Genomic DNA, 57,671 nt, shown 5'->3' with positions numbered 1-57,671 from the left:
GCCTCCGGATAATGCAGCAGGACCGATCGCTGTGCGGCGGGTATCGAGGGGCGGAGCAGAATCAATCCCAAATAGACCGATAGAGATAAAAAGACGAAATGGAGACCATAGACCTCATTCACAACCGCTTGCTCCCAGACAGAGGGAGACAAGCCCCATACCCAGGCGCCTAGAACAGAAAGCCGGGCGAGCCATTGATCGGAAATTTTCTGGTACCGGGCCTGTTTAAACAAGAGATCCAGCGTTTCCCGCAAGGCCAGCGCCGTAAAACCGGCCGCTGCGGCCGAAAGGAGAGCAGAGAGGATATGCAAACGGGTCAGAAGTTCACCCCAGGGAATCAGAGCGGCGAGCCTGCCTAAGAGTGTATAGAGCGGGTAACCGGAGGGGTGGGCGATGCCGAGGGTGTGGCAGACGGCGGCCAGTTCCCCGCTGTCGATCGTCCCCAAATCCCTTTGCAGACTGAAAAGGTAAACCCCGAGCAGGGGCAGGGATGCGGATAGAAAAGTAAACCACAGGGGCGAACGCGGCGGACCCGTCGCGCCGGATCGGGGTGAACCCAGCGGGCGGGTCAGGTTCCGCCAGAGACCGGCATCGTCTTGCATCAAAACCCTATCGGATCAGCTTTCATTGCCGTTTTCCACCAGAACTCGATCGCATCAGCTCATTTTAAGGAGCCGGCGGAGGACATAGGGCAGGATCCCGCCGTGCCGGCAGAAAAGCATCTCCTGCGGTGTGTCAATTCGAACAACGGCCTTGAATGAGGATTCCTTCCCCCCATCGCCGACGGCCCGAATGGCGAGCTGCTGCCCGGGCTCGAGATTATCTCCGATCCCATCAATGTTAAAGATCTCATGACCGGTCAAACCGAGTGACTCGCGGCCCTCGCCTGGAAGAAACTGCAGCGGCAGGACTCCCATCCCAACGAGATTGCTCCGGTGAATCCGTTCATAGCTTTCCGCGATGACGGCCCGGACACCCAGTAGCAGCGTGCCCTTTGCCGCCCAATCCCTCGAGGAACCGGTACCATATTCCTTTCCGGCGATGACCAACAGCGGGACACCCTCGTTTTGATAAAGCTTCGCCGCGTCGTAGATCCATTGCTGTCCGCCATCGGGAAAATGAACCGTCACCCCGCCTTCTACGCCCGGCGTGAGAAGGTTCTTCAGGCGGATATTGCCGAAGGTGCCGCGAATCATCACCTCGTGATTCCCCCGTCGCGATCCGAAGGAGTTGAAGTCTCTCACCTCGATGCCATGGGATTGCAGGTATTGCCCCGCGGGGCTCTCGGTGGGGATCGCTCCCGCCGGCGAGATATGATCGGTCGTGACGGAATCGCCCAGCAGGGCCAGCACACGCGCCTTATGAATGGGCTTGAGCCCCGGCGGATCGAGTGAGATCCCGTCGAAGTAGGGAGCGCGTTTGATGTAGGTCGAATCATCATCCCAAGGGAAACAGCTGGCCTCTTGTACATTTAGAGCCTTCCACTCCGGGGTGCCCCCAAAGAGATCAGCGTAACCCTCCCTGAACAGCTCGGGATTCATGGCGGCCTGCGCCTCGGCCCGTATCTCTTCCTCGATCGGCCAGATATCCCGGAGAAAGACCGGTTTGCCGTCAGAGCCCTCGCCCAGCGGCTCGGTCGTCAGATCCAGGTCGAGCCAGCCGGCCAAGGCATAGGCCACGACCAGCGGCGGTGAGGCAAGATAGTTGGCCTTTACCAGGGGATGGATCCGGCCTTCAAAGTTGCGATTGCCGGAGAGAACCGCCCCGACCGCCAAATCCTTATCGCGGATGATGCGGGCCACCTCTTCCGGCAAGGGTCCCGAGTTCCCGATACAGGTCGTGCATCCGTATCCCACAAGATGGAAGCCGAGCCTTTCCAGATGGCTCATCAAGCCCGTGCTTTGAAGATAGCCGGACACCGCCCTCGATCCGGGGGCAAAACTCGTCTTGACCCAGGGCTTCACTTTGAGACCTTTGGCGGCGGCGTTCCGCGCCAACAGACCGGCCGTTACAAGCACCTCGGGGTTCGATGTATTTGTACAACTCGTAATCGCGGCGATCACCACCGCGCCATGATCCAGGCCGCTCACCGCGGGGGTGGCGGGTTTCGCGGTCCGGCGCTTGGCGCCCGGCGCCTGTGTCTTCAGGAAGGCGGTGAAACTCTCACGGACGCCGGAAAGCGAAACGCGGTCTTGCGGCCGTTTCGGTCCGGCCATCGAAGGCTCAACCGTTGATATATCCAATTCGATCACTTTTGTATAACTGGCCTCCGGTGTGTTCGGCTCTCGAAAGAGACCCTGTTCCTTCAAATAGGCCCGCACCAGCTCAATCACACGTTCTGATCGAGCGGTGATCCGCAGATAATCCAGCGTCTCCTCATCGACGGGAAAGAATCCCATTGTCGCCCCGTATTCAGGCGCCATATTCGCCACGGTGGCGCGATGCGGCAGGCTGAGGGAATCGAGCCCCGGCCCGAAAAACTCGACAAACTTCCCGACGACATTCTCCTTGCGGAGAATCTGCGTGATGGTGATAACGAGATCGGTGGCGGTGATCCCTTCGGACAGCCGGCCCTTCAGGCGGAATCCGATGACCTGCGGAATGAGCATGGAGATCGGCTGGCCCAGCATCGCCGCCTCGGCTTCGATCCCGCCGACACCCCATCCCATGACACCCAAGCCGTTGATCATGGTCGTGTGTGAATCGGTTCCCACGAGGGTATCAGGATAGGCGAGCAGCGAACCTTCCTGATCATAGGTCCAGACAATCTCCGCCAGGTGTTCCAAGTTCACCTGGTGTATAATTCCCATCCCCGGCGGCACCACGCGGAAATTCTTGAAAGAGGACTGCCCCCATTTTAGAAATCTGTATCGTTCACCATTCCGCTCGAACTCACGCGCCGTATTCTTGTGGTAAGCATCAGGCGAACCGTAGAGATCAACCTGAACCGAGTGGTCGATAATAAGATCGGCGGGCTGAAGAGGGTTTATCTTTTCCGGATCCCCCCCTAGTTCGACCATCGCATCCCTCATCGCCGCAAAATCGACCAATGCCGGCACGCCGGTGAAGTCTTGCAGAACGACGCGCGCGGGATAGAAGGAAATTTCATCTTTCGGCACAGCCTTGGGATCCCAGCGGATGAGGGCTTCAATATCCTTCCGCTCGACGACGGACCCGCTTTCGTGACGGATGAGGTTCTCGAGCAGAATCCGCAGCGTGACCGGTAAATGGGAAAAATCACTATATCCAGCTTTCTCCAGGTCCTTTAGGCGATACATGGAATAGGACGAACCGGCGGCTTGAAGCCGGGATCTGGATACGAGTGGATTTGCCTTGGAACTCATGAGACTGCCTCCTTGAGGGAACTAGAAGCCAGGGAGTGGAGAAAAGTCGAAATGGAAGTTCTCGGGAAGGAATTCGCCGGTCGCGATATCCTGTTTGTAATGTCCTTTCCATTCCTTTCGCGCGATGAGCCGAAGAGCCTCCACAAAAGTGTCGACATCTTCAGAAATATTATGGACGCCCAGACTGACCCGGGCCGCGCCGGGAGTATTCCGGCGGTCCCCGCGGTGAATCTCATCTTCAAAAAGTCTTTCCTGCTCCTTGGAAATGTTCAACAGATTCTTGATGAGGGGATGCGCGCAGAAACATCCCTGGCGAATGGCGATTCCCCATTCGTAGGAAAGTATCCCCGCCACAAGGGCGTGATGCAAACCCGCCATCATAAAGGTGACCACACCCAGCCGGTCCTCGGTATGAGCGGGATCCTTGGGACCCAAAACGCCGATGTCGGGAATCGATGCCATTCCATCAAGAAGCCGCTCCGTCAGCCGGCGCTCATGCGCCTCCACCGTTTCCATCCCGATCTCTTCCATCACCTGAATCGCCTTGGCCATGGCGAACATCCCGAGAATATTCGGTGTTCCCGCCTCCTGGCGGTCCGGTGGATCGGCCCAAACGACATGATCCAAGCTGACAGAGTAAACGGTGCCCCCCCCCTGCAAATAGGGAATCGCTGCGGCAAAGAGGTCCCGCCGTCCGACCACGGCCCCCTCCCCATAGGGAGAATTCATCTTGTGGGCGCTGAAAACGAGGAAGTCGATATGGCCGGGATCATCATGGGATCTCATCCGGACCCGGCGGTGCGGTACCAGCTGGGCCCCGTCCACAATCATATAGGCTCCGTGCTGATGGGCCATCTGTGCGATGTCGTGTATGGGAAGGATGATTCCCGTGACATTCGAGGCCCCCGTGATGCTGATCAGCCGGACCCGGCCCTTGGCAGGATCGAGCTGGGCTTCCAGCCTTTCAAAATCGACCCGCCCATTTTTGTCGATGGGAATCAACTCGACCCGGGCTTTTCCCCTCCAGGGGAGATCGTTGCTGTGGTGCTCCAGCAGCGAGATCAAGACACGATCACCCTGCTCGAATGGGATGGTATTAGCGAGAAGGTTGAGCCCTTCCGTTGTATTTCGAACGGGAATGACTACATCACGAGAAGGATCCCATCCCACGAAGCCACCGATGATATCCCGGGCCTCTTCATAGCGGTGGGTGCAGAAGGCCGAGTCGAAACCGATCCCTCGATGAATATTGGAGTAGTAGTGCTGGATTTCCTGCAGAAAATCACTGACGGCCTGAAAAGGCTTCGTACTTGCCGCGTTATCAAGGAAGATTTGGTTCACCCAGCGCCCGTCCAAGAGCGGCACACGGCGTCTGGCGCCGATGACCGGAAATGCGGCGAATCTATCCTCTCCAGTGGCGTTCACCTCCAACCGGGTTCCGGCTGCATCTTCCAGCGACATGGGTCTCTCCCTCCCTATCTGAAACTGGACTATTGGACCCTGAAATATCACCTCGCAATGGGGGGATTGTCTCAGTCCCGGGCGCCGCTGGTCAAGGCGGCCTCGCCAGAAACTTGACTCCTCTCGCTCTCCTGTTAATCTGGCGCCGTCACGGCATTTTCAAATCGGTCTTTTTAGGGAATAATAGATCTTTCTGGGGATGACAAACCTCGGAGGAAATTCGATGACGGGAATCATGAGAAATTTCAGCCCCCCAAGGAGGAAATGAAACCATGAGCAAGAAACGCCAGGTCCATGTTGTTGGCACCGGAACCATCGGTGAGCCTCTCATCGGGCTGCTGTGCGATTTTAAGAAGGATTTTGGGATTGACGTCGTCTCCTTTCACAAACGCCAGCCGTTAACCTCTGATCGTTCCAAGGTGCTTGATCTCATCAGACGTGGCGCGCTCTTGTCGACAGATGACGAATCGATTCCACATTTTGAGGACCTTGGGATGAAGGTTCATTCAAATCACCTCGACGCTTTGAATAACGCCGATGTTGTGATTGATTGCACGCCATCCGGGGTGGGACACCAGAACAAAATCGATTTTTACGAAAAATTCAAGCACAACACGCTGGGCTTTATCGCCCAAGGCTCGGAATTCGGATTTGGAAAAATGTATGCCCGCGGTATGAACGATTCAGCGCTTATACGCGGGAAAGATCAGTTTGTTCAAGTCGTATCCTGCAACACACATAATATCGCCGTGCTGTTGCATTCCCTCGTACTGGCGCATGAGGGCCCCGAAAACCTCAAATCGGCCAAATTCGTCATGATGAGAAGGGCAAATGATATCAGCCAGGACAGCTCTTTCCTTCCGGCCCCTCAAGTCGGCAAACACAGCGACCCCCGCTTCGGCACACACCACGCCCGGGATGCCTATCACCTCTTCCAAACATTGGGCATGGATCTGAATCTTTTCTCATCCGCCATTAAACTGAATACGCAGTATATGCATAATGTATGGTTTGATATCACCCTGAACAAACCCATCACACTGAATCAAGCCATTTCCCGCATCCGCGACAATGAAAGAGTCGCGGTCACCGAGAAAAAATCCGCCAACGCGATCTTCTCGTTTGGACGGGATCACGGACACTACGGCCGGATTCTCAACCAGACCGTGGTGCCGCTTCAGTCGCTGCATGTCACCGGTGACGGAAGCGTCATCGGCTTCAGCTTTACGCCTCAAGACGGCAACTCGCTGCTGTCAAGTGTCGCGGTGGTGCTCTGGTTTATGTATCCGGAAGAATGGGAAGCGAGACTCCAGTGCCTGCAGCCCTACTTCTTCGATGAGATCTAGAAGTTCCGTTCATCTCGCATGAAGAGCGCCCCTCGGTTTTACAATCGAGGGGCGTTTTAATGTTGCGGATTCAACAGGCGTGAATCGGCCGGAGCGTCATCGCGCCTTTGTTTCGATGAGGCCCATGAATTCCGCCCGTGTCGCGCGATTTTCACGGAACGTCCCCAGCATCGCGCTCGTTGTCGCCATCGCGTTCAATTTCTCCACGCCCCGCATGGCGACACATAGATGAAACCCATTCACCACGACACCGACGCCCTTGGGATGGATCAAATCATTCAATGTTCGCGCGATCTGCTGCGTCATACGCTCCTGAATCTGCAGGCGCCTGGAAAAGACCTCGACCAGCCGCGGAATTTTGGACAAACCCACAATCTTTCCGTTGGGAATGTAGGCCACATGCGCCTTGCCATAAAACGGCAGCATGTGATGCTCGCAGAGCGAGAAGAAATCGATATTCCGCACGATAACCATCTCATCGCATTCTTCTTCAAAAATCGCGTTGTTGAGGACATCGTTAATATTTTGGTGATATCCCCGTGTAAAATATTCGAGCGCCTTGCGAACCCGCTTGGGAGTATCTTGAAGCCCCGTCCGTTCGGGGTCTTCACCCAAATAGGACAGCATTTCGTGAACCATTCTCTCAAAGACCTCCGGCTCGATATCCGCCGGGGATTTATTTTTATCTGCTGGGCTCATGATTTTTACATTACACCGCCGCCGAGAATCTTCCGGATGCGGGGCAAGACTGTCTCCAATGCTTCGCGAAGCGGGAAGGGCAGCAGAACACCGGCGGCTGTCGGCCGTCCGCCTCCCCCAAGACGGCGGGCGATCGACGAGACATCCACACGTCCTTTTGAGCGGAAGGTGACCTTGACGCCCCCTTCCTCCCAGTCCCTGAAAAGGACGCCTACTTCGAGATTCTCGATCATAACCAGATGATCCAGTATCCCGTCGGCATCGTTAAAGTTCGTGCCCGTTCGACTGAACATTCCCTCTGTTATGACGGTCCAGGCCAGGCGGCCATGACACTCGGTCACCAGGGAGCCCAAAGCCATGCGAAGAAGCTCCAGATGGCCGTAATTCTCATTCTCGAAGAGCAACCGGCAGATCTCGCCGTGGGATGCCCCGAATTCAATCAATCGTGCGGCCAAAGTGATGGTTTCATCGCGTGTATTCCGCAAACGGAAGCATCCGGTATCGAAGATGAGCGAAGCATAAATTGCCGTCGCAATCTCCGGCGTGATCTCCGCGTTTCTTGCTTCCAGGTATCGAAAGACAATCTCTCCCGCCGACGCCGCATCGGGCTCGATAACATCCAGGTCGGCGAACTCGCCGCGGGGACTATGATGATCCAGACAGACTTTTGGAAGGCCGCTATCACGAATGACCGCCCCTAAAGCACCCATATGATCCCAATCGCAGACGTCAAGAATGATAACTAATCCGGCATCTTCCAATTCAGGTCGCCCTGTTTCGATGGCAATGCCGTGATCCGACGCCATTTTCTCCAGAAAACGGCTGGAAGGGAGCGCCGGCGTCGGATTGCAGATCCTGACCTTCTTCCCCATCGTTTTCAAATAAAGGGCGAGGGCGACCTCCGAGCCAAGACTGTCGGCTTCCGGGAAAATATGAGAGGCCAATAAAATCGATGGCGCATCGGTAATCATCTCATCCAATCGATCCCAGGCCGGCGTTTGGGCGATGGAATGCTGCGCTGATGAAGCCAAGACACCCCCTACGACAAGTCATTCTTTCCGTGAGATTCCCTTGAGAGAATATACCCTTGGAAAAGGGAATCTCGTCACCTTTTTTCAACCCGCACCCCTCAAGAAATTATGGATCGGCGAACTTTCTTGATACCGCGGAGCGCGCCTCCACAATCGCCCGCTCCATTTCATAGGCGGAAGCCACGACCTCTTCATCCGTGGTCATCCGTCCCAGGCTGAAACGGATCGCATTCCGCGCCCGTTGCGGCGCCACACCCATGGCTGTCAATACATGCGAGGGTTCCAGGCTTCCGGAGGCGCAGGCGCTCCCGGTGGATACGGCCACTCCCTTGAGGCGGGTCAGGAGACCTTCGCCGGTGAGATCCTTCGCACTTATATTAAGAATATGGCAGACCCGCTCGGCGTTTCCCCCATGAACATGCACCCCGGAAATCGACATGAGCCGGCGCTGAAGTTCGTCTCGCTGCCGGGTGATTTGTTCCCGGTCCATCTCGAGTTGTTCCCTCGCCAGCCGGCAGGCGGCGCCAAGGCCGGCAATACCTGGTACATTAAGCGTCCCCGAGCGGAATCCTCGTTCCTGTCCGCCTCCCTCGATCAACGCCCGCAGACGAACCCTCGGTTTCCGGCTGCGAATGTAAAGGGCTCCCACCCCCTTCGGCCCATAGATCTTGTGGCCGCTGAGGGATAGGAGATCGGCTCCGAGCCGGTCGACGGCGATCGGAATCTTCCCCACCGCCTGTGTCGCATCAATGTGAAAGAGGATCCCCCTCTCCTTGCACATTCGTCCGATCTCTTCAACCGGCTGAAGGACACCTGTTTCATGATTCGCCAACATGACGGATATGAGAAGGGTTGAGTTGGGAATTTCATCAATCCCCTGTAACAATACCCTCCCCTCGGAATCGATGGGGAGAAAGTGTATCGTGTGGTCGCGCTCGGCGAGGGCGCGAACCGCATTGAGTACAGATGAGTGCTCGACCGGCGAGGAGACAATCGCGCCCCCATCGATCCCATGGAATTCCGCGACCCCCCGCAGCGCCAGATTATTGCTCTCCGTCGCCCCGCTGGTAAAAATGATTTCTCTCGCCACGGCGCCGATAAGCTGAGCGACCTCCTCGCGGGCCATCACCGTCGCCTCTTCCGCTTCCCACCCCCAAGCGTGATGCCGGCTGGAAGCGTTGCCAAATCTCTCCTTGAAATAGGGCATCATCGCCTCCAACACCCGGGGATCGACCGGCGTTGTGGCGGCGTAATCCATATAGATTCTTCTTGGGGAATCCATGATTTCTGCTTACAACCTCTTCTTGCAGCCTCGAAGGCCCAAAAATCTCTTTGAGGACTTTGTATTCTCAGCCTCATTCGTGGAGTCCGTCAACCCGTTTCCTGGGTCGGGCTTCTTGCGAAACCGGCCGATACTGAGGCTCCGAGCCGGCAAGGTGTCATTCCCGTGAAATCCATGCTATACTTATACAACCGGAAAGGGGTATTCAGCCCAAATCCGGCCACATGGAGAGGGGAATGAGCCAGGATAGTCTAAAAGGAGCCCCGGTAGGGACATACATCTATCATTTTCCGAGAGTCTCGCGGCCGGGGCGCCCCGCCGATCTGGTGGAATCGTCCCATCTGATGCTTCTTGCCGCCTGGGCGGGCCTGCTTTTCCTTTCGGCGACGATCCTTCCCGCTCTGACATGGGATTCCCTGCCGCCGTCCGAGGCGGCCGCCTTCTGCGTGCGATATTCCAGTCTCGTCAATTTAATGGGTGGGGCCGCCGGCGCCTTTTTTCTCGGTACGATTCTCATCCTCTACAATACAAAGCTGCGCAGACCCCGCATCCATCTTTACCAGATGTTCCTTCTGCTGCTGATGACGCTCACCCTGGTGGGCTGTCAGATCTTTCTTACGGAACGGATGGCGGCTGTTTTACGATCGGCGATGATTCAACCCGATCAGAAGGAGTTTCTTTTTACGGCGCTGCCCGATCTTCAAGCCGGTATACAATCTCTTCATGGGGTAGCCCTGGTTCTCTCCGTCGCCGCCCTCGTGGTGGGTTGGCGGCCCCGATTTGAATCGCGGCGTGACAAAGGTTCGAATATTATCCTGGAATTACCCCGCTGAGGGTATGGGATGTCGCCGATTCAATCCGGACTTTCACAAAATCTCCGGCTTTGATCTCCCGCGCCCCCGCCGCCAGAACCACGGTCTTGAAGTCAGGGCTCTTGCCCTGGACCTGCCCGGGATCCCTGCGGGCCGGCCCCTCGACCAGCACTTCCACCTCCCGGCCGATGTAGGATTCATAGATCTCCTTTGAAATCGACTCTTGGAGATCGATCACCTCCCGGAGGCGGCGGCCCTTCTCTTCATCGGGTATATCGTCGGTGAGATGGCGGCAGGCCCATGTCTTCGGTCTCTCGGAATACTTGAACATAAAGGCGGAATCAAAACGAACCTCCCGCATGAGGTTCAATGTCTCTTGAAAGTCGCCGGGGGTTTCCTCGGGAAATCCGACAATGACATCGGTCGACAAGGCCATATTCGGTACGATCCGACGGATCTCTTCAACAAGATTCAGATACTGCGCGCGCGTATACCCCCGGTTCATCCGCTCAAGCATCCGATCCGAACCGGATTGCAGGGGCAGATGGATATGCGGGCAGAGAGCGCGTTCCCGGGCCATCACCTCAAAGACCTCTGTTGCGAAATCGATGGGATGCGGCGATGTAAATCTCACTCTTGCGACACCATCGATTTGGGCCACCTTTCCCAGCAGAGCGGCAAAATCGATATCCCCATCCCGGTAGGTATTGACCGTCTGGCCTAGAAGTGTGATCGACGGATGGCCCTCCGCCGCGGCCCGGGCCGTCACATCCAGAATCCGTTCGCAGGAAACGCATTTCTCCCGCCCCCGCGCATAGGGAACAACGCAGTAGGAGCAGAAGCGGTCGCATCCCCGCATTACGGTGATCCACGCATTAACACCGCTGGTCCGCTTCGGGGAGTGGCGGTCAAATGTCTCTTGGGGATCCATACCGAGGTCGATCTGTATCTCTACCGCGGATCGTTCGATCAATTGCGGCAGCCGGCTGTAGGAATCGGGTCCGAGGATCAGATCGACCCCGGCCAGGGACTCGCTGATGGCGGGACCGATATGCTTTGGAACGCATCCGATGATGCCCAGGATCAGATCGGGTCTCATCCGCTTTCGCAGCGCCAACTGCATCAGACGCTGAATCACCTTCTCCTCGGGATTTTCCCGGATGGCGCAGGTATTGACCAAAATGATATCCGCTGAATCCAAATCCGCCGCGGCGGCGTAGCCGGCCTCTTCGAGGATTCCACTGACCAGCTCACTGTCAGCGACATTCATCAGGCAGCCGTAGGTTTCAACGTAGAAGGCGCCCTTCTTCACCGCTCAATAATCCTTTCGTTCACATTCCGTGCGGTATGATACCCCGCACATGGTGGTCGTCGACCGGCTCGCCGATGACAACATCCATCATCTCGCCTGATCCAGCCGCCCCCTCGTTCAGCACGACGCGGAGATAGTCCGCCGTCAGGCCATCCCCCGCTCCATGATGCGAGCTCTCCACCAAAATCCGGTCCTGGGATCCCTTCCTTAACGCCATATGACCCCGCCGGAGATGGGAATCCAAATCTCTTAGGAGGCGGCTGCGCCGGGTTTTCTCCCCATCCGCGACGGTTCCCTCGAGGCGCTCCGCCGGCGTGCCCGGCCGGGGAGAATAAGAGAAGACATGCAGATAGGAGAAATCCTGCTCTTTAACAAAACAAAGCGTTCTACGAAAATGATCTTCCGTCTCCCCTGGAAATCCAACAATGATGTCGGTCCCCAGTGTGATCCTCGGCGTGACCGCTCTGATCCGCCTCACAAGATCGGCGAATTCCCCTGTGCGGTAAGGTCTCCCCATCCTCTTGAGAATCTCGTCGTCGCCTGACTGAAGGGGCACATGCAGGTGGGGACAAAGAGACCTCATCCGGGTCATGAGATCGAGAAGCCGCGGCGTCACATATCCCGGCTCGACGGAAGCCAGCCGGATCCTCTCCAGGCCGGCAAGCCCCGCCAGCCTCTCCGCCAAGGAAGCCAAATCGGTTTCGGCGCCCGGCCGGGCCTCCCATCCGTAGGAACCTGTATTGATCCCGGTCAGGACAATCTCCCTCGCTCCCCGGGCGATCAGGCCCCCGGCCTCGGAGAGAATCTCTTTCCAGGGACGGCTGATCGATGGCCCCCGGACTGCCGGAATAATGCAATAGGTGCAATGTCCATTACATCCGTCTTGAATCTTGAGAGTGGCTCGTGTCCGCGCCGTCGAGAAACCGGGCGCATGGGTCAGAAAACATTGCGGGCTGGGGTCGTCATCCACAAGGATGCCGGTTGCTGGGACCGTCGTTTCTCCTTCAGGGGAGGGATCCGCCAAAAGTCCGCGGTAGAGAGCGAGATTCCCCTTTTCCCGATTGCCCAAAATCAAATCGGCGACCTGAAGATCATCGAGAGCACCGGGATCTCGCTGTGCGGTGCACCCGGTCGCGACAATACGACCCTGGGGCGAAAAACGCCGGGCTTTCCGAAGCAACTTCCGGCCGTCACGATCACCGGCGGCGGTGACCGTGCAGGTGTTGATGATCGTCAGATCGACGGGGTCACCGAATGGTCTCTCTTTATATCCGGCGGCGAGGAGCTGTGATCGCAGGCACTCCATTTCTTCCTGATTCACCCGGCAGCCCAAGGCATAAACAGTAAAAGTCCCACCCCGACCGGGGCATCCGTGTACCGATTCCCGGACCTCATCACCGTAAGATTTCTTGGGTGGGATTTTGGATCTCATCCGTCGTCTTCCTATTCCGATCTCTACAGTGTCAACAAAGTCTCAGCCGCAGGCGCGGCGTAGCGGGAGGTAGCTCCCGAACCGGTTCACCGGCCGCTTCAGCCATGGGGCGATCCCCCGTAACGACTAGATAACATAACCGTTTCCTTCAGCACCGGGAAGGGGGGAATTCCACCAGAGGGGGATTCCCCAGGGGAAGCTTGGTGGGATGACCACAAACTTTTTACTCTTCTGATTCGAAAGAAAATGAAATTCTGTGTTGACGTTTTCCTTATAACAGTATATCAGTTGGTGATATGGAAGAAGTAATGCGCGATTAGACACCCTAATGACCCCCCTCTCAGATGAGGTGATGTATGCAGATTGAATCCCTGAAGATTTTTTGTGATGTCATAGAAACTCAAAGCTTCTCACGTGCGGCCAGTCTCAATGGTATCTCCCAATCCGCGGTCAGTCAGCAGATCCGGGGACTCGAAGAGAAATACCGGAAGCGGCTGATCGAAAGGGGAAAAAGAAACCTGGCTCCCACAGAGGCCGGCCGGATTTTCTACGAAGGGGCCAAGGAGATCCAAGATCGTTTTCGAGTGATGGAGAACCGGTTGCAAATCCTGAGCCAGATCATCACGGGCTCACTGAAAGTCGCCACGATCTATAGTGTGGGGCTCCACGAACTCCCCCCTTACATCACGGAATTCATCAAGCGGTATCCCTCCGCATCCATCCATGTAGAATATACAAGGGTTAACAAGATCTATGACGATCTCATTGGCAATGTTGTTGATCTGGGGATTGTCGCCTATCCGGTCGGCCGTCCCGGCATTGAGGTCCTTCCCTTCAAATCAGATGAACTGGTGTTGATCTGCCATCCGGATCACCCCATGGCCAATGAAGTCGCCATCGACATAAAGTTGTTGAGCGGGCTTAACTTCGTCGGTTTTGAGAAGGATATTCCAACGAGACGATCTATTGACCGCCTGCTCCGCGCCGCCCATGTGAATGTCAGAATGGTCATGGAGTTAGACAATATTGAGACCATCAAGCGGGCCGTGGAAATCGATGCAGGTGTAAGCATCGTGCCTTCAGCCACGGTTCAAAACGAGCAAAAGGCGAAAACCCTTAAGGTGGTTCGACTGGAAGGCGATGACTTCGAGCGCCCCTTGGGCGTCCTGGTAAAGCGGGGTCGTGAGAGAAGCCAAGTCATTGAGAAGTTTATTTCGCTGCTGCAATCCGGCCCCATCAATCGATAGGATCCAGCCTTAAAAAACACCCTGCATATATCCATATTTTTCGATATCGACCCGGCTGACCGCCGGGTCGATCGGTTATCGATGACAAAAAAAGAAAACATCGAGGCTTCTCTCGAATCGTGTTGACGAACACAAGACCTAGGGTTAGCATCACCTCTGCACCACTAGATATTGTGTATATATTTTCATTTGAGCTTCTCTTGCGGTATACTTTTTGCGGCATGGGACATGAGTTTTTCATGCCGTGGGCGGACAAGGAGGAACGAATGTTGAAACCGCAAGCGCCACGCACCGAAGCTCCATCCACACAGTCTATGGCTTCATCCAGGGAAGGAGTCGAGATCTGTCGGACGGGGAAGGGCTTAACCTTCCGGCGCCTTTTTACAAAAGAGGGGTTACACCCTTTTGATACAATAACCTGGGACATCCGTTCCGCCACATTGACCAATGAATCCGGCGAGGTCATCTTTGACCAAAAGAATGTCGAAGTGCCGGAGTTCTGGTCGCAGATGGCGACAAATGTTGTGGTTTCAAAATATTTTCGCGGCGCGCTGGGAACGCCGCAACGCGAGAAAAGCGTCAAGCAGATGATCGGCAGGGTTGCGAACACGATCGCTGATTGGGGCATTCGCGATGGGTATTTCGACAGAGAAAGTGATGCCTCGGCCTTCCGGGATGAGTTGCACTATCTTCTGGTCACCCAGCACACCTCTTTCAACTCGCCGGTTTGGTTCAATGTCGGCATTGAAGCCAAACCGCAATGTTCAGCCTGTTTTATCCTCTCTGTAAAAGACACCATGGATTCCATTTTGGAGTGGTATCGCAAAGAGGGAATGATTTTCAAACACGGTTCGGGATCAGGTGTGAACGCCTCCCCGATCCGCTCCTCGAGGGAACCCCTTTCAGGCGGCGGCACACCCTCCGGACCGGTCTCCTTTATGCGCGCCGCCGACGCCTCCGCCGGAGTGATCAAGTCGGGCGGAAAAACGCGACGGGCCGCGAAGATGGTGGTGCTTAACGCCGATCATCCTGACATCGAGGAGTTTGTCGTCTGTAAGTGGAAGGAGGAGGAGAAAGCCCATAAGTTGATCGAAGCCGGATACAATCCCTCGATCGACGGCGATGCTTACAGCTCGGTCTTTTTTCAAAACGCCAACAATTCCGTCCGCGTCTCAGATGAATTCATGCGACGCGCCCTCAACGATGAGGATTGGGAATTGAAGGCGGTCACCACGGGTGAGCGGATTGAACGGATTAAGGCGAAGGAACTTCTTCGTCTCATCTCCGAGGCGGCTTGGCACTGCGGCGATCCGGGCATCCAATTCGATACCACGATCAATGATTGGCATACATGCCCCAATTCGGGCCGAATCAACGCCAGCAATCCCTGTTCGGAGTATATGCATCTCGATGACTCGGCCTGTAATCTCGCCAGCATCAACCTGACCAAGTTCCTGGATGAGGATGGAAACTTCCTTATTGAACAGTTCCGGCATGCGGTGCGGGTGATGATCATCGCGCAGGATATCCTTGTCGATAACGCATCGTATCCCACGGCGAAGATCACGCAAAATTCACGGGATTGCCACCAACTGGGTTTAGGCTTCGCGAATCTAGGCGCCCTGCTGATGACGCTGGGGCTGCCCTATGATTCCGATGAAGGGCGCGCTTGGGCGGCGACAATCACCGCCTTGATGAGCGGCCATGCCTACGAAGTATCGGGTGAGCTGGCGGAGAAACTCGGTCCCTATCCGGCTTTTGCCAAGAACAGCGAACCTCAGATCCGGGTTATTCGGAAACACCGGTACCAACTCGATAAGATCAATGCGCGGCTCGTTCCCAGCGAACTTCTCGCCTCGGCGACCGAAGCCTGGGACAACGCCATTTCACTCGCTGAAACCGCCGGTGTCCGCAATTCGCAGGTTACCGTGTTGGCGCCCACCGGCACGATCGCCTTCATGATGGATTGCGACACGACCGGCGTCGAACCGGACATAGCCTTGGTTAAGTACAAGAAACTGGTCGGCGGTGGAATGTTGAAGATCGTAAATCAGACCGTACCCCACGCCCTCGAAAGACTGGGTTATTCTCCTGAAACGGTGGGCTCGATTCTGAAGTATATCGATGAACAAGGAACCATCGAGGGGAGCCCGGAGGTGAAATCGGAACACCTCCCTGTCTTCGACTGCGCTTTCCAGCCCATCAACGGCAAGCGTTTCATCGATTATATGGGACATCTCCATATGATGAGCGCGGTGCAGCCCTTCATCAGCGGCGCCATCAGTAAAACGGTGAATCTCCCTGAAACAGCGACGGTGGACGAGATCGCCCAGACCTACATCGAGGCTTGGAAGCTTGGATTGAAATCGGTTGCCATTTACAGGGACGGTTCCAAATCGGTCCAACCTCTAACAACCGGGAAGGACAGCAAGAGCAGCACGCGTGAACAGCCTCGCGTTCCTTATCGCCGCCAACTGCCGGAAGAGCGCCAGGCCCTGACACATAAATTTACAATCGGTGGGCACAAGGGATATCTGACGGTCGGAATGTTCGAGGATGGGACACCGGGAGAAATCTTCATCGTCATGTCCAAAGAAGGTTCAACACTCTCAGGAGTCATGGATTCCTTCGCCACGACCATCTCCCTCTCTCTTCAGTACGGTGTGCCCCTGAGGGTCTTGGTGAGAAAGTTCAGCCATGTCCGCTTTGAGCCTTCCGGGATGACGACTCACCCGGATATTCGGTTTGCAAAATCGGTCGTGGATTATATTTTCCGGTGGCTCGCCTTGAAATTCCTGCCGGAAGATGAAGCCAACCGATTCAAGGTCAAACATACCGAGTCGAATCACGGACAGAACAACAACGGCGGATCCCGGGACATCGACGGTCTTCTTGGGGAGAGCTCCACTTTCCTACAGGACAATCCGACCTTTGTCGCTCAATCCGACGCGCCGATCTGCACCGATTGCGGCTCCATGATGATCCGCAGCGCTTCCTGCTATAAATGTTTAAACTGCGGAAGCTCCAGTGGTTGTTCATGAGCATTTCAACAGGACGGGGTGACGGCGGGGAAACCGACCTCCAGGGAGGTCGCCGGGTTCCCAAGGATCATCTCAGGATAGAGGTCTGCGGGCAATTCGATGAACTCGCCGCAGGCCTCGGCCTTGTCAGAGCTCACCTGCCGGGATCTCTATCGGAAACCAAATCCGACCTGGGGCGGGTTCAGGATGATCTCCTGAGCATGGGCGCCGTGATCTCCAAACAACCGGTACCCGGTTCGGAAACCCTCTGGCCGGAAGCGGATCGATCCATCGCGAGGCTCGAGAAACGTATTAACGAGTTGGAGGCCAAACTCCCGCGGCTGCGGCAGTTCATCCGCCCAGCCGGCCCGCCCGCCGCCGCCTTCCTCCACAGCAGCCGGACCCTCTGCCGCCGGGCTGAGCGGCGTCTCATCTCCCTCCATCGGGAGGAACCGGTTCCCCCCGGCATCATCATCTATCTCAACCGATTGAGTGATTTGCTCTTTCTCTGGGCTCGTGAGGTTCATCTCATCCTGAAAGATCCGGAAGAGCCATGGGAAAATCCGGCACCCTTATCCTAACTCATAAAAATAGTCTGAAACTCCGGGAATCCTAGGAACCAATCGGGGATCGTATCGTATCAATCATTGGATGCATTAATTGATGTCTCCATGGTTGCAGCAAAGCCCCAGGGTCTCAAATCACCCCCCGATTTGGGACCCTTCCCCTTTTTTGAGCCCTATCTATTTCGTAACGTCCGCATCATCCCGCGGCGTGGCCGTCGCATCAGCCGGGCGTTCCCTTGCATCGAGTGGAACCGGCTTGGGGTTTTCCTGCGGTCCGGCTGAATCCTCGGCCCATGAACCGATATAGGGCAACCGATACTGCCGTCCCCGCCAGGCTTGAAACATCAGAAAGATCCAGAGCGCAAAAACGCCGACCTGGAAAAGCCGGAAGAGGAAGCCATAGAGGAAGCCAAAGATCGGAAGATAGGCAAGCCCTTTTAACAATAGACCCACCAGAAAAAGAACAACCGTCGTGATAATCGATTGAACCGCATGAAACCGGCAGAAGGGTTCCCGCCGGACAAGAAGAACCACGACAGCCCCAACCGCCCCAAGAAAGTAGGCGCCGGCGCCCCACACCCTTTTTTCGGAACTTTCTTTCTCCTGAAAGCTCACGGTTAACGACCTCCTCTATTGTTAAAGACAAAGAATGAATCGATCGCCAAGCCGACGGGGTGCAATGTATGGGAGGCTCAAAGACGAGGGCATTGAAAAAGCCGCCTTCCCCAGGTCCTTGCTGGAGTCACCCGCTACCAGCAATGGCGCCAGGCTCCCCATCGGGAACAACTGTAAGATAGCAGCCTTTTCAGATCCTTTAAAACCTTTGAACAAGCGGGTGTCGGTCGCGAAGCGTAATTCGACGGGCCCTCCGTCTGGTCACGCATCTCTGCCGGGGTTGGGTTAACAGAACCGCGACCGACACACACTTCCTAGTTTCACTCTTTATGTAAGGCAAGGTTTATGCCAAAAGATAGACATCCCGAAAATTTAAGTAACATGTTATAAAACATAAGGTTAGACCAAATTGTCAGAGTTCGCCGCGTCGAGGCAGTCTTGTTGCTTCGGGGGGATCGAGGGACATCAGGTGTCACCCGGGGGCACAAACATATAATCGATTATTTCCCAATGGATTAGGATGGGTACTTTGTACACATGGAATACCGGTAAGGGAGACAAAAAGATGACGAGTGGGGGCCATCCGCAGAATGGATTAGAATCTGAATTCCCCGGAGATTCTCAGTGTGTTGACGATCCGCTTAATCAGGGGTGTTGCCATATCGGGATTCACCATGTAGTCGCCGCTAAGGGGTCCTGATGACTCGAAAAAGAAGCGGTGGAGCTCATACGATCTGCTTTCAAAGCCCATATGGAAGGTGATATCGCTCATCTCAAGGGAGGCGCCCAGGCTCCAGGCTTTCGATTTGACCTGGCTTCCGAAGAAGATAGGATCTCCGTCGCCCGCCGTGAACGTGCCGTCTCCATTGGGGACTGTATTGACTTCTCGGACATCGTTTCCGTCAACATTGGCCATCGAAAGCGGGACATTTGAATATCCGGCCCGAACCGGAAGGGAATACCAGGACTTGTTTAAAAGACGGTACTCCATCCCAATATGGAATGACTCGACATTATAAGCGGGATAAACCTCCGATGCGGTCACCATGGCGCGGACCTCGGGACTATGATATTTGACCTTCGCATCACCCCATGACCGCACATTGAAATCCGCCGTGGCCAGAAGGCCCGGCAGCAGATCAACCCCTGCCCCAAGACTGAAAGAGAGAGGCACCTCGAGATCATAACCTCCCATCCGGCCGATGATGAGCGTCGGGGGCTGTCCGGGAACTTCCAGCGCTTGGAATGAGAAAGATCCGCCGGACACCTCGATCGTGTGCGGCAAACCGATCCATCCGCCGAGGCTTACCCGCCCCAAATCCGCATGAGCGCCCGCCTCAAAACTGATCCCCTTATAATCGAGATTGAAATGCCCATTACCCGGGTCGAGAGGAAGACCGGAGACATTTCGCAGGGTCGCCATATGGGACCGCAGCCGGCCGGTGAGGAGATTGAAGCTGGCTCCGAGGCCGAAATGTGGAAGAACTTCATATCCGACACCGAATGTGGCCGCCTCGATCGCGCCGTCTTCAACCAGATCATTTGCGGCGACGATCGGGATCCCCGCTCCCTCCTGATAGAGCAACTCAGCGATCATTTCCTCAGGGAAGATCACGTCGGTATGCCGGCGGTAGGCGATGCCGCCCACGACCGGTCTGGAGGCCAGATCCATGACTTTGCCGGAAATCCCAATGAAACCGAACCGGGTCTGGCTCTTCAGATTCTCTTTATAACTGGTGATAAACATGGGGGGCGTATCGGGAAATGTAAAACCAAGGGGGTAACTTGAAGCGGTACTCGATGAGGATTTCGAAAAGACATCAGCCACCAGGCTGTTCTCCGGTGAAAAGGCGAGGAGCGCCGGATTCCACCCCAAGGCCTCGGCCCCCTTGGCCTCGGCGAGATAGGCGCCTCCCATCCCCATCGCGCGGGCGCCGACGCGGGGAGACGTATCGTCGATCGGGCGAAAAACGAATTGGGGATAGATAATGCTGAGGGTTGTGAAATCGAATGTGCCGACATCGATGACGACTCGCTGTTGACCGTGGACCGGGCTGACTTCAATGGCTGTGAAGGAAAAGATGACAAGACAAAGCAAAACCGCCCAACTCATTTTATATGCCGGACCACGTGTTTCCTTTTTCACTGGATACAACCTCTTTAAGAATGCTCCCTAAACAGCAGGAGAAGTCCAACCCCCAAAAAAGACCAAAAAGAAACCCGTCTCGCCAACTTCGGTCCATCAATTTTAATCATTTGGACCTGCTGGATCTCGCTACGGAGCAGGGTATGCGTCGCAACCTCTTCGGTCGCTTGTATCCGCGCATCTTCCAGCCGGCGGAATTCATAAATAAAATTTCCCACAACCCTGACCGGCACCGCATCGCCGATGAGGATCTCTTCGCTATTGAGGTCATCGATCCGGCCCCTGTAGACGATCCCACCGATCGTGAGATCGACCCACTCATCCAGACCCAACCGGCCGCGAAGCTGGTCACCATTATTGAAGGTTATAAGAACCTTCTCCTGAACCTCTATATCAGCGGCATCTTTGACAACGTAGCGTGTACAGGACGGAAGGAGCCCCAGCATGGCGGCCATAAGAGCCAGCCCCATGACAATCTTCCCCCCGTGGGGACGCCGTTTCCGATATCCCGCGTCGGTGCCCATGCGAGCCCCCCTGGCACATGATCTCTTTGGCATGAAACCCGATTTACGATGGTTTGGGGAATAATTGGGAATATCTACCCCATGAATCGGCGGCAAAGCCCTGCCTCCCTCCCCCAGCCCCGCATCCGCCCCGGCGCGGAAAGAGGCTTTACTTAAGAGCAATATATAGAGGCATCGGGGGCGGGTCAAGTGGCAACCCGATGCCCGCGAGGCATGCATGAGGCTTGCATAGGACTTACTAAGGTGCCTTTTTCTGATCCTATCCAAGGAGTCTTTTGAGCCTCCTCCCCGCAGGTTCCGGGGAGGTCTGCCGATCAGGAGATTAGAGAATCGGGAGATATTTCTTCAGCTCGTAATCGGTCACCGCGACCCGGTAAGAGTCCCATTCGATCCTCTTATTGGCCAGGAACCTCTCGAAGAGCTGATCGCCGAGAGACTCCTTTACCAGCTGGCTGTTCTCGGCGGCATGGATCGCCGCATAGAGACTTCCAGGGAGAGATTTGATACCCTTCTCCTCGCGCTCGGCCGGGCTCATATGGAAGATGTCTTCCTCGATCGCCGCCGGAAGCTCGTACCCATTCTTGATACCAGCGATACCCGCCGCCAGCATGACCGAAAAGGCCAGATAGGGATTGCAGGCGGAATCGGGGCACCGGAACTCAATCCGTGTCGCCTTCTCTTTGCCCGGCTTGTACATTGGAACACGAATCAAAGCCGACCGGTTTCTCTGTCCCCAGGCGACATAGGCCGGAGCTTCATATCCAGGCACCAGACGCTTGTACGAATTCACCCACTGATTCGTAACGGCGACAATCTCCTGGCAGTGGTGGAGCAGTCCGGCCATAAAGCCGCGTCCGATGGACGAAAGATTGTATTCCGCCCCGGCGTCATGGAAGGCATTCTCTCCATTCCGGAAAAGGGATTGGTGGATATGCATCCCGCTGCCGTTCTGATCCACCAGGGGTTTCGGCATGAAGGTGGCATAGACGCCGTTCTGCCGTGCGATCTCCTTGACAAGATACCGGTAGGTCATCACGGTATCGGCCATCTCGAGGGCGCCGGTATATTTTAAATCGATCTCATGCTGGCTGTGAGCCACCTCATGATGCCCCACCTCCACGGCGATCCCCATCTCCTGCATCACCTGGATCGTCTTCTGGCGGAGGCTCGTTCCCAGATCGTCGGCGATGAGATCAAAGTAACCGGCCTGATCCAAGATTTCCGGATTCTCGGACGACTTGAAGTAGAAGAACTCCGGTTCCGGCCCGGTGTAAACGGTGTAACCGTCGGTGGAGACGCCCCTCAGATTTCTTTTGAGAACCTGCCGAGGATCCTCCGCATAGGGCGTCCGATCGGGATTCAACACATCGCAAAACATCCGGGCCGAAACATGCCCGTCTTTTCTCCATGGAAGCAGTTGGAAGGTGGAGATATCGGGCATCGCAACGAGATCGCTCTCATAGATCCGCGCGAATCCCTCAACCGAGGAGCCATCAAATCCCAAGCCCTCTTCCAAAGCCTCCTCCAGCTGAGTCGGCGTGATACCGAAGCTCTTCAGAACACCCAGAATATCGGTAAACCACAGGTTGATGATTTTCACATCACGGTCTTTAACAAAACGCATGAGATCCGAGGGATTGGTGATTTCCGTCACAGCTGATTCTCCTTATCAGGCACGTTGCAATCTCCCGCGCCGGTCTATGAGTCTTCTTCTTTTAAATGTCTCAATACCGCGGCCGCCACAACACGCACCAGCTCATCGGTTGGAGCGAGAGCGGGCCGCTCTTGCCCCTTTTGGTTCTCTTGTCGGTCACTCAGCGGCCCCATCGGCTGGCCGCACGTCAGTTTCTGCACCTCTTGAGAGGGTAACGGTTTCGCGCCCCCCAAGAGACGGGCGGCCAGGAGGATCCTTGCTGTGTGCTCCAACAGCGACATCCTGTCCAAGGCCTGCTGCAGGGTCTCCCCCAAAGTGACAGCGCCGTGATGAGCCAGCAGGAAGGCGTTGTGACCCGGGAGGACCGCCTCCAGGGCCCGGGATAGATCCTCGGTGCCCGGCGTCGCATAACGGACATAGGGGACCTCACCCAACATCACGATCGATTCGGGCATCGCCGCTGTCTGCAGGCAGCAGCCGGCCACGGCAAAGGCCGTACCGACGGGTGGATGGGCATGCACGACGGCCTGGACATCGGACCGCTTCTGATAGATGACCCGGTGCATGGCACTTTCCGATGACGGCTTCTGGGACCCCCATAAGATGCGCCCCTCGAGATCGATCCGGATCAGATCCTCCGCCTTCAGATCTCCCTTGTGCGCACCGGAGGCGGTGATCACAAGCCCCCCTTCGAGGTCCCGGAGACTCAGGTTGCCATCGGTCCCGCAGACGAGACCCTTTTCCTCAAGTTTGAGGCCGGCCTTCTGTAGCGCCCGAAAATGCGCCGGTTCCACCGGACCCCTGCGGGGAGCTCCAGTCATCATAACGACGCCGCCTCATCGATACGGTCCATGACGAGACTTTCCTCAAAATCGGTCATCGGCTGATCCACATGGCTGAAAGCCTTGCTTAAGCACCGCGTGATATCACCGGCCTTCATTGAATGCCAGCCCTTTTCCATCGCGGCGATGTCACCCGCCAGACCATGGAGATAAACACCCAGTCTGGCGGCATCCCAGGGCGGAAGACCCTGCGCCAATAGCCCTGCCAAAATCCCCGTCAGGACATCTCCTGAGCCCCCCGTGGCCATTCCGGGATTCCCTGTCGGATTAAAACTCACCGCGCCGTCCGGGGAGGCGACGAGGGTCGGGCCTCCCTTCAGAATGACAACGGCCTTGCGATCCCGGGCGCAGGCCTGTGCTATTTCCATCGGATGAGAGATCACATCGGGGATCGGGATCCCCAGGAGGCGGCTCATCTCGCCAGGGTGTGGAGTGAGGATCGCCGGAGGACCGGATCGGGGCGGCCACTCCCCCTCGCCGAGGGCATTTAAACCGTCGGCGTCGACGACCAAAGGCCCGGGGAAATGGGTATAAAAATCGGCGGCGACGCGGTGGGCCTCGGGATAACGCCCCAAACCGGGTCCAAAGGCGGCCACATCCCACCCCGGCTCTCTCTTAAGAATCGTCCCCATCCCCTCGACGGCGAGATAATGTCCGTCGGTCTCGGCCAGGGGGATGCTCATCGGCTCGGTGAGTTTGGATTCAAAAATCGAATGGAGCCCTGCGGGAACGCCGACGGTGACGAGACCGGCCCCAGCCGCGACCGAGGCTTCTGCTGCCAGCGCCACGGCGCCTGTCAGGCCCGGGGATCCCCCCAGCACAATAACGCGCCCCAGATCGCCCTTATGGGCGTCGTGGCGGCGTCTGGGCACCAACAGGGCCGCTTCCGGGGCCGTCAAGGCGCTCAGATCGAGCGGCAGCGCTTCTGGCCTGGGTTCTTTAACCCCAATATCGACGACAACAACCCGTCCGATATGGTTTCGGCCGGGGTAAAAGAAAAATCCCGTTTTGGGGTTTGCCATTGTCACGGTGAGATCAGCCGAGATCGCCTCCCCGGAGACGGCGCCGGTGAGGGTATCGACGCCGGTCGGCACATCGACGGCCACAACGAGAGCACCAGCCCGGTGGACGATCTCGTGAATGACCTTGATCGCCTCGGCGATGAGACCCCGCGGAGCTCCCTGGGTCCCCGTTCCCAGTAGGGCATCGACAACGACCGCCCCCGTTCGGGCGCCCCACCAGCGGACGAGGGGTTCCAGATCACGGGCCTCAGAACAGATCCTGACGCTGCAACCCACCGCCATCAATCGGGCCAGCGCCTGGCGGGCGTCACCGCGCACAGTCTCGCGGGCACCCACGAGAACGACATCGGGGCGAAGCCCTCTCTTCCAGAGCAATCGAGCCAAGACAAAGCCGTCGCCGCCATTATTACCGGGTCCGCATAGGATGAGAACGGGCCGCGCTCCGAAGCGGTCGATATGTCGCCACAAGGCCAGCGCCAGGCCCCATCCGGCCCTTTCCATGAGCCGGGGTCCGGGAACGCCGTTTTGAATCGTATGCTGATCGAGAGCCCGCATCTGTTCCGGGGTAACGACTCGCACGCTCCTCACCTCCCCAGACTCTTGTTCCGCGCCTGTTCCGCAGAGAAGACCACTTCGTTCTTTGGAGCCGCCTCGTCCTAGGTCACGGAGGCGTTGATCTTGTCGATAATATCCAATAATTGAATAATGTCATCGATCTCGTAGTCCGCTCCGGAATGAACCACCCCTTTGGTATCGCCATAGCGCGCGAAGATGGTGCGGATACCGAGCCGGGCCGCTCCCACCATATCCCTCTCAGGCCAATCACCCACCATAAGAACCTCGGGCGGCTCCAATCCAAAATGATCGAGCGCCTTCTGAAAGGGTTGAGGTGAGGGTTTGTACTCACCGGTTGTTTCAAAGGTCACGACGGTTTCGAAGACATGATGCAGCTTGAGATGATGCAACCGCTGCCAGGCCTGCAGGGAGGGGGCATCGGAGATCACGGCAAGCCGGATATTGCGGCGCAGAAGAGACATTAATGTGAGATCGACATGCGGATAGAGGATGAGATAGGAATCCCGCGCTCTGCGGTAATTGACGATACCGGCGGCCAGGAGTTCCGGGGGAACGCTTCCGTATGTCTCTTTCAGAAACTGATCAAAAACCTTTTGATACTCGATCCCTTTGAGATCGTAGATATCGTAAATCCGCCGGCGCGCCTCTTTGGGGGCCATCTCCAGTCCCATGTCGATCATGCCCTGAACCCCCGCAAGGATAGACTCCTCCTTCATCTTCATGAAGTCAGTGAGCGTATTATCCAAATCGAAGAGTACGGCACGAATCATTGAGAAGGATTGCTCTCCTACCCATTGGAGAAGGAATACCCTGTTACGGATTTTCCATTATGGGACTACTTGGAGGATTGAGTCAGTGTTCGCCCGAAAGAGATTTCGCCGTTGTCGATCCGAATGTTGAAGCCGCATTCGGGATTGGAACATACCCAAGCCTTGTACTCGATCGGCGCTCCATCGCGACCGTAGTCCGACAAGGGAAGCAGGACCCCGTTATGACACTTCTTGCATTCTGGGAAACCCCGGTCCATAACCACCTCCACCTCACAACACAGCTATCCACCACCACCCCAGAACCTCACCTCCCACCAGCCTTTGCCGTCAAAGGCAGGGACACGGGTAAAAATTGAGATTCTGACACATTCTATCGGGACCGGCCGGGCGGATGTCAAGCCGTAAGCCTCTCGGCTCCCGATTTAAGTTTTCCTCTCCTTCTTCTGAGCGGCAGGAAAGAGGATGTTGTTGAGGATTAATCGATAGCCCGGCGAATCTTTATGTAGATCGAGGCGGGTCGGGGGGTCTCCAACTTTATGCTGATAATCCTCCGGATCGTGCCCTCCATAGAAGGTCACGGTCCCTTGGCCGTAATTCCCGTGGACATAGCGAACCTCATCGGTTCCCTCAACCTCGGCCAGAATGATTCCGGAGGGTTTGAGACACTTCCGGTTGAAATTCGTCGTTTGGCCCATAAATCCATTGATCACATTGACATGGCACTGCGTCAACATGGTCGGAACCGGGTCTTCCTTCGCCGAGAAATCAAAGAGGGTGAAATAATCGGCTTGGGGTCCCCGGAGGGCTGAATAGTCACTCATATCGATATTGGAGTACTCATAGACCATGGGATTCATTTCGAGCAGAAAATTCTCGAAAATGAGGCCCCGGGAGAAATCGAGTTTGGACTGGCATCCCGGGTCGGGGGCGTCTCCATCATAGACGCGGTCGACGATATCGACATTCCCGGCGGCAAGGGCGATATCAAAAGTGTCGCAGGCTGAACACATCGCGAAGAGGAAACCGCCTTGTGCGATGTACTGCTTTATCGCCGCCGCCACGGCATGCTTGTGTTGCCATACCTTTGGATATCCAGCGGCCAGAGCCCTCTCTTCATAGAGTGTCTGTCGATCCCTGTACCATTTCGCCGTGTGATAAGCGGAGTAAAATTTCCCATATTGGCCGGTGAAATCCTCATGATGGAGATGGAGCCAGTCGTAGCGGCTCAACTTGCCGGAGAGGACCTCCTCATCCCAGATCTGGTCATAGGGGATCTTGGCGTAGGTCAGAGCGAGGGTCACGGCATCATCCCATGGCTCGGCGATGGGTGGGATATAGACGGCGACTTTGGGAGCCTTCTCAAGCAGAACCAACTCCATGTTATTCTCTTCAATTGTGGCGTAGATCTGAGCGGCCTGGGATCCCGAACAGGGCTCAAAACCGACCCCCTCCACCAGCAGGTCCCGCCGATTCGTTTCGGTCTCCTCGATCAAGAAGGAACCCCCACGATAATTGAGCAGCCATTCAACCTCTTGTCCCCGTTCCAAACACCGGTAGGCGACACCATACGCTTTCAGGTGATCGATTTGTGAAAGATCCATCGGGATGAGATAGCGGGCTTGAAGCGGCGGCGTGAGCCCCGTGAGACTGAATATTATAAGACAGCAGATGATAAGTGTCGTCAGGGTGGTGCGTCTCATCTTCTCTTCTATCCCTCTCCCCGGCATCAGGGCCGGATCAAGAAGCGCGGCTGCGGAGTTCCGGTAATTGGGGGCGGACCCGGCGGCTTTCAAGACTTTGCGGAAATCTGAAGAGCAATTCTTCATAGAGCTCCACACCTTCATCGAAGCGGTCCTCCTGCCCCGTGAGTCCCTTCGCCACGGCCGCCAGCGCCCGTGGACCCAACGGGCTCTGACTCAATGTATCGGGCCAGCTCTTTACGGCCGTCACGGCTTCATCCCAACCTTCCAGATCGATGAGACAGAGGATTTTCTCGTAGAGGAGATCATCGACCAGTTCCTCGCTGAGCCCCCCAGCCAGCATCCGGGAAGCCTCGGCCAGGGCCACCTCAGGCCGAGACCGGCGCCGCTCATAAATAACCCTCACCACCCCGGAAAGCTCCTCAGGGTAGACGAGGGCATTCCCCTGCAGAAAGAGAATCCTCTGCAGCGCATCATTGACCCATAACCCGCCGGGAAAAGAATCGGGAACAACATAATAGGCCTCTTCAGCCCCCGGGAAATCGCCGCTGAAGAGACGCCGCTCACCGATCATAAAAGCCGCCTCCTCCCTTGACTCCTTCGCTGAAGAGCTCTCGAGGATGGCGGTGAAGGTCGACTCGGCGTCGGCCCAGGCCCCCTCCCACATGGCGCACTCGCCCAACCCCAAACGCGATTCATCGAGCAGACGTTCTGTCGCCGGGGTCAGGGGGATCGATTCCAGATTTGTGACCAGGGATTGATAAACCTCCCGGGCCCGGCCGGGATCGCCCAGCCGGTCCCGAAGGATCTGCGCCGCCTCCATGAGAGCGCGATGCGACATCTGCCCCTTCGGAAACCTTTCCGCCATCGCTTTGTAAGCCTCTACCGCTTCTTCCAACCGCATGAGATCGACGAGCAGCCGCGCCTGAGCCAGGCGGACCTCTTCTTCAACACCGGCCACCGGCTTCATGGCTAAAACGTCATCGATCACCGCCAAAGCGAGGTCGGGTTTATTCCGGTTTTGTAAAACCTCCACCAGGGGAAAGAGCGTCCGGCCGCCGGCCTTGCCCTCAATGTCCGCCTCCCGCAGCAGTTCAATCGCGCGGGTGTGATTCTCCGCGTAGACATAGGCGTTCGCCGCCAGACGGAGAATCGCCGGATTCCTGCGGCTGCGCGCCTCTCCTTCAAGATAAGCGAGTTCCTCCGGCCCCATTTCATTGCGCCGGACCAAACCCTCCACCATGTCCTGCGCCCATCGCGTCCTGGCCGGATAGAGATCGAGATAACGGAAGACGGTGTTCAACACCGACTGCGCGCGGCCCATCCGCTGATAACAGGAGGCCAGATCGAGCAGATAAAGGGCCGGATTGTTGCCCGCCCGAACCTCACCCTCATAGAGGGCCGCCGCTTCATCAAATCGATTCAATGATTCCAGAATGTCCCCATAGCCCCGGATGACGCGGGAATCGTGAGGATGTGTTGTACGCAGCTCCTCTAAAATCTCAAGGGCTTGATCGGTCTGGCCCTTCCGAAGGTAGAGCTGCGCCTGCCGGATACGGAGATCGAGCGACACAACCGGTCTCGGGCGGTTTTGAACCGCTTCTTGTTTCACCGGCGGATTCTTCAGCTGCCCGTTCGGCGGCGGGGAATCCTGCGCAAAGAGATTGCAGGAAGGAAGCATCGCCCCCGCGACGGCGAGAACTGCAGCAAATACTATTGTATATGTTGATTCTCTCATGGGTTTGACATTAAGGCTTTCCAGTACTCCTCGACGAGCCGCCGGTACTCGGCGGGGATCGGATCCTGCCCGCCGCGGAGGATACCCCGCATCAAGGCCTCCCGCCGCGTTGTTTGCTGCGGCAAAGGTTGCGGTTGTGAACGATCCGCGCTATTCCCGCCCGGTTTGCTGATTCTCTCTTCCCGTTCATCCTGCTTTCGGAGGCTGCGCTGCGCGGTCAGCAGGCGGCTGAGGATCTTCTCCTGGCGTTTCAGAATCTTCTCATCAACGCCCCGCTGGCGCATCTCTTCGGCGATCTCTTTCATTTCCTCTGCGAGATCGTCGAGCCGTCCGAGGACATTTCTTTGATCCCCCATCTGTTGATTCACATCCTCAAGCCCTCTCCGAATCATCTCCTGACGCGCCGCGAGCTTCTTCATCTGATCCCCTTGTGCGGGCGTCAGGCGGGGGCTCATCGATTGCCCCATGAGGGATTGCGAATCCTGATTAAGACGGCTCTGCTGGGCGCCCAAGCCTTGGAGCTTGTTTTGACATTGGGAGTTCGGGTTGGAGCAGGAGGACTTGGACATCCCGCTGCAGGTTTGCAAAAGACCCGCTATGGCGCTGTCTATCGCCTCGCGGGACTCCATGGCGAAAACATTGGCCGGCTGGCGGCTGCCCCTTTCGAAATGGCGGACCGATTGATCCATTTTGCGGAGCGCCTCGCCCATGAGACGGGCCTGTTCCATGCTGATGACCGGCGTTTCACGACCCACGGCAAATAGCGAATCGAGATTCGTGCGGGTCTCTTCAAGCAGGGCCTGTTGTTCCACCGCCAACTGATCGGTTGAATAGCGGCTCTCTTCCAAGACAAGCCCTTCCTGGGTTTGTGAAACAAAGACAAGATTGTTAGCGATGGCGAAAAGCTTCCGGGTGATTTCGGTATTGTTGTCCTTCTCCATCGCTTCCTTCGCCGACTGCAGCTGCTGGGACATCATCGCAAGATTCTGCTGGGCTTTGCGCCCGAAGCGCAGCGAGTCTTTCGGTTTTCCCTGGGACATCGACTGCTGGGATTGCTGCATATTCTGCTGCGCCTGATCGAGGAGGTTCTTGCGCTGGAGTTCCTTCATCTGCTCGGCCAATTGCTTCAATGACTCCTCACTCATTTTACTGAGTTCTTCGAGCTGCTTCTCGAGACGTTTTGTTTCTTCCTCGATTCGCTTCTGCTCTTCCTGCAGGGCCTGCCGGTCGGCTTCAGACATCTTGCTTGAAGCGCTTTCGGAATCCTGACTCTCCGAATTCTCCTGCTCCGCCGATTTATCTGAATCGGTTGATTCATTCGATTCCGCTTCTTTATCCGACTCGGCCGCTGCTTGTGTCTTCTCGCCCTCCTCGGATTCGGAAGCCGCCTTGTCCGCCGCCTCTTCTTTCATCTCGTCGGTCTTTTCGCCGGATGCCTCCGCCAGCTGTTCATTCAGCGCCTTCTGCTCCATGGCCAATTTCTCGACCTCTTGCTGCAGACGCCCCAGTTTCTCCTCGGCCATCAACCGTTTGAGAAGCTCCAGAGTCCGGTCCAGACCCTTCTGCAGATCTTGCTGCGAAAACTTGAAATCCTCCATCGCCTGCTCAAGATCCCGCCGGCTGAGGTTGTTCATCGCCTCTTGCATGGCGTTCATATACTCGTGAAATTCTTCACTCTGGATCTCGTTGACCAATTCGCGAATTTGCTGGAGTTTACTCGCCATCTCCGGTGTGAAGAGGGATTGCTGTTCCATTTGCTCCAGAGACTGATTCAAAGATTGCGCAACCTCTTCAAGCCTCTCACCCAGATTTTTCTGGTCTTGTAAAAATTCCTGGATTTCCTGCTGCTTCTCCCAGGAAAGCTCCGTCTCCTTCTTCAGCTCTCTCGATATCTCTTCAAGGTCATCCTGGAGCTTCTCTTGTACATCAAGCATTTCACCAAGGTCGAATATATCCTGTTCCTGTTCTTCCTCCAGCTGGGTATACATTTCAGCCAGCGACGGGAAGCGAATCGTAAACATGGCGCTGCGGGTGATCTTCGGCCCGAGGACGGCGTCGTTGTCGGAGAGTTCGAAGAAGAAAGAAACCTCCGTTCCCGGCAGCAATCCCAAGTCCTCCAAATCCCACGGATAGGTGATGCGGGCTTCGCGGGCCGATTCCCACAACCCGAGGGACAGGCGTTGCGGCGGCTCCCACGCCCGGCTGTAGATGAGAACCAACTCGCCCAGGCCGTAGTCGTCAACACACTCCACATCGAGAATAACTTGCATGTCGGTGGGAACGTTGAGATCACCGGTCGGTGACAAGACCCTCAAAACGGGAGGAAGATCATCCAGCAGGCTGACCACGAAGGGCTCTGAACGCCAGGCGCCCCCGAGGGTGTCGCGGAGGGAGACACGGTAGGTATCGGCCTTTGCGACGATCCACCCGCCCTCCAACTCGCCGCCGGAGGAGCGCAGAACCTGCCGATCGCCGGAATTCCAAATCACCGCTCCTTCCGCCCCCGGCCGCGACGCGGTGATCTGCAGCGTTGCCCGCGTTCCCAATAGGGCCGAGAAATCGCCATGAGAAGCCACCTCGGATTGACGGGGCAGTTTTGTATAAGAGGGCCATTCCAGTATCTTGCGGTACCCCAGCGCGCGCAGGGGTTCGCGCAGGGTGACCTGATAAGGCCGGCTCCGGTCGCTCTCCGTCGCGACAAGATAGGTCAGGCCTGCCTGGAGATCGGCGAAATGATACGAAAAATCCTTGCGGAGCCTGCCCGGGACCGCGTCGGCTGAACCCGCCGGCCGCCCCGATCCATCGAGTGCATCCGTGGGCGTCATCGGGTAGGAACGCCAAACGCCATCCGCCCCCTTCACCAACAGATGCGCCGCTTCGATCTTTTCAGTCGATTCCACCGATGCGGTCACATCCAAGGAAGATCCCCGGTCGAGAGATATATCCCCCGGCGCCACCGTCATCAGCACCAGGGGCGGCTGAATCGAAGCGGGGGTGGTCAGCGCCGTGAGGGAATCGCGGAAGGCCACCGGTGACAGGACGAAGAGCAGCAGCGCGATGAGGCCCGCCGCCGCCGCGATCAGGCCGGGACGGCGCAAGGAGGTGGTTTGATAAAGCTTCGGTATCGGCAGATCGTGATGGATCTTCCGCGCCCGCGCGATAACCCTCCCGATCAGATGGCGGGCCAGCGGGTCTCCTTCCAGGGGATTCAATTCGAGACGGAGGGCATTGATGAATTCGTTATCAAAGAGATCGGCCCTTTGTTCAAGCCAGGCGCCGAATGTCTCCAGATCGCTACGGCGGCGGAGATAACGGCGAAGCCCCCAGATAATACCGCCCAGGCCCGCGGCCAAAGCTAATCCGGCAAAAATCCAAGCCGAAAGAGGGGATGCCGGCATCAGCATTCCCAGGGCGAGCAGCAGGAGCCAGAAGGGGGCGACCCAAGCAAGAGCCAGGAGCGACGATTCGGCCCCGGCGCGGCCGAGCGCCCGTCGATAGGTTTGCTTTAAAATCTCATTCCAGGATCGCTGCTCGGCGCCCGGCCGTGAGCCCGGCCGGGAATCCTGATCGATGTCCGCCATCTTCGCCCCCACGGGCGCCGACTCCTAGGAGGTCAGCGCGTAAAAGATCACGTTGATAGCCATCCGTTGGGCTTGCTCCCGCAATTGGGGAGGGTCTGAGTGGACATCCGGATCCTCCAGACCATCTCCAATGTCGGCCTGGTAGGTGTAGAAGACCATGAGACGTCCATTGTCATCGAAAATTCCGAATCCCTGAGCCGGTTTCGCGTCATGCTCATGGATTTTCGGCGGCCCGTTGGGAAAATCGTAGATGCCATGATAGATCGGATGCTCGTAGGGGAGTTCCAGCAGCTCCCGGTCCGGGAAAACCCGGTGGATTTCCTGCCGGAACGATTCATCCATCCCATAATTATCATCGGCGAAGAGGAATCCGCCGGCCAAAAGGTAGGTTCGCAGCCGCCGCGCCTCCGCCTCGGTGAAGCGGATTTTCCCATGGCCGTTCATATAAACGAGGGGATGATTGTAGAGATTCTCATCCATCGGGGAGAGACGGGTCTCCTCGATCCGTGTAACCCACAAGCTCGTTTCGTTCTGGAGGGCCCGGGCCAGATTGGGTAGAGATGTCGGATTACTGTACCAATCCCCGCCGCCGCCATATTTCAACCGTCCAATGGCCATGCCGGGAGTCGGGGGCTGCCCGTAGAGCTCTCCCAGGGGGATTAGAAGGAGGATGAGAATCAGGACGGGCCGCCAGCGGGTCATGGGTTCCTCACATTGCTGCATCTATGAATCAGCGTCTCAAAATGGGGGCTGAGACCGGATACGTCCTTGAAACCCGAAGGCCCCTTCCGGGTTCCGGGGCGGGGCCATGAACCTCCCCAGCGGCATCAACCGTGAGATCAAGTTAACACATCTGGGACGGATGAAAAAAGGGCCCGCGTGCGCGGGCCCTTTCAAAGGCTATTGGGACGGGGCCGGTGAAGCCTCCGTCTTGATCCGCCCGGTCGCGGAAGGACGCGCGCGATTGAAGAGGTTTTGAATAACGAGGACCGTCGAGCTGGCCACGAAGATGGAGGAGTATGTTCCGATGGTGATCCCGAGCAACATCGCCAGGGCAAAATCATGAATCACCTGCCCCCCCAGGATAAAGAGGGCCAGGACGGTGAAGAGCGTCGTGGACGCCGTGATGATCGTCCGCGACAGGGTCTGATTGATGCTGAGATCGAGAATATCCTCAAACGGCACCCGCCTCCGTATCTTCAGCTGCTCTCGAATCCGATCGAAAACGATGATTGTGTCATTGACCGAATACCCGCCGATCGTCAGGAGGGCCGCGATAACGGGGAGGGTAATCTCCCTTTGAAGGATGGCGAAGACCCCGAGGGTGATGAGGACGTCATGGAAGAGGGCCAGCACCGCGGCAAAGGCGAACTTCAGCTCGAACCGTATGGCGATGTAGATGAGGATGCCGAGGAGCGAGATAAGAACCGCCATGGTCGCCTTGCCCCGCAACTCACTTCCGATTTTCGGCCCCACAGATTCTTCTAGATAGAGGTCTCCCTCCAAGCCCGGATACTTCTCCTGCAAGGCCGCCAGGATCTGCGCCGAGGGGCTCATATCGTTGGCCGATCGACTCCCCTGCATCGGGACGCGGATCATGAGATTCTTGGGATTTCCCTGGATGTCGGTGATCTCCGCCCCCTGGAAACCGATGCCGGTGACCGTGTTGCGGACCTCATCCAACGGCAGTTTCTGGTTGAAAAGATATTCAATCATAAGACCGCCGGAGAAGTCGATGCCGAGGTTGAACCCGCCCTGGATGAGCCATCCCAGAAAACTGGCCAGTATGAGAACCCCGGAAAAAATGAAGGCCTGGCGCCGAATGCGCATGAATTTGTAATCGGTCTGGGAAATCAACTGAAACATAAGGCCATTCCTTTCTTATCGCCTCTCGGCCGCTTTCGTCTCAAGCCCGGATGATCAAATGGAAAGGTTCTCCAACCGCCTACGAGACAAGACGACATCAAAGAAGAGTCGGGTGACGAAAACCGCCGTATAGACATTCGCGATGATACCGATCATCAGGGTAATGGCGAATCCTTTGATCGGACCGGTCCCGAAATTGAAGAGGACCACCGCGCTGATCAATGTTGTCAGGTTGGCATCCAAAATCGTCGTCAAGGCCCTTGCGTACCCCGAACGCACCGCCTGCGATACCGTCTTTCCGGTGCGCAACTCTTCACGGATACGTTCAAAGACAAGAACATTGGCATCGACCGCCATTCCGATGGTGAGAACGATACCGGCGATACCGGGCAATGTCAGCGTTCCCCTCAATCCGGCAAGAACCGCAAAGAGGAACAGCAGGTTTAAACATAACGCCATGACCGCCAAGATGCCGCTGACGCGGTAATAAATGATGATAAACAGTACGACCAGAAGCCCGCCAAGGAGGCCGGCCTGTACCCCCTGCCGGATCGAATCGCGTCCCAGGGAGGGGCCGACCGTCCGCTCTTCGATGATATGGACTTCGGCGGGAAGAGCGCCCGCCCGAAGGATAATCGCCAGATCCCGGGCCTGCTCATCAGTGAAGCTGCCGGTGATCGAGGCGACGCCGTTGGGGATCCTCTCCCTAAAGACCGGCGCCGACCGGACCTTTCCGTCGAGGACGATGGCCAGTTGCTTGCCGACATTGGCGCCGCTGACACGGCGGAAAATGCGGGTCCCATCCCGGTCCAGCGTCAGTTCAACACCGGGGGCATTGGGCGCATTCTGATTGAGCCCCACATCCATCCGGGCATTCTTGACAACGGCTCCGGTCAACTCGGTCCGCTTATTGAGGACATAGAGGATCTGGCCCGTGGAGCCATCCCCCAAATTGAACTCCTCGGTTCCAAGGGAAAGCATGGCATCCCGGGGCACGAGGGAGTCGATATTAACTTCCTTGAAGATCCGCTGCAGATCATCAACAGAGTCATCGGGAATCAGCACCCCGCCGATGAAAGTCTGAGGATACCGGGGAATAAGATCGAGGATGGGATTGAAGCTCTTGACGCCCAAGGTATCCAGCGAATCGGCGACGGCCGGGCGGAGGATCCGCGCCACTGAGCGATCGACCCGCTCCAAAACCTGAATCGCCTCGGCTTCCGTCTTGACGAGTTTGAACTCGAGCAGAGCCGTTTGACCGATGAGCTGAACGGCGCGCTCCTTATCGAGCAACCCCGGCAGCTGAACAACAATCCGATCATCACCCTGCTGCTGAATGATGGGTTCGGAGACGCCGAACTGGTCGATACGATTGGAAAGGATCTCCATCGCCCGATCCATGGCGTCATCGACCTCGCCTTCCTTCAGCTGGGAACGATCGAGTTCCAGAATGAGGTGCATACCCCCCTGGAGATCGAGGCCCAAACGCAGCGACTTCTCCTTCAGAGACGCCCGAGTCTCCTCGGATAGTGCGGCTAGTTGGCCGGCATCCATCGAATAGAGTCGCAGGGAGGGATAGATCAGATAGATCGCTCCCAGAAATAGGATGATCAGAATCAGAAACTTCCAGCGTAATCCTCTAGCCATCGCGGCATCCCCTCGGGATCAAGTAGCCTCAAGGTAACGGGTTATCAGGATGGGATTTGGAGCTTCCGCCCCCCACACAGCCCGAAGCCCAATCGTTAAAAGACACAGATACGCAGCATAGCTAGAGGCTGGGGGGCCGTCAATCCCCTTCCGGTCTTTCTCAGCGGTCCGAAAGGATCCATGGACCCGCTCAAAAGACCCTTTCAAAAGATCCGCTCAGCGTGCCTTCATTTTTTGGAGGCAGAGAAGAAAGCAGGCGCTTTCATCGGAGCCGATTCCCAGCCAGAGAGAGGAGCGGGGATCCTGGCCGGGGATACGGGTGCAATACGAGATATAGAGTTCCGATCCATCGCCGCCCTGACTTTGGGATTGGAGACCCGACGCTTCAGGGGTCTCCTCCCAACCGAGGAGTACCCGCCCACCGGCCTTCTCAACGGCCCCCGTCACAAGGCCATTCAGACGGATGAGAGATGAATCGGCCGGTACCGGCCCCCACCAGATCGGGAACTCGACCGAACCATGGACCGCCCCCGTCACCCGTTGCAGGGTGGCCGGATCAAGATCGGGCGGCGGCCCGGGGTAGAGTGGGATCTGGCACGCGACCAGGGAGGCCCGGACCGGGTCCAGCAGAATCTCGAGGGAATCAAGAGAGGCGGAATGAGACGCCGTCGGGGGGGATTTTTGGGGAATCCCCCCCGACATGACGAAATAGGTGACGACGGCGCCGGCGGCGAGACCGGCCAACAGGATCAAAAGGAGCTTGAAGATGCGGCCGATCATTTATTTCTCCCGCCCTAGGGGCCTACAGTCGTCAAATCTTTCCATACGACAATATGCCAGAGTGTATCCCCTTCAGCCGTTGTTTCTTCTGTTTTTCTGAAATGAAAATCAGCGGCGCCCTGAATGATGTTCGTCGTCAATACACCATCCTCCGGATCCCGAATATTTACCGTCAAATAAATATTTGTCACAAGAATCTTTACATCGGCTTGCGCGAATTCCGACTCTTCGCGAGGACCCACGACCCAGTCAAGCTCAACATCTTCCACATTGGTATCTTCGAAAAGACCCCGTGTCGCCTCCTTATCCTGCTCCAATCCCCAGGAAGGGGGAATGTCGGGATGCTCTTCAACATCGACATCACTGAAAAAGAAGGTGTAGTCCTCGGAGAAGAGCAGGATATACTCCTCGAAATTCTTCCGCTCCCAGGCCAGCCCAAAGTTGTGAAGCAGATTCTCCGGAGACGTTCTTTCCAAGAATTTCTCGGTAACCGGTGGGGGCAATTTGCCTGATTCCGTACTCCAAGGGCATCCGGCCACGAGCGGGATGATGAGTAAAATAATCCATCGAATAGCTTTCAGATTTTGCATTGTGGTCTTCCTCCGGTTGCGTTCGAGGCCGCGGCTGGATCTGGAGGCCCCGAGCGCTCACGATCGGGGCGGCCGACTAGCGGGGTAGGCTGCCGTCGTTCCGCAGCATCCCCCACGTCGGATTCCCCGACCCATCCCGCTTATCCTCCCAGTGGGACAGATACCATTGGCCATTATCCTCTATGAAATAGAGATCGGCCTTCCCGCTGTAGATCGTATCGTCATTTGGCCATCTGAATTTCAGGGTATAGACGATATCTTTATAATATTGATTCTCACCCACCACGGCCGAATCGCCAACCGTCCAATTGAGGGTCACGGTGGCGCTGGTCGAGAGAATCTGGCTCATGACCGAAACTTCCTGGTTCCTATCCCATTGCAGGAAAGGATCTTCCCCGATTTCAGCCAAATCGGTCGGGTCCCCCGCGACCGTGAAGATCGTCGCCAGGGAGCGCTCATAATTCGCCACCGATTTGGCCTCCAGGGTCCTCTCAATATTTTTCAGGGCGACCGACATCGTCAGCGGTGGATTCCAGGGTATCTGGTTTTCATTCCCTGGAGTCTCCGCCTCCCGGGGATCGAAGAGGCCGCACCCCGCCGCCAGGATCGCAAGAAGCATCGATAATGCCAGCGGTACAGCCGCCCTTGCCGCCCATCTAGAAATCACGATTCAAACTCGCCTCCACCAGCCAGTAGTCGTCTTCCGCACTACTCTGCGTCTGCTGAAAAGATCCATTAAATGTAAAACCTTCGGAAAACTTGTGTTCAAAACGGGCCTCCCCGGAGAATTGGACCCGCTCATAAAGGGATTCCCGCATCGTGGAGAGGGTCGTCGTCGTCCGGGCCTCATAACTCTGGGTCGCGACGAGGGAGATAGACCTCCTGATCTTGTACTCGGTTCTCAACAGCAAATATTGCCGCAGCGTTTCCGAAGAGGGGCCATAGGTATAAATACCCGACAGGGTATTGTACTGGTACCCGCCCGAGTCGCCGAACCGGTACTGATGCTCGAATTTAACCGACGTATTGGGGGACAGATTAGGCTCGATCACCGTCTTGACTTCATTCGTCCGCCGCAGTGTATTTCCGGATTCGTTAAATTTGTAAAATGTATAATCGGCCGACATGCTGAAGGTCTGCTCGAATGTGAGTCTCTTTCCGGCAAGATATTTATATCTCGCCGAAATCCGATTGCGCTGGATGGTGCTGTTGCCCGTCGCTTTCGCCGCCGGGATATTGATAAGTTCCTTATCTTCCCGCTGATATGAAAGACGGGCGGAGAATCGTTTATTGGGATTGTAATTCAACGTTCCATCGATCCTGGTCCGGAACTCATCCTTATCCAGTGTTCCGTCATCATAGATATCCTGCCTGAGCTGCATCTCTCCCACCGCGACCAGCTGAAGGTCGCTGCGAAGAGGGCGGTCCCAGGTTAGTTTTGTTTTGTTGTCGTTTGTATCATACGATTTGGATCCCTCGCGCTCATTCCGCGTCGTCGTCACATTCATCTCATAACGCACTGTCGATCCTTTAAGAAGGGGAATCGCGGGTTCGAGTCGAAACTCCGTTCTTATATCATCCTGCAGCTTCTTTGTATCCTGCTGCTTGACCCGGTAATCGGTTTCAAATAGGTAATGCTTCGCCGTGACGGCAAGATTCACGCCTTCATGCAACGGCCCCTCAATCGTGCCGTCAAGATTATACGTTTTCCCGAGTTTTGTCTCCTTTTGTTCTTCTTGAAAATCATAATTCTCATACTGCGTGCTTGTATATTTTGTATTGAGCGTGGCCTTCCAATCGTTTTCCGGATCCCATGTCGTTCTCAAATTAAAATCGCGGCGGCGGTCGATATTGTCATCTTCGACCACCCGGTCGAAAACCGAATCAAGATAAGAGGTTGTTTCGCTGGTCTGATCGGCGCCCGAGTAACTCGCCCCGGCGGAATAGGAAAGCGCCGGCGTGATGGCGCCCGACGTCGTCAGATTACTGCTCCAGGTTGTTCCCCGTTCGACCGTGGAATCCCTCTTTGTCGCCTGAGCGCCGCCGCCGACCCTCTCGCTGAGATCCGAATCGAGGGCGTATCCGGCGGTTCCTGCAAAGTGCACCGGATGGAGCAGTGGCAGCTTCAGCGTTCTCTCCGCCCGCAGATCGAACTGATTGCTGTTGTCACGGCGGGTGGAAAAATTGTTCTGGGAATTATCCCGTTTGATGAAGGTATCCATCCCCAGAGTCCACCCTCGCCGGCGGGTATCGATGGTGAGCTTGTCGGATGCCCGGTTCTCGACATAATCATTTTGCGCCGCATTGGTGATCTGCTTGATTTTCGTCATATTGTTAAAGTTGAAACCATGGGTCATGCGGGCCAGTCTGAGGTTTTGATCCCAGGTCTGTCTCTGGCGATTGACCTGATACGACGTGGAATATTTGGGATGGATATTCCAGCGATCCAGAATAGACTGCGCCCCGGCCGCCTCCGACAGAAGCAGAAGCGAAAGGACGATCCAGCAGACCGTAGATAGACCGTGGGCTTTCAGATGCCTGAATTTCAATCTAGAGAGATGCCCCCATGGGCGGGCCCGAAGGCTTCCGCCGGGATTTTTTCCACCGATCTATGTCAAACCTCTCAGACGTCGAGACGATCAGTTAACAAAATCCCGTGGTTCACCTCCGGTTTGGGAACGAAGTTCAATCTATTGATGCTATAAATCTATATCTGCCCCGGTCCGCCTGTCAAGCACAGAGACTCTGATCGTGGGGGGATCCCGGGGATTCTGATCCCCCCACCCTGAATCTCCGCTTCACATTACCCTGACTAACGAACCCAGACCAGACGGCCGGTCTGGGATGCTTCATTCTTTGTGACGACCCGGTAAAGGTAAACTCCGGCCGGCGTCGGCCGATGGGAGGCATCGAATCCGTCGAAGACGACCTGATGTCTCCCCGGCGCCTGGGATCCCAAATCCCATTGGCGGATCACCCGCCCGGAAATGTCATGCAGCACCAAACTTACCGGACCCGCCTGTGCGAGTTGGAAGCGAAGGGCCGCCGATCCCGTGGCCGGATTGGGAAGGCTCGGCAAGACCTCGACCAGGTGTCTGGAAACCTGCTCGTCCGGTACGGATGAAGGATCCGCCACGATCTCCACATCGTCGACATACCAACCTTCGCCGGTGGGGTCGGCCCCGCGCGTACCGAGCCGGAAACGGATCTGGATCGAGCCGCTGAACCCGGTCAGGAAGACCGTCTCCTGGCGCCAGTCAAAAGATCCGGACCAGACTCGTTGACCATCAAAGAAGGGCAACAGTGAGGTGCCCGCCCAGCGATGCGTATAGCCGCCGGCCGGAATGAGAGGCTGCCAGGTCGCTCCACCGTTGGACGACACTTCAATCACGCCACCGTCTCCGGCTATCTCGTCATCTTCGGCATAAACATCCATCCAATGCCAGAAGCGCAGAACCGACCCCGCCGAGACGTTAATAGAGGGGCTGATCAAGGCGGCGCTGATCTGGTTTGAGTAATCGCCGGAGGTGGCCCCGCATTTCCAAGAATTCTGGCCGCCGGGGGTGTGATTCCGCTGCTGGCTGAGATGCCAATCATCACCGTATCCGAGACTGGGGTGAATTATCTGGTGGGTCCAACCCCCTTCACCAGCCTCCATATCATCTTCAAAACCATTATTCGGCATCGCCAGGAGAACGGCTTGGTAGGCATTGATCCGGCCCCATCCGAAGTAATTGTCGAATCCCGGCCCGTCTTCATTGGCCGGACCAACCTGATCCTCAGCGGTGTCACGGAGGATTTGGCGGACTTCAACATTGGTGAGGTTTGGATTAGCGCTGAGAATCAAACCGCAGACACCGGCCGCCACCGGCGTGGCGGAGGAGGTCCCATTAAAGTAATCGACGTAATTCCCGCTGGTATATCCGCCGCTGCCGCTGATGTCGGTGGTCGTCATGAGAACGCCGGGCGACACGACATCCAGTTCGGGGCCATAATTGCTGCCCCACCATGTTTCGCCGTCGCAGGAGCCGGGGTTCTTGCGCTCATCGCAGGGGCTGCTCGCCCCCACGGCGATGGTGGTGGGATAGAGCGCCGGATAATTAATGATGCTGTTATCATTGCCGCTGGCGACCAGCATGACGACATTGTTATCCCAGGCGTTTTGGCAGGCGGCCTCGACGGCCGTGAAGGATCCGGAAGACATCCGCCAGGAGCAGGAAATGACCATCCCGTTGAATTCCGGACGACGGCTGACGGCATAGTTGATCGCGTCGGCGCGATTGTCATTTTCGCCGGAGTTGAGACTCACCTTCAGCGGCATGAGGCGGCATCCGGGGGCCACCCCTGAGACACCGATCCCATTATCCTGAATCCCGGCGGCAAGGCCGGAACAGGAGGTACCATGTCCGTTGGTATCATTGGGCACCGTTCCGGCTCCGGAAAAGTCCCAATCCGCACTGCCCCGGGGCAACAAATTGCCGGCAAGGTCTTCGTGCGCCATATCCATGCCCGTGTCGATGATACTGATGATGACATTGGGATCCCCCTTTTCCAGATCCCACGCTGCTTCCGCATCGATATCACTCCCCGCAACGCCGATGGCGCCCGTATTGTTCAAGTGCCATTGGTCATCATAGTAGGGATCGTTCGGCGCATAGACGGCGTCGTCATACATCATGTAGTGCGGTTCTGAGAAGAGAATCTGCGGATGGCTCTGCCAGATTCGAACCGCCTGGAAAACGGTCATCCCCTCCGGCACCGTGATGGTGTAGTAACCCGGCGTCCAGAGATCCTTGATAACGGCGCTTCCCGCATCGGCGATATATTGCAGACAGACTTCAGGACTCAGATCCTTGCGGAACTGAACCGTGACCCGGCCCGGAATATAATATTTTGTGAAACCCTCTTGGTCGATCATCGCCGGCACGGCGGCGGCAACCCCATACTCCCGGCCCACGATCTCGGAGATCGCTTGAGCTTCCTGCCCGGCCGGTACCCTGCAGACCTCCACCCGGGTGACACCGTTGAAATCCTGCAGCAACTCCAGCCCATAGGCGTTCCGCAATGAGGCCCGGACCACAGAATCTGCTTCGGGCGCATACTGAAGAAGGATCTCATCGGTGCGCGGCGTGAGATCCCAGGTCGTTTGAAACATCTTGTCATGCCACGTCGCATCCCCGGCGGCATGGGCAAAACCCGGCCCTGCGAACAAAAGAGCGATGACGAAAAGCGGCAAGATCCATCCCGCCGCCGGCTTCCCTACTCCTTTTCCCTGATTGCGACACAAGCAAAGGATCATTATTCCTCCACGGCTGCATTTCCCTTGGGGGCGCCCTCCCTTCTTGGAAGACGATAATTTGACTATATTATAGCATAAATCGCCCCTGGGAAATAGGCCTGGCGGGTATGGGAACGTCCCTCGGTTCCTCTTGAAGGATTATTGATTAGGAACGGTTTACTTTGAGGATCGGATGGATGGGGGGGAAAACTTCAGTCCGGCGCCTCAAAGGCCGGTTGCATCACATGTGAGGCCACGAACCGGGGGATATCCCCCATCTTGCCGCTGCGGGATGCGTTGTTGCGGAATGAGCTGTTGCAATGAGGCAGGGATCGCGGCCAGCGAAGATCCCCTTGAAATGATCTCGACCCGGGCATGGAGCGGATGGCTCGCATGACCCTGCGCGTCTTCGACCCAGAAGGTCCACTCGATCCAGTCGCCGGGAATCGCCCCGTAGAAAGAGAGGGGAAAATGGATCTGGCCCTCGAGAGCAGTGAAGCCTTCCAGCTCCGCCGTCTCCGTCACCCGGCCGCTGCCCGCCCAGCTTCCCTCAAGGCCGTTCAGCGACCAACGGATGCTTTCATGAGCCGTTGTCACATCCGCATCAGGGTCCTGGAAATAAAAGGAAAGATAGAAGCTCGCCTCCGGCGCTGGGGCTGTTTGGGGATGACTGAATTGGGTTAGGGTCGGCGCGGAGGAGGCGGATCGATCCGGTTCATAGAGAATCGTCCGCCGCACATGGATCGCTTCACCCGAAACAGGCGTCATGAGACCCCGCAGCCGCGGCGGCAGGATCACGGCCAGATCGAGTCGATGGGATCCCGGCGCCAAATCCACCGGCACAGAAAAGTGGAGCGGGTCCAGCGCGCCGGCGAGAGCCATCTTGAGGTCGCCCGATCCCGGGACGGCCGCTCCATCGAGCGTCCACTCGATCTTCAATTCAGGATCATTCAACAGGCTTTGTGGAAGACTCAACCGGCCGGCAAGATCAAGCGTCGATTCCTCCGGACCGGCGAATGTCTCACCCGCCACCGGTGACTCCCAATCAAGCAGAATCTCCAATCCCTCAGGAATGCAAAGGTTACGGCCCGCGGCCGTCTTATACAATCGCACGACAAACTCAGACGGCATTCCTGGTAAGAGATCCCCGAAAGAGGCGCGGACAAACAGAATCGGGCCGCCCGAATCAGGAAAAGAAGCGGCCGGCGGCATGACGTAGACAACTTCCTCATTCCAAGAGATACGGTCTTGCGCCAGATCGCTTAAAGTATAACTTCCCTCATCCCGCAGTCCCGGCATTTGCTGCAATATCTCCATCAATTGGGCTGGATCCTCAATCAGTTGCGCTCCAGTCACCGATGCCGAGGCTTGCGTGGGGTGGGGATCCAGGGCGGCGTCATAAAGGCGCGTACCCCGCGGATCATCTCTATTGAGGATAAAAGTTCCCGCATGAATCGGATCGGATGCCGATTCCTGTTTTGATCCGGGGGTTGTCTTTAACAAAAGCGTGCCGCAAGAGCATCCTGTCTCCGGCGTCTGGAAGGCGATGAGAACCACATCCCCCGACATGAGCAGGGTCACCGGGTATCCGGACAGAGGGGCGCCGGAAAGATCCCGGAGCTCCGCCTCCATGAGGAGATCGCCCGAGTCCTTTGCGAGCCGGGCGGTGCCGGAGAGATCGGATTGACCGGTGAGAATGACGCGGGTCTCCCCGGCCGGTGAACCGGGAACGGCCGGATTTTTCGAATCCTGGCCGCATCCCCAAAAAAAGAGGAGGAATAGAAAGAAACCCGTCCGGTAGAAGAATCCCCGCCCCAAGATGGCGCGGATCCAGAATCTGAACGGGTGTGTGAACATTCTTCGACCCCCATGCTGTTGCAAGAACCTTGGCTCCTGGCCTTCTCTTGCGCACGAAATGTGCCAGCATGGGATCGGTAATCTATCTCGATGACTTTCAATCAGTTACTTAAACTTATCGGAAATCCTGACAAAGAGCATCGCCGGCTCCCATTGCATTTTGCAAGGCGATTCGCATCTATCGCTCTTTATACAATCCCTGGGCGGTGGTGATCAGGAGGCGGTAGTGATCAGGACGAGGCGGCGACGGGTGCCGGCAAATCAGTCAATATCGGGAGCCGATTCCAGTAGGCCTGAACCACGACACCATCCTGCAAGAGAAAAGCGCAAGGCAACCGGCGGTAATATTGGCGGAGCACGCGCTTCGAAGCGCGGCCCACCGGGAAGGGAGGAAGATGCCTGAGACGCCATTGCGAGGCCGTCTTTGAATCCCCTTGAATTGTATAAACAACCCTGACGCCGGTATCGGGGCCGGCAATGGCCTTCAAATCCGAGAAGGCCTCATCGCAGACGGGGCATTCCGGTTCGGCCAGAACAAGCAGGACGCGCCCCTGCCCCACTGGTTGCCTGAGTCCATCGAGGGAGATATCCGAAAGATCGGTCCCGGGCCGGATCCCGGTGATGAGGCCGTCCAGTGGGAGATTTTGACCGAGAGCCGTATAGGCGAGTGCCGGGATGGCCAAGACAAGCAAGAGGATCGTCCGGCCGCCCGCGCCCGTCGGTCTCTTGCGGGGCGCGAGAAAGAAGGCGAGGGCGGTCGCCGCGATGAGGAGGGTATCTTCTTTGATCACCGCTTCCGGCCCGCGATCGGAGAGGCGGCCGAAGCACCCGCAGGCTTCGCCCTTTCCCATCGACCAGGCCACCGCCGTCACGGCAATGAAGAAAAATAAAAGACCCCCCGACAGAAAGAGCGCCGGCCGCGGCGCAATCCACAGGACCAAGGCAAGCGCCAGAAGAAGCTCTATTGCGATAAAGACATATGAAAGGACGGGCGACCAGGCCGCGGGGCTGACGCCGTGTTCGGTTATCTGTTGCGAAAAGAGCAGCGGGTCCGCGCCCTTGAGAAAGCCGGCGACGGCGAAGGCCACGATGGGGACCCATGCCAGCAGATAAGCGAACCATGTGCGAACCGGGAATTTCACAAACTGAATCGACTCCTCACTGAATCCACTTCAAACTGCTGTGGCGTCGCCAAAAAAACTAGGATTTTACTAAAATCGCCACCAACTCCTTTTCCACATTCGGAACGGCTGCTTCCTCGATCCGTCCGATTTCAGAACCATTTTTCAGTAGGATTATCGTCGGAGTCTGCGACACACTATAGCGCTGAAGCAAGGTTTCCGGTTCCATGACATCCTCATCCACACCCATAAACTCCACATTGAAATTCGGGTTGCCGGCTTCCTCCATCACGCGAAGGAATCCGGGGAGAAGATGCTTGCATAAGCGGCACCAGGTCCCGAAGAAAACCTTGATATCCACGGGCTCGCCGACCGTCTTTAACATTTTAATGGCGTCGGGGTCCGGCAGATATTCCCGGGCATCGAGGGCATAAGCCGGTTTCAGCGCCAAAACTTCTGCGAGTGTCGCGGGACCGAGAAATTGAGGGAGCGGTGAAAGCCGGTAACTCCTCACGGGAGAATCGATATGTATCGATCCCTCCTCGGTGATGAGGGCGCAGAAAAAAAGGCCGTTCTCCAGGTTGGAAAGAACGGGATCCTCTCCGGAAAGATCCAGATCCTCTGGGGCGATCTCGTAGACCGATTGGGTTCCCAGTTCCAGAAGCAGGGGAGCGCCGGTTCCCGGCAGAAGCAGCATCGACTGATAATCTTCGCTGTCGTAGAGATGGGCCCTTGGGATGATCGTATCGGCCTGGAAGACCTGGTAGCCCAGGTTTTCAAAGTAGATGGCGGCGCCGGCGCCGGCCGGGGCAAAAACCAAAATCATCCCCAGGAGTATCAGCGGCAGGATTATTGGCGCGGTCCCTCGCGGCATCATTTGCGGGCTCACGCGCGGCATCATTGATGGTTGGTTCTTAATAAAGCAGCTCCAGCGCATTCAGAAAACCTCCTCACCCCTCCCCATTACAAACACCTAGAAAACTCTGTTAAGGCCGGATCGAGAAGCCGGCGGCCGTCCGCGGTCTTAGTACCATCCTGGTCGCGATGGAGTTCCCCTACGGGGCCGTCCAGCGGCGCTCGCTTCCCGGGTCGCCCGCCGTTCCCCGCAGAATCAGCGTGGAAGCTCGGCGACCAGGCAATTGGCCCGGTAGAGCGATTCAAAGGTCCCGGCGTCGGTCCACCATCCCTTTAAAAAGTCGTACGTCATTTCATTCATCTTGATATAGGCATTGTTGACGTCTGTAATCTCCAGCTCTCCCCGGTCGGAGGGTTTCAGCGTCTTGATGATGTCGAAAACCCGGGAATCGTACATATAGATCCCCGTGACCGCGTAATTGCTGGGTGGATCCTTCGGCTTTTCGATAATCCGCGATACCCTTTCCCCCTCCAGCACCGCCACACCGAACCGCTGCGGATCAGGGACTTCCTTCAGCAGAATTTTCGCGCCGCCCCCTTGCTGATGGAATGATGTGACATAGGGAGTGATATCGTCCTGGATAATATTGTCGCCCAGAATGACGGCGATCGATTGCCCGGATGAGTAGTATTCAGCCAGGCCTAACGCCTCGGCGATACCTCCTTCGCCCTCTTGATAGACATAATCGATGTGAGACAATCCAAAAGCTTTACCATTCCCCAACAGCCGGAGAAAATCCCCCGCATTGTTTCCACCGGTCACAAGAAGGATATCCTGGACCCCGGCTTGAACGAGGGTCTCAATCGGATAGTAAATCATCGGTTTGTCATACACCGGCAGAAGGTGCTTGTTTGTGATCGTGGTGAGTGGGGCGAGGCGTGTTCCCAATCCCCCGGCCAAAACGATTCCTCGCACACGAACCTCCCTTGATGGCGGCCTTTATTGGATGAAACGGTTGATGCGGTGAGAAGAACCCCGCATCAAGATCCTAAGGGGTGGACGTGCGTTTCACAATCCCCCATCCCTGCTCCTCCAGGAGATCCCCAATAGATGCCGAAAGGTCTCAGCGCCGCAGGATCAGCTTGCGGATCTGATCCCCGTCCGCCGTCGACAAGGCGGCGAAGTAAACGCCGGCGGGGGCCGGACGCCCGGCCTGAAGGCATCCGTCCCAGAACGATTGGTTCTCCCCCGCTGCAGCGGGAGCCCCTTCGAGGAGGCCGCGCACGAGCCGCCCCCGCACATCGAGAATCCGCAGGGTCACCGGGCCCGCCTGCGCCAACTGGAAACGGATCTCGGTCCGCCCCGCGAAGGGATTGGGCAGGTTGATCAGCTTGGGGCCGGACGCCAACGGCTCTCCCACGGCGGAGATCGGACCGCGGTAGGCCCTCACGTCGGTCCCCGTGCCGCAGACCACCAGGGCGCCGTTGTCGGCCAGGACCGGCCCGCCGACATTAACGCCGACCAGAGGCTCCGACCAGGCCAGGGTCAGGCCGGGATTGAAGGCGAAGACGGCGCCGTCTTCGAATCCGCCGTTGGTGAGATAGATCCACCCGCGCTCGTCGACGGCGATCCGCGCCGCGAAGGTCGTGCCATGCGGGATCGGATCGCTGACGGCAAGTTCGGCGCCTGTGTCGGGATCGAGGGCCACGATCTCGTAGTCGCGCGAGTAGGTGAAAACCGATCCGTCCGGTCCCACGCAAAAGGAGGCGAAGGGGAGATAGCAGATCGGGTAGCGCCACTTCTCGGTGAAACCGGCTCCTGTATCGGTGAGGGCGACGAAATAGTCTGTTGACGGATTGTTCATCGAGCGGGGCGCATAAATCGTCCCGTCGGAACCGCACATGAGGCCGAGCTGCTGGATGATTCCGGCTGAAAGCGCATCACTGGAGTAAAGGCGGTCGCCGTTGGCAAGATCGAAGGCGGTGACGACCGGCCCATAGGGGCTCGGCTCCCAAAGATAGACGCGATCGCCGTAGACCGTCGCCTGGGCGCCATTCGAGGTCGGCGTGCTGCGGTTGGTCTGCCAGACCGTCGCGCCGTCGGTGTGATTGATCCGCAGGAGGGAGCTGAAATTCCCGGCAATGAGATCGCCATCGGGCGCAAAGGCGAGGCTCTCAGTGCTGCCCTCATCGATGAGGTCTTCTGATTGCCAGAGGATTGAGCCGTCGTTCTCATCGAGCGCATAGAGGTAATCGAGATTGGTATTCCCGGCACGCGTGGCGTAGACCTGCCCGTCGCGGATCGCCGAGAGGCGGCTGCGCCAGGAGGTCCCGGGGAAATCATAGGGAAGTTGAACGGCCCACAATTCTTCGCCGCTATTGAGATCATGCGCGACGATCCAGGCCCCGGTCGGAATGGTAAAGCTCGTGATGCGGCTTACGACCAGGATGGTACCGTCGCAGGCCGCTTGCTGCGAGACAATAGCGGGACGGCTTCCCTCCCAAAGAATCTCCGGGATCGACGGGCCCGTGACCGGCGCGTAGCCGTCGCGCGCGCCGTTTCCGCCGACACCGGTGTTCCAGTCGGCGGGCGCGGGACTGGCGAAAAGAAAGGTTATCGCTGCTGCGATGAGAAGGGCTTTTATCCGATGTGCAGTTCTTCTTTTGTTTAACCTTTCCGCATTCAGGAAGTCCATCGGCCGGCTCCTTTCTTGAGATGGTTGTGATCCTTGAGATCTTAAAGATCATTGATGATTTGTTCCGAGAATCAACGGGAGAATCATACAACAGGATCGGGTCAATGGCGACCTTCCAGACCGGGCTGCTCGAAACCTTGGCGGCGCTATGAACAATGCCTGGAGGCAAAAAGATCATTCATAATTGCCTGGAAATTTGGTATATTAGTTTGCAGTCGCAGCCAGGCCCTTCCCGGGCCTAAAAAATCGACCCGCCCATCAAGATTTACAACTCCAGCTAAGGAGGTCGACCGTGCCGCATATCTCTCGCCGTATAATGGTTGTTGCGCTTCTCCTCGGAATGTTTCTAACCCCTCAGGTATCCCACGCGGGGAATCGGGAAGCCGATGAAGGGAGGGAAACGGTCGTGACCGGTTGGCCCACAGCGGCCGACCCAGAAGTATCCCGGTTGCTCGATGATCTGCATGACGCCAAGAAAGCCGGGGATTTGGAAGCCGCCCTGGCCCTCGAGGTAGAGCTCGCCCGTCTGCGCGGGCAATCGCTCGAGTTCCAAATGTCGGATGGCGGACTCGAGCCGGGTGTCACGGTGAGTTATGCGAACGGTGGGCAAATCCTGGAAGGTGAGCGCTGGACGAACGATGACATCTTTCTCTGCGGGGGTCCGAACGGCGAGATCAAACCCGTCATCGCCGGGGACTCGAACGGCACGCTGTACGCCGCCAGAGAAGTCAGCAATTCAAACTCCCTTGCGATTTTCCGCTCCGTCAATGGAGGAAACGATTGGGAACTCTGGCTCTCAATGGGAAGTCCCACGACTGACCGCGGCAACCTGTCAATGGCCGTGGGCGAGGGGGATGAAAATTGGCTGCTTGTCGCCTATCAATTGGAAACGAATGATATTTGGCTTTTGCGGATTGCCCTCGACGGCTCCGGCGTCACTGACACGCCGCATGTTTTCGACAATCCCGATGGCTTATCGAACCCGCGCATCGTGACCGACTCATCCGAATACGACGCCTGGTATGCTTATATGGTTTTCAATGTGTTGACGGTGGAGGGTTGGGCCGTATGTTTCTCCCGGTCGCTCGACCACGGACAACACTGGCAGGCCATGCCCGATATCATCGGCTGGCACGACAGCGGTTACGACGCGTCTGAGAACCGTCCCGATATAGACTTCGGGACCCAGTATCTCTATGCCACGTACAACACGCCTGTTTATCCACACACGGATCAGGACCAAGAGATCTTTGCAAACCGCAGCACCGACTATGGGGCGACATGGGACGGCGCAGTGCGGCTGATCACAAACGACGACAAGGATTATGATCCGGTGATAGGCGCCATCAAAGAATACCTGACCAGTAGAACCGTACTGATTGCCTATGCCCGCTTCTATCACGAGCTCGACGAGGACATCTGGTATATCTACTCGCAAGACGCCGGCGCTTCATGGAGTTCACCGCTGTGCATGAGTTGTGCGGCGGTCGACAACGAGCTGGCGCCGGATCTGCAAACAAGTCTCAGCCAAGGAGCTTTCCACGCCGCTTTCCACCATGACAATATGATCGACTACCGATCGGCCGCTTACACGGCGCCCGGGGCGTGGTCCCTCTCGGCGCATATAAATGATGGCTTGAACGCCAGCTCCGACTATCCGTGGCCGGCTGTCGGCGTGAATCCTACCCGGCCGACTGAGGAGGAGGCCGCCATCTGCTGGACCGATGAGCGCGACTATGCCACCGACTTATACGATATTTATTATGACGGACCCGCGACTGCAGAGAGCGGCGCGCCCGAGCCCGGCGCCCACGGGACCAATGGACTCATCTGCTGCCGTCCGAATCCATTCACTCAAACGACCCGTGTCCGCTTTGATCTGCCTGAGCCCGGCCGGGCGACGCTGGCTGTCTATGATGTGACCGGACGCGTGGTGCGCACTCTTACAAAGGGACAACGACCCGCCGGCAGACACACAGTGAGCTGGGACGGCCTCGCGTCCGATGGCACGAGGGTACCCCCGGGAGTCTATTTTATTAAACTGGAAACGGAGCAAATGGTCATAAGGAGAAATGTGACGATTCTGAGATGATATGGCAGCGGTTCGATTTCATCATATTGATATCTCCAACAAAATGAACCGGCCGATACCCTGGCTCCAATGAGGTTATCGCGCCGTCATCATAACGCAAGAAAACCGTTACGGTTAGGTTTACTAAACAGAGCGCGGGGGAAGGCAGCATGTCGATAGAATTCACCGCAACCGCTCGCCGGCTCGGGATATACTCGGCCGTTGCGACAGCTGTTCTACTGGTCGCCTACGCATCTACGCTGGTTCTCGGGCTCGCAATGCTTGAGTCCCCGGATCAGCCGATACGCGATCCGATGTTCTCGATCCTCGAAATCCTTATCATCGCCATGATGCCAGCGATGGTCGCGCTCATGGTGGCGGTTCATGCTTGGGCGCCACGCCCGTCAAAATCGCTTAGCCTTATATCCGTCGTTTTCATGGGCCTCCTCGCCGGCCTGACCTGTAGCCTGCACTTTGTCATTTTGACTCTAAGCCGCCAGCCTATCTTTGCCGCGCAGCCGTGGCTGCCTTTGTTTATGTCGTTCAATTGGCCCTCGGTAGTATACGCGCTCGACATACTAGGCTGGGACGTCTTCTTTGCTTTTTCGATGCTGTTCGCAGCCCCAGTTTTCAACGGGACCCGTTTAGCCACTTGGGTCCGAGTAACGATGTTCGCAAGTGGAGCGCTCGCACTCGCCGGCTTGATTGGTGTCGTACTGGGGAACATGCAAGTGCGAAACATTGGAATCGTAGGGTACGTTGGTGTATTTCTGGTCGTTTGTGTATTGCTGGCGACCCTATTTTGTCGAACCCTGCCGGGCGTCTCAGACGCAAATGAATCGGTAGGCTGGGGGCGAAGAGAGGCCTAATAATGATTTTATTTACCTTACCTATTCTGTCCTCGGCTGTCATAGGGCAGATTGACTCGATCCCCATGAATTCAGCTATGGAGCGCAAGGAATATTAGCTCCCCGGAATCGATCCATCCGCGGCTTTGCTCTCAAAGAGGCTGAAAACGTTGAGCCGGCTTTTGAAGCGGGGATGAATAGAACAATGAATGGTCCTTGACCATTTATCCTGGGGCATGGAGTATCCTTACAATCAAGGAGAAGCGGCAGGTGAGGCGGACAGCAACTTCGGCAAAAACCAATGAGGATTGAGCGAATGCAGTGTATGTCGAGACTGACGACCCTTGTGGCCATTTTGTTATTGGTGGCCCTTTCTTCAGCATCGAGTGGTGCTGATTTGGAAGAACATCTTCGTTTTCTAGAGCCGCTGTTAGGCTTGAACTGGGAGGGTGGATACGTTGGCGACAACGTTCCCGATTTGGTCATCTCTCTCCGATTCGAGCCGGTTTTGAATGGAATGGCGGTGAAATACTCGAGAGAGGTTGTTGCGCTCAACTTCTTCAGCGAAACCCATTTCTTTTGGAGCCCGAATCGCAAGGAAGTTCTTTTCATTGACTTGAACAGCCGAGGCATAGTTGGAGAGGGTGTCGTCGCTCTGCAGGACGGAAATATCGTGCTTCGAGGTCATAATCATTGGCCCGAGGAGTCGAAGGAATTCGAAACGGTGCTCCAACTCGACCCAACAGGTGTTTTGAAGGACACGTTCAAGCTAAAAGAAAATGGCGAGTTGGCGGGGGGCCACTATCAGGAATTCAGAGTGAAGGAATAGTGTAGCGCGTCGTGAGCAACGTCGACCGGCGGTGCCAGTAGCACGCTCGAACACGCAGGCCTCCTTCAGACCACGCCCCTGCCGGGTGTACACAAGCGGATGCAGTGAGACGCCTCTGACGAGCCGCTTCTAATCCGCAGCGTTAGACCTACCGCATTCAAAGCGATATCTTGTGGAAAAATCAGGGGAAGTGAATATGGAAAACATGGATGCAAACCCGTTCAATCGAAAAACGCTTACCGAAGATCTTTTAAGAGAATGGCAGAACCTGCTCAACGAGACGGCTGAGATCCTTGGTGTTCCAGCGGGGCTGATCACGCGCGTTGACGGTAAGGAAATTGAGATCCTCCTTTCAAGTGAGACTGAGGGCAACCCCTATCCTGCGGCGTACACGTCGCCGTACCCAGATTCCGGATGGTACTGTGAGTATACTCTGAAGAGCAGGGGGCTTAATCTAATTCCAAATGCGCTCCAGGATTCTCAGTGGAAAGACAATGCAGCTGCAGTCGATCTGCACATTGTCTCTTACCTGGGCATGCCCATTGAGCGTCCTGATGGAGGGCAGTTCGGGACAGTTTGTTTCCTGGACAACAAGCAGAACGCTCATAATGAAATGCACATCAGATTGGTCAAGCAGATCAAGAGGATGATCGAACTGTCTCTTCGCATTGTTTTAGACAAAGAGGAGATAGACCGCCGGGATCGTTTGCTTGATGATTTGAGTGTGATTTATCCGATCTGTAGTTATTGCAAGAAGGTCCGCGAAAAAACAGGCAAGTGGATCTCGGTAGAAAAATATGTCCATGATATTTCCGGCGCAAGGCCCTCTCACGGGATCTGCCCGCAGTGCTATGAAAGGGAGATCAATAAATCCGTCTAACCAGCATATGAACCGGACACCGACGTCGTTGGGGACATCTAACCCCCCGCCCCACCTGCCTCATGAGATTCTTGTGCAGAGACAGCGGTTTCGACGCTGATGTTCGCTTTAGGTGTCGCACGAGGAGAGAAGATGAACAGGCGTACCGCTGGAATCGTCGGCTTCATTGGCGCTATCGTCCTTCTCGTGGGGGATATGCTTCTCTACGGCCACTGGGGGAGCGCGGCAGACTTTTGGGTTGACGCCCATCGAGTAGCGGAAAAGGCGTCCCTGGCACGGATCTATGTTGGTGGGTTGTTGGGGCCTGTCGGCGCGATGTTGTACCTTGCCGGTTTCTGGCACATCTACCTCAACACACGTCAGGCTGGGCGGTTTGCAGCAAGGATGATCTTAGTTGGACTCACCGCCATGATTGTAACAGGGAGCGCATACCATGTTCTGTGGGGCGTCCGAATGCTCTCTTTCAAGTACGGATTGGCAAATGTAGCCGGTTTCAATCCATTTACCGACGCCCTTGGATCCTACCTGGAAACGGTATTTAAGGCTTCAGCAGCGCCAGGCTATCTTGTAAGTGCGATTCTCGCCGTCCTTGTTCTCATGGGTCGAAGTCGTTACCCACGTTGGACGGTCTTGGCGAATCCGGGCCTGTTGATGCTTTTCGGTCTCCTACTGGGGACTTCGTTCTTTCCGGCGCCGGTTGGCGCGGTGATCATGGGGGGGTATATCAATTTGACCTTCTGTGTCTTCTTTGCGGTGTCAATCATCACAACTTGGAAGAAAGAATCTGATACCTAACAAATGCCTGCACGCTGACAATCGCGCCTGTCACGCTCTGCGCCGGCAATGCTGACGAAGTAAAAATAACGGACAGATCCAGCCCTTGAAAAAGTGCGAACACATTAGCAAATCGCTGGTTTTTCTGGTATAATATGGCGGAATCCGCATCATTGTTTCTGTTGAGAAATCTCAACAAGAGATTCAATTACAGGGATTTGCGGGGTCACAAAAGCCAACTTTTCCAAGCAGCGCGTGTCAGGACATCCAGAGGGGTTTTCGTCGATGAGATGTTCAGGGTGGGTTTTGGGTTGTGCGGTGTGTTTGCTGGCATTTGCGGTGGTTCAGGCGGATTCGCATACGGAAGCGGTCGGCAGTATTCCAAGCTTTATGCCGCTGGACCCCGATATCATCGACCGGATGAAAGAGCGGGGAGAGGAAATCCCAATCTCTCGAACCGAGGCGCGGTTCGCTTCCCAAGGTGGAAGATCCGTCAATGCGCTATCGAGGACACCGGACAAGCTCACCGAAACGGTCAAGGCGATTGTTATACTCATTGAGTTTACCGATAACCCGCCCGGCGGACCTACCATTCGGTATTCCCCAACGGTTTTCGACGATATGCTTTTCGGAACGACGTATGTTCGCGGCGGCGCCGATCCGACAACTGATCGCACGCTAAAGAATTTTTACAATGAAATCTCCTATGGCGAGGTTGACATTATTACATTAAACCTCCCCAGTTCGGTGGGATGGGTAACAGCTCCAAATAGTTACACCTACTATTGTGACAATGATGGCACACACGACAATGGGTTTGGGCCTTATCCCCGTAATGTACAACGTTTGGTCATGGAAGCGGTCATGGCCGCAGATCCGTATGTCGATTTCTCTCAATACGCCTCTGGCGGAAAGGTGCAGAATCTCTTTATCGTTCATTCGGGCTCCGGCGCCGAATGGAACGGCTACGAGACTCTCATCTGGTCGCATGCCTGGAGCATTGATACAAACGACGGATGGGGCACAACCCCGCCCGATCTCTATGTTGATGGCGTTCAGATCACGAATTACTCAATGGAGCCGGAGTGCGGCGGCAACACGACCGGCGAGGGCGGATCGACCAGCGGCCCCTGGTTGCCGGCCGTGGGTGTCTACGCGCATGAATTCGGGCATGTTCTCGGATTGCCCGACGAATACGACTACGGTAGTCAATCTTCCGGTACCGGCCGCTACAGTCTTATGGCCGGCGGCAGTTGGAACCGAAGCCCCAATATTAGCGAGTGCTCCGGAAATTCACCAGCTCATCCAAGCGCCTGGGGTATCATGCAATTAGGTTTTGCCACTCCTGTTGAGGTACTGGGATGCCTTCCAGATACAGATATTCCTCCAATTGAAACAACAGGTTCCGATGCCATATTCAAATTGATCAACCCCTCGAGTTCAGGTCAGGAATATTGGCTTGTTGAAAACCGGCAGCAGATCGGCTTTGACGAAGGGCTCATCCGCATTTCTCCGAATGCCCACGGAGTTCTTATCTATCACGTGGATGAAGATGTGATGGATAGGAACTATTGGCGGCCTAATGAAGCGGAGTGTGTTTCGGGCGGAACCTATCGGGGAGAAGATAACTGCGATTGTAGCAGCCTCCCACCGAATCCCTCGAATGGCGAGAAATGGTATGGCATTTCAATTGAACAGGCTGACGGAAGCTATGATCTAGAGCTCGGAAACAACAGCGGTGATTCGCAGGATTTTTATAACTCCATAACAGGATATGCGGCATTCAACGAATCAACGATTCCGAATTGTACGTCTTATGATGATTGTGGAACTTATATCTCTGTAGAAAATATCAGCGGCAGCACAGGCACAATGTCGGCCGATTTTTACGGGCCGGCCGATTGCCTTGCCGCACCATCCACTCTTGATTTTGGCACGGTCGCCGTTGGCGGATTTGCGGATGATTCATTCACTATTACAAATACGGCGCTGGGGACTTTAGCGGGAACGGTGAGCGAGACTTGTAGCGATTTCAACGTCATTTCAGGCGGGGGATCCTACAGCCTCAATGCGGGGCAATCTGTTACGGTGACGGTGCGATTCGCGCCGACATCCTCGGGGCCGCATAGCTGCGCCATTGAAACCGGCAGCCCCTGTTGTGGCGACGTTTCCTGTTCAGGTGTGGGCGAAGATCCGCCGCTCTGCTCCGTCGATACGGAAGAAATCGATTTCGGATTTATGTTCATCGGAGAAAACGCAGATGCCCCTTTCACAATTACAAATACCGGTGGGGGCACATTAACAGGAACGGTGAGCGCATCGGATCCGAATTACAGCATCGTCTCCGGTGGCGGCCCTTACAGCCTTGGCGCCGGCCAGTCTGTCGTTGTCACGGTGCGATTTGAGCCGGTGATCCCCGGCGATAACAACTGTATGATTGAAACAGGCACCGATTGCGAGAATGTCTCTTGCGTCGGCATGTCCGATTATCCGGCCGCCTGTTCGGTCTCTCCAACCAATCTTGATTTTGGCGAGGTTGATATCGGTAGCACCCTGTATAAGACCTTCACGATCACGAATATCGGTGGAAGCACCCTGACCGGCACGGTGAGCGAGTCGTGTGATCACTATAGCATCACGGGTGGTGGCGGCTCCTACAGCCTCGGCGCGGATGAGTCCAAGCTTGTGACGGTCCGGTATGCGCCGGCATCGGCCGGTATTCATCAGTGCACGATCGAGACGGGTACCGACTGCGCCGATGTTTCCTGCACCGGTGACGGCGACTATGCGCCGGACTGTGATGTGAATCCGACCTCCCTTGACTTTGGCGAAGTGATGCTGGGAGCGTACGCCGACCTG

The 57,671-nt window shown here is 56.4% G+C and carries 43 protein-coding genes (1 of these 43 running past the window's edge); 11 read left to right on the top strand and 32 right to left on the bottom strand.

The window, feature by feature from the left end:
- The 3 genes in view from KJ970_00600 to KJ970_00590 are tightly spaced (at most 51 nt apart) and all read right to left on the bottom strand, a layout consistent with a single transcriptional unit that may run on beyond the window.
- Positions 1-605, bottom strand: the beginning of a protein-coding gene (locus KJ970_00600) for a DUF2723 domain-containing protein (GenBank protein ID MBU2689399.1). Its footprint begins 1,369 nt before the window's first position; only the first 605 of its 1,974 coding nucleotides appear in the window; its start codon is at positions 603-605; the stop codon falls past the left edge of the window.
- A gap of 51 nt (positions 606-656) precedes the next feature.
- On the bottom strand, positions 657-3,344 hold the full coding sequence (gene acnA / locus KJ970_00595; GenBank protein MBU2689398.1) for an aconitate hydratase AcnA: 2,688 nt from the start codon (positions 3,342-3,344) through the stop codon (positions 657-659).
- A 21-nt stretch (positions 3,345-3,365) separates the two neighbouring features.
- Positions 3,366-4,805, bottom strand: a complete 1,440-nt coding sequence (locus KJ970_00590) for an aminotransferase class V-fold PLP-dependent enzyme (GenBank protein ID MBU2689397.1) — start codon at positions 4,803-4,805, stop codon at positions 3,366-3,368.
- Between the two features lie 272 nt (positions 4,806-5,077).
- Between KJ970_00590 and KJ970_00585 the strand changes: the two genes are divergently transcribed.
- The gene (locus tag KJ970_00585; protein MBU2689396.1) at positions 5,078-6,151 is read left to right on the top strand and encodes a hypothetical protein; all 1,074 of its coding nucleotides are present in this window, start codon (positions 5,078-5,080) and stop codon (positions 6,149-6,151) included.
- Between the two features lie 96 nt (positions 6,152-6,247).
- On the opposite strand, the gene folE is transcribed toward KJ970_00585, so the two are convergent.
- The 3 genes from folE to KJ970_00570 form a co-directional block, all read right to left on the bottom strand.
- Positions 6,248-6,850 (bottom strand): GTP cyclohydrolase I FolE, encoded by a 603-nt coding sequence (folE, locus tag KJ970_00580; protein ID MBU2689395.1) that lies wholly within the window; start codon positions 6,848-6,850, stop codon positions 6,248-6,250.
- Positions 6,851-6,855: 5 nt separating this feature from the next.
- Positions 6,856-7,881, bottom strand: a complete 1,026-nt coding sequence (locus KJ970_00575) for a bifunctional oligoribonuclease/PAP phosphatase NrnA (GenBank protein MBU2689394.1) — start codon at positions 7,879-7,881, stop codon at positions 6,856-6,858.
- A gap of 106 nt (positions 7,882-7,987) precedes the next feature.
- Positions 7,988-9,139, bottom strand: coding sequence for a cysteine desulfurase (locus KJ970_00570; protein ID MBU2689393.1), 1,152 nt, complete (start codon positions 9,137-9,139; stop codon positions 7,988-7,990).
- A gap of 260 nt (positions 9,140-9,399) precedes the next feature.
- Here KJ970_00570 and KJ970_00565 point away from each other — a divergent pair, with 260 nt between their 5' ends.
- Entirely contained in the window at positions 9,400-9,996 is a 597-nt protein-coding gene (locus KJ970_00565) for a hypothetical protein (GenBank protein ID MBU2689392.1), read from the top strand.
- Here the strand turns inward: KJ970_00565 and miaB are convergent.
- Both miaB and mtaB read right to left on the bottom strand, forming a co-directional pair.
- Complete coding sequence (gene miaB, locus KJ970_00560; protein ID MBU2689391.1) at positions 9,974-11,287, bottom strand: tRNA (N6-isopentenyl adenosine(37)-C2)-methylthiotransferase MiaB; 1,314 nt, start codon at positions 11,285-11,287, stop codon at positions 9,974-9,976. The genes KJ970_00565 and miaB overlap by 23 nt on opposite strands.
- A 19-nt stretch (positions 11,288-11,306) precedes the next feature.
- The gene (gene mtaB / locus KJ970_00555; protein ID MBU2689390.1) at positions 11,307-12,719 is read right to left on the bottom strand and encodes a tRNA (N(6)-L-threonylcarbamoyladenosine(37)-C(2))-methylthiotransferase MtaB; all 1,413 of its coding nucleotides are present in this window, start codon (positions 12,717-12,719) and stop codon (positions 11,307-11,309) included.
- A gap of 356 nt (positions 12,720-13,075) precedes the next feature.
- Here mtaB and KJ970_00550 point away from each other — a divergent pair, with 356 nt between their 5' ends.
- The 3 genes from KJ970_00550 (at position 13,076) to KJ970_00540 (ending at position 17,567) form a co-directional block, all read left to right on the top strand.
- A complete protein-coding gene (locus KJ970_00550; protein MBU2689389.1) occupies positions 13,076-13,966 on the top strand; it encodes a LysR family transcriptional regulator in 891 nt (296 codons plus the stop codon).
- 314 nt (positions 13,967-14,280) lie between these two features.
- The gene (locus tag KJ970_00545; GenBank protein MBU2689388.1) at positions 14,281-17,007 is read left to right on the top strand and encodes a vitamin B12-dependent ribonucleotide reductase; all 2,727 of its coding nucleotides are present in this window, start codon (positions 14,281-14,283) and stop codon (positions 17,005-17,007) included.
- Positions 17,004-17,567, top strand: coding sequence for a cob(I)yrinic acid a,c-diamide adenosyltransferase (locus KJ970_00540; protein MBU2689387.1), 564 nt, complete (start codon positions 17,004-17,006; stop codon positions 17,565-17,567). The genes KJ970_00545 and KJ970_00540 overlap by 4 nt, the downstream gene beginning before the upstream one ends.
- 162 nt (positions 17,568-17,729) lie before the next feature.
- Here the strand turns inward: KJ970_00540 and KJ970_00535 are convergent, their stop codons facing one another.
- The 24 genes from KJ970_00535 to KJ970_00420 all read right to left on the bottom strand — a co-directional run bounded on the left by KJ970_00535 (position 17,730) and on the right by KJ970_00420 (position 49,410).
- Complete coding sequence (locus KJ970_00535) at positions 17,730-18,167, bottom strand: hypothetical protein (protein MBU2689386.1); 438 nt, start codon at positions 18,165-18,167, stop codon at positions 17,730-17,732.
- A 595-nt stretch (positions 18,168-18,762) separates the two neighbouring features.
- Positions 18,763-20,313: a hypothetical protein gene (locus KJ970_00530; GenBank protein MBU2689385.1), complete on the bottom strand. Its 1,551-nt coding sequence runs from the start codon at positions 20,311-20,313 to the stop codon at positions 18,763-18,765.
- A gap of 14 nt (positions 20,314-20,327) precedes the next feature.
- On the bottom strand, positions 20,328-20,837 hold the full coding sequence (locus KJ970_00525; GenBank protein ID MBU2689384.1) for a hypothetical protein: 510 nt from the start codon (positions 20,835-20,837) through the stop codon (positions 20,328-20,330).
- A 322-nt stretch (positions 20,838-21,159) separates the two neighbouring features.
- Positions 21,160-22,461: a type I glutamate--ammonia ligase gene (glnA, locus tag KJ970_00520; GenBank protein ID MBU2689383.1), complete on the bottom strand. Its 1,302-nt coding sequence runs from the start codon at positions 22,459-22,461 to the stop codon at positions 21,160-21,162.
- Between the two features lie 74 nt (positions 22,462-22,535).
- Positions 22,536-23,315, bottom strand: a complete 780-nt coding sequence (locus KJ970_00515) for a class II aldolase/adducin family protein (protein ID MBU2689382.1) — start codon at positions 23,313-23,315, stop codon at positions 22,536-22,538.
- Positions 23,312-24,934: an NAD(P)H-hydrate dehydratase gene (locus KJ970_00510; GenBank protein MBU2689381.1), complete on the bottom strand. Its 1,623-nt coding sequence runs from the start codon at positions 24,932-24,934 to the stop codon at positions 23,312-23,314. Before KJ970_00510 ends, KJ970_00515 begins: the two co-directional genes overlap by 4 nt.
- 77 nt (positions 24,935-25,011) lie before the next feature.
- Positions 25,012-25,701, bottom strand: a complete 690-nt coding sequence (locus KJ970_00505; GenBank protein ID MBU2689380.1) for an HAD-IA family hydrolase — start codon at positions 25,699-25,701, stop codon at positions 25,012-25,014.
- A gap of 65 nt (positions 25,702-25,766) precedes the next feature.
- Positions 25,767-25,958 carry a hypothetical protein gene (locus tag KJ970_00500; GenBank protein MBU2689379.1) on the bottom strand — a complete coding sequence of 64 codons (192 nt, stop codon included), beginning with the start codon at positions 25,956-25,958 and terminating at the stop codon, positions 25,767-25,769.
- A 165-nt stretch (positions 25,959-26,123) separates the two neighbouring features.
- Positions 26,124-27,302: an asparagine synthetase B gene (locus KJ970_00495; protein MBU2689378.1), complete on the bottom strand. Its 1,179-nt coding sequence runs from the start codon at positions 27,300-27,302 to the stop codon at positions 26,124-26,126.
- 136 nt (positions 27,303-27,438) lie between these two features.
- On the bottom strand, positions 27,439-29,139 hold the full coding sequence (locus KJ970_00490; protein MBU2689377.1) for a tetratricopeptide repeat protein: 1,701 nt from the start codon (positions 29,137-29,139) through the stop codon (positions 27,439-27,441).
- Positions 29,136-32,720 carry a hypothetical protein gene (locus KJ970_00485; GenBank protein MBU2689376.1) on the bottom strand — a complete coding sequence of 1,195 codons (3,585 nt, stop codon included), beginning with the start codon at positions 32,718-32,720 and terminating at the stop codon, positions 29,136-29,138. Before KJ970_00485 ends, KJ970_00490 begins: the two co-directional genes overlap by 4 nt.
- A gap of 24 nt (positions 32,721-32,744) precedes the next feature.
- A complete protein-coding gene (locus tag KJ970_00480; GenBank protein MBU2689375.1) occupies positions 32,745-33,443 on the bottom strand; it encodes a DUF4159 domain-containing protein in 699 nt (232 codons plus the stop codon).
- A 177-nt stretch (positions 33,444-33,620) separates the two neighbouring features.
- A complete protein-coding gene (secF, locus tag KJ970_00475) occupies positions 33,621-34,586 on the bottom strand; it encodes a protein translocase subunit SecF (GenBank protein MBU2689374.1) in 966 nt (321 codons plus the stop codon).
- Positions 34,587-34,640: 54 nt separating this feature from the next.
- Entirely contained in the window at positions 34,641-36,233 is a 1,593-nt protein-coding gene (gene secD, locus KJ970_00470; GenBank protein ID MBU2689373.1) for a protein translocase subunit SecD, read from the bottom strand.
- A gap of 216 nt (positions 36,234-36,449) precedes the next feature.
- Positions 36,450-37,013: a hypothetical protein gene (locus tag KJ970_00465; GenBank protein ID MBU2689372.1), complete on the bottom strand. Its 564-nt coding sequence runs from the start codon at positions 37,011-37,013 to the stop codon at positions 36,450-36,452.
- Between the two features lie 14 nt (positions 37,014-37,027).
- Positions 37,028-37,603 (bottom strand): hypothetical protein, encoded by a 576-nt coding sequence (locus KJ970_00460; protein ID MBU2689371.1) that lies wholly within the window; start codon positions 37,601-37,603, stop codon positions 37,028-37,030.
- Between the two features lie 76 nt (positions 37,604-37,679).
- Complete coding sequence (locus tag KJ970_00455) at positions 37,680-38,270, bottom strand: hypothetical protein (protein ID MBU2689370.1); 591 nt, start codon at positions 38,268-38,270, stop codon at positions 37,680-37,682.
- Positions 38,260-40,152: a hypothetical protein gene (locus tag KJ970_00450; protein MBU2689369.1), complete on the bottom strand. Its 1,893-nt coding sequence runs from the start codon at positions 40,150-40,152 to the stop codon at positions 38,260-38,262. Before KJ970_00450 ends, KJ970_00455 begins: the two co-directional genes overlap by 11 nt.
- A 263-nt stretch (positions 40,153-40,415) precedes the next feature.
- Positions 40,416-42,902 carry a S8 family serine peptidase gene (locus KJ970_00445; GenBank protein ID MBU2689368.1) on the bottom strand — a complete coding sequence of 829 codons (2,487 nt, stop codon included), beginning with the start codon at positions 42,900-42,902 and terminating at the stop codon, positions 40,416-40,418.
- A gap of 204 nt (positions 42,903-43,106) precedes the next feature.
- On the bottom strand, positions 43,107-44,738 hold the full coding sequence (locus KJ970_00440) for a hypothetical protein (protein MBU2689367.1): 1,632 nt from the start codon (positions 44,736-44,738) through the stop codon (positions 43,107-43,109).
- A 230-nt stretch (positions 44,739-44,968) separates the two neighbouring features.
- A complete protein-coding gene (locus KJ970_00435; GenBank protein ID MBU2689366.1) occupies positions 44,969-45,880 on the bottom strand; it encodes a hypothetical protein in 912 nt (303 codons plus the stop codon).
- Positions 45,881-45,938: 58 nt separating this feature from the next.
- The gene (locus tag KJ970_00430) at positions 45,939-46,796 is read right to left on the bottom strand and encodes a thioredoxin family protein (protein MBU2689365.1); all 858 of its coding nucleotides are present in this window, start codon (positions 46,794-46,796) and stop codon (positions 45,939-45,941) included.
- Positions 46,797-46,970: 174 nt separating this feature from the next.
- Positions 46,971-47,690 (bottom strand): NTP transferase domain-containing protein, encoded by a 720-nt coding sequence (locus KJ970_00425; GenBank protein MBU2689364.1) that lies wholly within the window; start codon positions 47,688-47,690, stop codon positions 46,971-46,973.
- Between the two features lie 148 nt (positions 47,691-47,838).
- Positions 47,839-49,410, bottom strand: a complete 1,572-nt coding sequence (locus KJ970_00420) for a PQQ-binding-like beta-propeller repeat protein (GenBank protein ID MBU2689363.1) — start codon at positions 49,408-49,410, stop codon at positions 47,839-47,841.
- A 292-nt stretch (positions 49,411-49,702) separates the two neighbouring features.
- On the opposite strand from KJ970_00420, the gene KJ970_00415 reads away from it, so the two are divergent.
- The 6 genes from KJ970_00415 to KJ970_00390 all read left to right on the top strand — a co-directional run.
- Entirely contained in the window at positions 49,703-51,502 is a 1,800-nt protein-coding gene (locus KJ970_00415; GenBank protein ID MBU2689362.1) for a T9SS type A sorting domain-containing protein, read from the top strand.
- Between the two features lie 149 nt (positions 51,503-51,651).
- Complete coding sequence (locus KJ970_00410; GenBank protein MBU2689361.1) at positions 51,652-52,350, top strand: hypothetical protein; 699 nt, start codon at positions 51,652-51,654, stop codon at positions 52,348-52,350.
- A 304-nt stretch (positions 52,351-52,654) separates the two neighbouring features.
- Entirely contained in the window at positions 52,655-53,158 is a 504-nt protein-coding gene (locus KJ970_00405; protein ID MBU2689360.1) for a hypothetical protein, read from the top strand.
- Between the two features lie 196 nt (positions 53,159-53,354).
- Positions 53,355-54,038 (top strand): GAF domain-containing protein, encoded by a 684-nt coding sequence (locus KJ970_00400; GenBank protein ID MBU2689359.1) that lies wholly within the window; start codon positions 53,355-53,357, stop codon positions 54,036-54,038.
- A 132-nt stretch (positions 54,039-54,170) separates the two neighbouring features.
- The gene (locus tag KJ970_00395) at positions 54,171-54,833 is read left to right on the top strand and encodes a hypothetical protein (GenBank protein MBU2689358.1); all 663 of its coding nucleotides are present in this window, start codon (positions 54,171-54,173) and stop codon (positions 54,831-54,833) included.
- Between the two features lie 264 nt (positions 54,834-55,097).
- Positions 55,098-57,671 (top strand): M6 family metalloprotease domain-containing protein (locus KJ970_00390; GenBank protein MBU2689357.1); only part of this gene is annotated, 2,574 nt, incomplete at its 3' end.

Source organism: Candidatus Eisenbacteria bacterium (assembly GCA_018831195.1).
Classification (GTDB): domain Bacteria; phylum Eisenbacteria; class RBG-16-71-46; order CAIMUX01; family JAHJDP01; genus JAHJDP01.
The sequence above is the reverse complement of the archived record's forward strand: the minus strand, read 5'-3'. Positions and strand labels throughout refer to the sequence as shown.

Bases quoted from the DNA above. Each gene is read 5' to 3' on its own strand.
- mtaB (MBU2689390.1), bottom strand. From the start codon at position 12,719: ATGAGATCCAAAATCCCACCCAAGAAATCTTACGGTGATGAGGTCCGG.
- glnA (MBU2689383.1), bottom strand. From the start codon at position 22,461: ATGCGTTTTGTTAAAGACCGTGATGTGAAAATCATCAACCTGTGGTTT.
- KJ970_00515 (MBU2689382.1), bottom strand. From the start codon at position 23,315: ATGATGACTGGAGCTCCCCGCAGGGGTCCGGTGGAACCGGCGCATTTT.
- KJ970_00505 (MBU2689380.1), bottom strand. From the start codon at position 25,701: ATGATTCGTGCCGTACTCTTCGATTTGGATAATACGCTCACTGACTTC.
- secF (MBU2689374.1), bottom strand. From the start codon at position 34,586: ATGTTTCAGTTGATTTCCCAGACCGATTACAAATTCATGCGCATTCGG.
- KJ970_00410 (MBU2689361.1), top strand. From the start codon at position 51,652: ATGTCGATAGAATTCACCGCAACCGCTCGCCGGCTCGGGATATACTCG.
- folE (MBU2689395.1), bottom strand. From the start codon at position 6,850: ATGAGCCCAGCAGATAAAAATAAATCCCCGGCGGATATCGAGCCGGAG.
- KJ970_00400 (MBU2689359.1), top strand. From the start codon at position 53,355: ATGGAAAACATGGATGCAAACCCGTTCAATCGAAAAACGCTTACCGAA.
- KJ970_00465 (MBU2689372.1), bottom strand. From the start codon at position 37,013: ATGATCGGCCGCATCTTCAAGCTCCTTTTGATCCTGTTGGCCGGTCTC.
- KJ970_00490 (MBU2689377.1), bottom strand. From the start codon at position 29,139: ATGAGAGAATCAACATATACAATAGTATTTGCTGCAGTTCTCGCCGTC.
- KJ970_00525 (MBU2689384.1), bottom strand. From the start codon at position 20,837: ATGGGCACCGACGCGGGATATCGGAAACGGCGTCCCCACGGGGGGAAG.
- KJ970_00585 (MBU2689396.1), top strand. From the start codon at position 5,078: ATGAGCAAGAAACGCCAGGTCCATGTTGTTGGCACCGGAACCATCGGT.
- KJ970_00500 (MBU2689379.1), bottom strand. From the start codon at position 25,958: ATGGACCGGGGTTTCCCAGAATGCAAGAAGTGTCATAACGGGGTCCTG.
- KJ970_00565 (MBU2689392.1), top strand. From the start codon at position 9,400: ATGAGCCAGGATAGTCTAAAAGGAGCCCCGGTAGGGACATACATCTAT.
- KJ970_00540 (MBU2689387.1), top strand. From the start codon at position 17,004: ATGAGCATTTCAACAGGACGGGGTGACGGCGGGGAAACCGACCTCCAG.
- KJ970_00420 (MBU2689363.1), bottom strand. From the start codon at position 49,410: ATGGACTTCCTGAATGCGGAAAGGTTAAACAAAAGAAGAACTGCACAT.
- KJ970_00590 (MBU2689397.1), bottom strand. From the start codon at position 4,805: ATGTCGCTGGAAGATGCAGCCGGAACCCGGTTGGAGGTGAACGCCACT.
- secD (MBU2689373.1), bottom strand. From the start codon at position 36,233: ATGGCTAGAGGATTACGCTGGAAGTTTCTGATTCTGATCATCCTATTT.
- acnA (MBU2689398.1), bottom strand. From the start codon at position 3,344: ATGAGTTCCAAGGCAAATCCACTCGTATCCAGATCCCGGCTTCAAGCC.
- KJ970_00570 (MBU2689393.1), bottom strand. From the start codon at position 9,139: ATGGATTACGCCGCCACAACGCCGGTCGATCCCCGGGTGTTGGAGGCG.
- KJ970_00550 (MBU2689389.1), top strand. From the start codon at position 13,076: ATGCAGATTGAATCCCTGAAGATTTTTTGTGATGTCATAGAAACTCAA.
- KJ970_00440 (MBU2689367.1), bottom strand. From the start codon at position 44,738: ATGTTCACACACCCGTTCAGATTCTGGATCCGCGCCATCTTGGGGCGG.
- KJ970_00480 (MBU2689375.1), bottom strand. From the start codon at position 33,443: ATGCAGCAATGTGAGGAACCCATGACCCGCTGGCGGCCCGTCCTGATT.
- KJ970_00460 (MBU2689371.1), bottom strand. From the start codon at position 37,603: ATGCAAAATCTGAAAGCTATTCGATGGATTATTTTACTCATCATCCCG.
- KJ970_00485 (MBU2689376.1), bottom strand. From the start codon at position 32,720: ATGGCGGACATCGATCAGGATTCCCGGCCGGGCTCACGGCCGGGCGCC.
- KJ970_00395 (MBU2689358.1), top strand. From the start codon at position 54,171: ATGAACAGGCGTACCGCTGGAATCGTCGGCTTCATTGGCGCTATCGTC.
- KJ970_00430 (MBU2689365.1), bottom strand. From the start codon at position 46,796: ATGCGCTGGAGCTGCTTTATTAAGAACCAACCATCAATGATGCCGCGC.
- KJ970_00405 (MBU2689360.1), top strand. From the start codon at position 52,655: ATGTCGAGACTGACGACCCTTGTGGCCATTTTGTTATTGGTGGCCCTT.
- KJ970_00445 (MBU2689368.1), bottom strand. From the start codon at position 42,902: ATGATCCTTTGCTTGTGTCGCAATCAGGGAAAAGGAGTAGGGAAGCCG.
- KJ970_00495 (MBU2689378.1), bottom strand. From the start codon at position 27,302: ATGGATCTTTCACAAATCGATCACCTGAAAGCGTATGGTGTCGCCTAC.
- KJ970_00545 (MBU2689388.1), top strand. From the start codon at position 14,281: ATGGCTTCATCCAGGGAAGGAGTCGAGATCTGTCGGACGGGGAAGGGC.